51 protein-coding genes (1 of these 51 running past the window's edge) are annotated in these 57671 nt (G+C 51.8%); 24 read left to right on the top strand and 27 right to left on the bottom strand.

What is annotated here, in order from left to right; translation table 11 throughout:
* Nucleotides 1–6: 6 nt before the first annotated feature.
* Nucleotides 7–1095: an ATP-binding protein gene (locus ACKI61_RS01300; RefSeq protein ID WP_407456011.1), complete on the bottom strand. Its 1089-nt coding sequence runs from the start codon at nt 1093–1095 to the stop codon at nt 7–9.
* 186 nt (nt 1096–1281) lie between these two features.
* Between ACKI61_RS01300 and ACKI61_RS01305 the strand changes: the two genes are divergently transcribed.
* The 3 genes from ACKI61_RS01305 to ACKI61_RS01315 are packed head-to-tail and all read left to right on the top strand — an operon-like array spanning nt 1282 to nt 3056.
* Nucleotides 1282–1545, top strand: a complete 264-nt coding sequence (locus ACKI61_RS01305) for a hypothetical protein (RefSeq protein ID WP_407456012.1) — start codon at nt 1282–1284, stop codon at nt 1543–1545.
* Nucleotides 1546–1583: 38 nt separating this feature from the next.
* Complete coding sequence (locus ACKI61_RS01310) at nt 1584–1853, top strand: hypothetical protein (RefSeq protein ID WP_407456013.1); 270 nt, start codon at nt 1584–1586, stop codon at nt 1851–1853.
* Between the two features lie 3 nt (nt 1854–1856).
* Nucleotides 1857–3056 (top strand): FISUMP domain-containing protein, encoded by a 1200-nt coding sequence (locus tag ACKI61_RS01315; RefSeq protein WP_407456014.1) that lies wholly within the window; start codon nt 1857–1859, stop codon nt 3054–3056.
* 121 nt (nt 3057–3177) lie between these two features.
* Here the strand turns inward: ACKI61_RS01315 and dnaJ are convergent, their stop codons facing one another.
* Nucleotides 3178–4323, bottom strand: a complete 1146-nt coding sequence (dnaJ, locus tag ACKI61_RS01320) for a molecular chaperone DnaJ (protein ID WP_407456015.1) — start codon at nt 4321–4323, stop codon at nt 3178–3180.
* Nucleotides 4324–4403: 80 nt separating this feature from the next.
* On the bottom strand, nt 4404–6305 hold the full coding sequence (gene dnaK / locus ACKI61_RS01325) for a molecular chaperone DnaK (protein ID WP_407456016.1): 1902 nt from the start codon (nt 6303–6305) through the stop codon (nt 4404–4406).
* Between the two features lie 485 nt (nt 6306–6790).
* On the opposite strand from dnaK, the gene ACKI61_RS01330 reads away from it, so the two are divergent.
* From ACKI61_RS01330 to ACKI61_RS01355, 6 genes are all read left to right on the top strand, one after another.
* Nucleotides 6791–7213: a hypothetical protein gene (locus tag ACKI61_RS01330; protein ID WP_407456017.1), complete on the top strand. Its 423-nt coding sequence runs from the start codon at nt 6791–6793 to the stop codon at nt 7211–7213.
* 20 nt (nt 7214–7233) lie between these two features.
* On the top strand, nt 7234–7707 hold the full coding sequence (locus ACKI61_RS01335) for a hypothetical protein (RefSeq protein ID WP_407456018.1): 474 nt from the start codon (nt 7234–7236) through the stop codon (nt 7705–7707).
* 50 nt (nt 7708–7757) lie between these two features.
* On the top strand, nt 7758–7961 hold the full coding sequence (locus ACKI61_RS01340; RefSeq protein WP_407456019.1) for a hypothetical protein: 204 nt from the start codon (nt 7758–7760) through the stop codon (nt 7959–7961).
* Nucleotides 7962–8071: 110 nt separating this feature from the next.
* Nucleotides 8072–8308 (top strand): hypothetical protein, encoded by a 237-nt coding sequence (locus ACKI61_RS01345; protein WP_173380251.1) that lies wholly within the window; start codon nt 8072–8074, stop codon nt 8306–8308.
* Nucleotides 8308–8628, top strand: coding sequence for a type II toxin-antitoxin system RelE/ParE family toxin (locus ACKI61_RS01350; RefSeq protein WP_407456020.1), 321 nt, complete (start codon nt 8308–8310; stop codon nt 8626–8628). The genes ACKI61_RS01345 and ACKI61_RS01350 overlap by 1 nt, the downstream gene beginning before the upstream one ends.
* Before the next feature lie 18 nt (nt 8629–8646).
* A complete protein-coding gene (locus ACKI61_RS01355) occupies nt 8647–8880 on the top strand; it encodes a DUF2442 domain-containing protein (RefSeq protein WP_407456021.1) in 234 nt (77 codons plus the stop codon).
* 118 nt (nt 8881–8998) lie between these two features.
* Here the strand turns inward: ACKI61_RS01355 and ACKI61_RS01360 are convergent, their stop codons facing one another.
* Nucleotides 8999–9364 (bottom strand): helix-turn-helix domain-containing protein, encoded by a 366-nt coding sequence (locus ACKI61_RS01360; protein WP_173654150.1) that lies wholly within the window; start codon nt 9362–9364, stop codon nt 8999–9001.
* A gap of 453 nt (nt 9365–9817) precedes the next feature.
* Between ACKI61_RS01360 and ACKI61_RS01365 the strand changes: the two genes are divergently transcribed.
* Together ACKI61_RS01365 and ACKI61_RS01370 are read left to right on the top strand one after the other, a co-directional pair.
* Nucleotides 9818–10051: a DUF4160 domain-containing protein gene (locus ACKI61_RS01365; protein WP_407456022.1), complete on the top strand. Its 234-nt coding sequence runs from the start codon at nt 9818–9820 to the stop codon at nt 10049–10051.
* Nucleotides 10052–10060: 9 nt separating this feature from the next.
* Nucleotides 10061–10477 carry a DUF2442 domain-containing protein gene (locus tag ACKI61_RS01370; RefSeq protein WP_407456023.1) on the top strand — a complete coding sequence of 139 codons (417 nt, stop codon included), beginning with the start codon at nt 10061–10063 and terminating at the stop codon, nt 10475–10477.
* A gap of 69 nt (nt 10478–10546) precedes the next feature.
* On the opposite strand, the gene ACKI61_RS01375 is transcribed toward ACKI61_RS01370, so the two are convergent.
* Both ACKI61_RS01375 and ACKI61_RS01380 read right to left on the bottom strand, forming a co-directional pair.
* A complete protein-coding gene (locus ACKI61_RS01375) occupies nt 10547–12655 on the bottom strand; it encodes a family 43 glycosylhydrolase (RefSeq protein ID WP_407456024.1) in 2109 nt (702 codons plus the stop codon).
* A gap of 120 nt (nt 12656–12775) precedes the next feature.
* Complete coding sequence (locus tag ACKI61_RS01380; RefSeq protein ID WP_407456025.1) at nt 12776–14668, bottom strand: FISUMP domain-containing protein; 1893 nt, start codon at nt 14666–14668, stop codon at nt 12776–12778.
* Nucleotides 14669–14862: 194 nt separating this feature from the next.
* On the opposite strand from ACKI61_RS01380, the gene ACKI61_RS01385 reads away from it, so the two are divergent.
* Nucleotides 14863–17142: a DUF6055 domain-containing protein gene (locus tag ACKI61_RS01385; protein ID WP_407456026.1), complete on the top strand. Its 2280-nt coding sequence runs from the start codon at nt 14863–14865 to the stop codon at nt 17140–17142.
* Nucleotides 17143–17247: 105 nt separating this feature from the next.
* Entirely contained in the window at nt 17248–18303 is a 1056-nt protein-coding gene (locus tag ACKI61_RS01390) for a sialate O-acetylesterase (protein WP_407456027.1), read from the top strand.
* A gap of 130 nt (nt 18304–18433) precedes the next feature.
* On the opposite strand, the gene grpE is transcribed toward ACKI61_RS01390, so the two are convergent.
* Nucleotides 18434–19117 (bottom strand): nucleotide exchange factor GrpE, encoded by a 684-nt coding sequence (grpE, locus tag ACKI61_RS01395; protein WP_407456028.1) that lies wholly within the window; start codon nt 19115–19117, stop codon nt 18434–18436.
* 233 nt (nt 19118–19350) lie between these two features.
* On the opposite strand from grpE, the gene ACKI61_RS01400 reads away from it, so the two are divergent.
* From ACKI61_RS01400 to ACKI61_RS01410, 3 genes are read left to right on the top strand one after another with little or no spacing between them, the layout of a single operon-like run.
* Complete coding sequence (locus ACKI61_RS01400; protein WP_407456029.1) at nt 19351–19869, top strand: hypothetical protein; 519 nt, start codon at nt 19351–19353, stop codon at nt 19867–19869.
* 48 nt (nt 19870–19917) lie between these two features.
* On the top strand, nt 19918–23346 hold the full coding sequence (locus ACKI61_RS01405; protein WP_407456030.1) for an MFS transporter: 3429 nt from the start codon (nt 19918–19920) through the stop codon (nt 23344–23346).
* Between the two features lie 33 nt (nt 23347–23379).
* Nucleotides 23380–24246 (top strand): hypothetical protein, encoded by an 867-nt coding sequence (locus tag ACKI61_RS01410; RefSeq protein WP_407456031.1) that lies wholly within the window; start codon nt 23380–23382, stop codon nt 24244–24246.
* A 58-nt stretch (nt 24247–24304) separates the two neighbouring features.
* Here the strand turns inward: ACKI61_RS01410 and thiC are convergent, their stop codons facing one another.
* Complete coding sequence (gene thiC, locus ACKI61_RS01415; RefSeq protein ID WP_407456032.1) at nt 24305–26017, bottom strand: phosphomethylpyrimidine synthase ThiC; 1713 nt, start codon at nt 26015–26017, stop codon at nt 24305–24307.
* Nucleotides 26018–26102: 85 nt separating this feature from the next.
* On the opposite strand from thiC, the gene ACKI61_RS01420 reads away from it, so the two are divergent.
* Nucleotides 26103–26537 (top strand): dUTP diphosphatase, encoded by a 435-nt coding sequence (locus ACKI61_RS01420; RefSeq protein WP_407456033.1) that lies wholly within the window; start codon nt 26103–26105, stop codon nt 26535–26537.
* A gap of 126 nt (nt 26538–26663) precedes the next feature.
* Here the strand turns inward: ACKI61_RS01420 and ACKI61_RS01425 are convergent, their stop codons facing one another.
* Complete coding sequence (locus ACKI61_RS01425) at nt 26664–26864, bottom strand: hypothetical protein (RefSeq protein WP_407456034.1); 201 nt, start codon at nt 26862–26864, stop codon at nt 26664–26666.
* A gap of 21 nt (nt 26865–26885) precedes the next feature.
* Nucleotides 26886–27332: a hypothetical protein gene (locus tag ACKI61_RS01430; protein WP_407456035.1), complete on the bottom strand. Its 447-nt coding sequence runs from the start codon at nt 27330–27332 to the stop codon at nt 26886–26888.
* Nucleotides 27333–27699: 367 nt separating this feature from the next.
* Between ACKI61_RS01430 and ACKI61_RS01435 the strand changes: the two genes are divergently transcribed.
* Nucleotides 27700–28683 carry a diaminopimelate dehydrogenase gene (locus ACKI61_RS01435; protein ID WP_407456036.1) on the top strand — a complete coding sequence of 328 codons (984 nt, stop codon included), beginning with the start codon at nt 27700–27702 and terminating at the stop codon, nt 28681–28683.
* 168 nt (nt 28684–28851) lie between these two features.
* Here the strand turns inward: ACKI61_RS01435 and ACKI61_RS01440 are convergent, their stop codons facing one another.
* The 9 genes from ACKI61_RS01440 to sstT all read right to left on the bottom strand — a co-directional run bounded on the left by ACKI61_RS01440 (nt 28852) and on the right by sstT (nt 38541).
* Complete coding sequence (locus ACKI61_RS01440) at nt 28852–29496, bottom strand: N-formylglutamate amidohydrolase (RefSeq protein WP_407456037.1); 645 nt, start codon at nt 29494–29496, stop codon at nt 28852–28854.
* Complete coding sequence (locus ACKI61_RS01445; protein WP_407456038.1) at nt 29496–30722, bottom strand: glutamate-cysteine ligase family protein; 1227 nt, start codon at nt 30720–30722, stop codon at nt 29496–29498. Before ACKI61_RS01445 ends, ACKI61_RS01440 begins: the two co-directional genes overlap by 1 nt.
* Nucleotides 30723–30888: 166 nt before the next feature.
* Nucleotides 30889–32394: a RimK family protein gene (locus ACKI61_RS01450; protein WP_407456039.1), complete on the bottom strand. Its 1506-nt coding sequence runs from the start codon at nt 32392–32394 to the stop codon at nt 30889–30891.
* A gap of 12 nt (nt 32395–32406) precedes the next feature.
* Nucleotides 32407–33105 (bottom strand): peptidase-C39 like family protein, encoded by a 699-nt coding sequence (locus ACKI61_RS01455; protein ID WP_407456040.1) that lies wholly within the window; start codon nt 33103–33105, stop codon nt 32407–32409.
* A gap of 191 nt (nt 33106–33296) precedes the next feature.
* Entirely contained in the window at nt 33297–34181 is an 885-nt protein-coding gene (locus tag ACKI61_RS01460) for a phosphoribosylaminoimidazolesuccinocarboxamide synthase (RefSeq protein WP_072828256.1), read from the bottom strand.
* Nucleotides 34182–34254: 73 nt separating this feature from the next.
* The gene (locus ACKI61_RS01465; RefSeq protein WP_407456041.1) at nt 34255–34968 is read right to left on the bottom strand and encodes a DUF2334 domain-containing protein; all 714 of its coding nucleotides are present in this window, start codon (nt 34966–34968) and stop codon (nt 34255–34257) included.
* 30 nt (nt 34969–34998) lie between these two features.
* Nucleotides 34999–35778 carry a hypothetical protein gene (locus ACKI61_RS01470; RefSeq protein ID WP_407456042.1) on the bottom strand — a complete coding sequence of 260 codons (780 nt, stop codon included), beginning with the start codon at nt 35776–35778 and terminating at the stop codon, nt 34999–35001.
* A 21-nt stretch (nt 35779–35799) separates the two neighbouring features.
* Nucleotides 35800–37128 carry a GGDEF domain-containing protein gene (locus tag ACKI61_RS01475; protein ID WP_407456043.1) on the bottom strand — a complete coding sequence of 443 codons (1329 nt, stop codon included), beginning with the start codon at nt 37126–37128 and terminating at the stop codon, nt 35800–35802.
* Nucleotides 37129–37299: 171 nt separating this feature from the next.
* Complete coding sequence (gene sstT, locus ACKI61_RS01480) at nt 37300–38541, bottom strand: serine/threonine transporter SstT (protein WP_407456044.1); 1242 nt, start codon at nt 38539–38541, stop codon at nt 37300–37302.
* A gap of 128 nt (nt 38542–38669) precedes the next feature.
* Between sstT and ACKI61_RS01485 the strand changes: the two genes are divergently transcribed.
* A complete protein-coding gene (locus ACKI61_RS01485; protein WP_407456045.1) occupies nt 38670–40445 on the top strand; it encodes an AMP-dependent synthetase/ligase in 1776 nt (591 codons plus the stop codon).
* Nucleotides 40446–40572: 127 nt separating this feature from the next.
* Here ACKI61_RS01485 and ACKI61_RS01490 read toward each other — a convergent pair whose 3' ends face one another.
* From ACKI61_RS01490 to rpsO, 5 genes are all read right to left on the bottom strand, one after another.
* Nucleotides 40573–41739 (bottom strand): phosphoglycerate dehydrogenase, encoded by a 1167-nt coding sequence (locus ACKI61_RS01490; RefSeq protein WP_407446255.1) that lies wholly within the window; start codon nt 41737–41739, stop codon nt 40573–40575.
* A gap of 163 nt (nt 41740–41902) precedes the next feature.
* Nucleotides 41903–43642: a (E)-4-hydroxy-3-methylbut-2-enyl-diphosphate synthase gene (ispG, locus tag ACKI61_RS01495; protein ID WP_407456046.1), complete on the bottom strand. Its 1740-nt coding sequence runs from the start codon at nt 43640–43642 to the stop codon at nt 41903–41905.
* A gap of 29 nt (nt 43643–43671) precedes the next feature.
* Nucleotides 43672–45372 carry an HD domain-containing phosphohydrolase gene (locus ACKI61_RS01500; RefSeq protein WP_407456047.1) on the bottom strand — a complete coding sequence of 567 codons (1701 nt, stop codon included), beginning with the start codon at nt 45370–45372 and terminating at the stop codon, nt 43672–43674.
* A gap of 183 nt (nt 45373–45555) precedes the next feature.
* Nucleotides 45556–47823 (bottom strand): polyribonucleotide nucleotidyltransferase, encoded by a 2268-nt coding sequence (pnp, locus tag ACKI61_RS01505; RefSeq protein ID WP_407456048.1) that lies wholly within the window; start codon nt 47821–47823, stop codon nt 45556–45558.
* A 21-nt stretch (nt 47824–47844) separates the two neighbouring features.
* Nucleotides 47845–48117: a 30S ribosomal protein S15 gene (gene rpsO, locus ACKI61_RS01510; protein WP_072978575.1), complete on the bottom strand. Its 273-nt coding sequence runs from the start codon at nt 48115–48117 to the stop codon at nt 47845–47847.
* A 418-nt stretch (nt 48118–48535) separates the two neighbouring features.
* Between rpsO and thiH the strand changes: the two genes are divergently transcribed.
* A complete protein-coding gene (gene thiH, locus ACKI61_RS01515; RefSeq protein ID WP_407456049.1) occupies nt 48536–49801 on the top strand; it encodes a 2-iminoacetate synthase ThiH in 1266 nt (421 codons plus the stop codon).
* Between the two features lie 3 nt (nt 49802–49804).
* Here the strand turns inward: thiH and ACKI61_RS01520 are convergent, their stop codons facing one another.
* On the bottom strand, nt 49805–50584 hold the full coding sequence (locus tag ACKI61_RS01520; RefSeq protein WP_407456050.1) for a type II secretion system protein: 780 nt from the start codon (nt 50582–50584) through the stop codon (nt 49805–49807).
* Nucleotides 50585–50633: 49 nt separating this feature from the next.
* On the opposite strand from ACKI61_RS01520, the gene ACKI61_RS01525 reads away from it, so the two are divergent.
* Complete coding sequence (locus ACKI61_RS01525) at nt 50634–51827, top strand: cation:proton antiporter (protein WP_407456051.1); 1194 nt, start codon at nt 50634–50636, stop codon at nt 51825–51827.
* A 10-nt stretch (nt 51828–51837) separates the two neighbouring features.
* Here the strand turns inward: ACKI61_RS01525 and ACKI61_RS01530 are convergent, their stop codons facing one another.
* Entirely contained in the window at nt 51838–52755 is a 918-nt protein-coding gene (locus tag ACKI61_RS01530; RefSeq protein ID WP_407456052.1) for a tRNA-dihydrouridine synthase family protein, read from the bottom strand.
* A gap of 18 nt (nt 52756–52773) precedes the next feature.
* Nucleotides 52774–53802 (bottom strand): peptidoglycan DD-metalloendopeptidase family protein, encoded by a 1029-nt coding sequence (locus tag ACKI61_RS01535; RefSeq protein WP_407456053.1) that lies wholly within the window; start codon nt 53800–53802, stop codon nt 52774–52776.
* Between the two features lie 155 nt (nt 53803–53957).
* Here ACKI61_RS01535 and ACKI61_RS01540 point away from each other — a divergent pair, with 155 nt between their 5' ends.
* The 3 genes from ACKI61_RS01540 to ACKI61_RS01550 all read left to right on the top strand — a co-directional run.
* Entirely contained in the window at nt 53958–55370 is a 1413-nt protein-coding gene (locus tag ACKI61_RS01540; RefSeq protein ID WP_072978530.1) for a glycine--tRNA ligase, read from the top strand.
* A 241-nt stretch (nt 55371–55611) separates the two neighbouring features.
* Nucleotides 55612–56286, top strand: coding sequence for a hypothetical protein (locus ACKI61_RS01545; RefSeq protein WP_298770899.1), 675 nt, complete (start codon nt 55612–55614; stop codon nt 56284–56286).
* A 14-nt stretch (nt 56287–56300) separates the two neighbouring features.
* Nucleotides 56301–57671, top strand: partial view of a clostripain-related cysteine peptidase gene (locus tag ACKI61_RS01550; protein WP_407456054.1) — the 5' portion only. The gene runs 12 nt beyond the window's last position; 1371 of the gene's 1383 nt are visible here — the first part of the coding sequence; its start codon is at nt 56301–56303; its stop codon lies off the right edge, out of view.

A 57671-nucleotide genomic window follows, 5' to 3' on the forward strand; every position in this document is an offset into this window, starting at 1 on the left:
ACATGGCTACGATCCGACTTTGCCATCGGGCATCTCGATGACGGAATCAATTTCCTTGTTGGCGTAATCTTGGTAATGATAAAGCTTTCCGCCGAATGATTTTGCGTAGATGTCCAGATCCCGTTCACAAAGCGATTCAAACAGAAAACCCAGAGTATTCAAGTCGTGCATGAGTTTATCGGGGGTTGCGCCCAATAGCGATGCTGCAAGCGAGGGGTCGGCTAGGTGCCTTTTCTCGGCTTGCTTGACCCTAAGTTTGGAGCGAATTTTTGTGCTGAATGGCGGCTGGTTCTCGACGAGAAAGAGTCTCTTTAAGACATCGAGATAGCTGGCGATTGTATCTGTGTCAATATCGTCGTCATCGACTTCCTTGATGTCGTTTTTCAAAATCTTATTGGTTGCCGTGGTTGATTCGTTTCGAGCAAGTGACCGTAGCAATAGTGTCATCTTGGTCTTATTCCGCTTGATTCCGTCCAGGCGGTCCATGTCGTCATCGATAATGGCGTCAAGATAGGCTTTCGGTATAGCCATGGATTGTTCCGTAGTAAGCCCGAGGTTTCCCGGCCATCCTCCGCGAACAACGAGTTCTATCAAAGCCTTTAATTGAACTTCTCCCGTCATGACCGGTTCAATTTTACCGTTGCATATATCCTGTAGAGATACAACGCCGCTGGAGGATCCTGATTCGTAGAGCGACATTGGTCGCATGCGGATTTTGGCAATTCGTCCGGCTCCACTGTGCAGAATGCCCTTGCGTGACGGGGTTGAGGAACCCGTCAAGATAAATTGCCCCTTAGCGGCACGATGGTCGACTTCGTAACGCACTGTGTCCCATACCGGCGGAACTTCTTGCCATTCGTCAATGAGTCTTGGCGTATCGCCATCTAAGACTAGTTTTGGGTCAAGTTCGGCAAGTTGCCTGTTTTGAAAATTGCCACTCGGATCGCCAAGTTCAATTTTACTTTTGGCATGAAAATCGGATGTCCAGGTCTTGCCGCACCATTTGGGACCCTCGACACATACCGCGCCGAAAGTGGAAAGTGCGTTTTTTATCTGGCTATCAACAATTCTGGGCTTGTAATTGGACGATTTCATGTCACCAATATATATAATCGGTCTAATTTAGTCAATCAATTCGGTATGATTTTATATTCTTGTTCGGTGTAATTTTCTCTAAAATCAGTCAAAAGTGTAAAAAAATGCCAAAATTTCAAAAAATACTTGACATTGTTTTTTTTTGTTTACATTTGGGAGTAGAAAATATCGAATGGAGTTTGATGAATGAGATTGCTCAATAGAAATCGAGAGGATTTTCTGAAATGTATTCAGGAGAGGCTTGACAATCAAATAAAAGTAATTCAACAAACTTCGGATGAAAGAGCGCAAAAGAATTTTTGCAAACTTGTAGAACTTATGAATGCTGCCATTAGATTAGAACAAGCTGAGAAAAGAATGGATGTCAATCAAAAAATTGCGATTTATAGCATTATTGCGTCAGTTTTCACATCAGGTGTAACTACCATTCTTGTTCAACTCTTGATATGAATAAATTAACAACAACATAACACATTAATGAGGTCTTTATGAAACTTCTGACAATCTCTGCGGCAGCGCTTGCATTATGCACTCTATGCAGCTGCAACGACATCGAATGCATCGGTGACGATGGACATACACGTGAAGCCTTTGGTATCACTTATGTCCATAGAAATTACGAATGCAAGGACGGCTCCAAGTACCAACTCAAATGCGGTTTCTATACAGGATTACCCGGTGGAGAAAAACATGAGAATGACTGTAGCAAAATTACAACAAAGGACAAACTCATCAAAATGAACGCAAAGGAGAGATAACAAATGCGAATTCAAATAAAGGGCTTTCTTGTATTGTCGACCGCACTAATCACCACAGTCATCGCAGCTCCCAATAATGGAGTGCTAAAGGACTCCCGCGACGGAAAAACCTACAAGACCGTGAAAATTGGCAACCAGACCTGGATGGCGGAAAACTTGAATTATAAGGCAATGGGAAGCTTCTGCTATGAAGACGATGCGTCCTTTTGCGAACAGTATGGTCGACTCTACACTTGGGATGTCGCCCAGAATGTCTGCCCAGATGGTTGGCGTCTTCCGTCGGAAAGCGAATGGGGTGCCTTGACTGTTGCCGATCTCCAGAAGAACCTTATGGTGCCCGCTAGCGGATTTCGTAACAGCAAGGGAAAGTACGAGCTCGGAGGCCTGCGTGCCGACTTCTGGTCGGATGGCGAGTTTGCCAAGGATAAGGGGAACTATGCGTACTTTAGTTTTAAGGCACAAAAGAAGGACAACAGCAACTACAGTAAGAAGGGTGCTATGTCCGTCCGCTGTGTCGAAGGTGGCGCTGCAGCAAAACAACAAGTGGCGGCAATGAAGGACTCCCGCGACGGTCAAACGTACAAGACTGTGAAAATCGGTGAACAGGTATGGATGGCGGAGAACTTGAACTACGAAACGGAGAACAGCTCCTGCTACGACAAAGCCCCTGCTTGCAACGACAGCGACCCTGCGGTTTGTAAAAAATACGGTTGCCTCTATTTGTGGTCTGCGGCTATGGATAGTGCTGGGACCTGGAGTAGTAACGGCAAGGACTGCGGTTATGACAAGACCTGCTCACCGAATTATCCTGTCCGAGGAATTTGCCCGGAAGGCTGGCATCTGCCTACAGATGAAGAATTCAGTGATTTTATTCATGCAGTAGGTGGAAAGGAAACGGCAGGAAAGATGCTGAAATCTACCAGCGGATGGGATGGTCGTGGATTTTTAAGGGGTGGTCGTGGAAGTAGTTTGAGTGATAACTCCATCGACGCCTTCGGGTTCAATGCCTTGCCTGCTGGCAGCTTAGACAAAAGCGGCGACCTCTACGATCTTGGCAGTGCCGCGTCATTCTGGAGCTCTACAGAGAGAGACAGTAATGCGAAAAAAGCATACGGAATGGGTCTGCGAATCGGTGACGAGAGCGCGAGCCTGAACTCCACTAAAAAGAACCAGGGATTCTCGGTCCGATGCATTAAGGATTAACGTTCCCTAATCCCGCTAAAACTTTAACTCCCGAATCCACTCGGATCCGGGAGTTTTCATTTGCAGAATTTAGCGTAACCAGCCTACTTTGCCACGCTGCGGCTCAGGATGACATTGCGCGTCACTTGAACAGATTCTTCATCTTCTCAAGGAAAGACTCTTCCTGCGCGGTTTCCTTGTCGTGCCTGAGTTCCGCGAGTTTCTGGTAGAGTTCCTTCTCTTCGCGGCTCAAGTCCTTCGGGATTTCCACGCCGATGTTCACGTAGAGGCTTCCACGGACGCCGCGCTTGTTCAGCGGGTACAGGCCCTGTTCGCGCAGGCGCAAGATGCTCCCGGCCTGAGTGCCGGCCGCAATCTTGATCTGCACTTCGCTACCGTCCAGCGTCGGGATTCGCTGCGTTCCGCCAAGCACCAGCTTGTGGACCGGCACCTTGATTTCGCAGTGCAAATCGTCGCCTTCACGGGTGTAGAAGTCATCGGGCTTTTCGGCAATGACCGCCAGCAAGTCGCCGCAGGCACCGCCGCGAGGCCCGCAGTTGCCTTCGCCGCGCAGGTTCAAGTACTGGCCCTCGGCAACGCCCGCCGGAATCTTGATGGAAATCTCTTCGGTTTCCTGCACACGGCCCTCGCCGTGGCAATGCGGGCACGGTTTCGCGATGACTTCGCCCATGCCGTTACAGATGGGGCAGGCGCTCTCGGTAATCATCTGGAAAAATCCGCCCGTAGAGCGGCGCACACGACCCGTTCCATGACAGGTGCTGCATTCCTTGATGTCCTGGCCGCCCTTGCCGTTACATTCCGTACACGGCGTGTAGCGTTTCAGGCGAACCTTCTTGGTGCAACCCTCGAAGATTTCCTTGTAACTGAGCGCCACCTTGATCTGCAAATCGTTTCCGCGCGGAGGCCCGGCCTTGCGTGAGCTCCTGCGGCCACCGCCGCCAAAACCACCGAATCCGCCACCGAAAATATCGCCAAAGTTCGCGAAGATATCCTCGAAACTGAATCCCTGGCCACCGAATCCGCCGCCACCAAAGCCGCCACCGGGAGCGTTAAAGCCGAACTGGTCATACTGCTTACGCTTCTCGGGGTTGCTGAGCACATCGTAGGCCTCGGCAGCCTCCTTGAACTTCTCTTCGGCTTCCTTGTCGCCCGGGTTCTTGTCCGGGTGGTACTTGATGGCAAGCTTCTTGTAGGCGTGCTTGATCTCGTCAGCACTCGCGTCCTTGCCGACGCCTAGAACTTCGTAATAATCTCTTTTTTCAGCCATTTTTGCGCTCGCTCTTTTTACGCAAAAAGGATTGCTCCCCAAAAAGAGAGCGAATCCTGTTCAATTCTTTAAGGTTGAAATTAGTCAACCACTTCCGCGTCGACGACTTCCGGGCCATCGCCCTTCTTGTCGGACTTGGGCTGTTCAGAAGCACCCGGCTGCGGACCCGGCTGGGCCTGGTTTGCACCGGCGGCCTGGGCCATGGAGCTGATCATGCCCTGGAGCTTGTCCATAGCGGCCTTGATCTCTTCCTTGGTGCCGTTGTCCTTCTTGGCCTTGATGTCGTCGATGGCTGCCTGCAGCTGGCTCTTGGTGTCGGCCGGCAACTTGTCGCCAAATTCCTTCAGCTGACCTTCGGCCTGGTAAGCCATCTGTTCGGCCTGGTTCCTGATGTCCACCAGTTCGCGCTGTTCCTTGTCCTTGGCAGCGTTGGCTTCGGCATCCTTCACCATCTTGTTGATTTCGTCCTCGGAAAGGCCGCTGGAAGAAGTAATCTTGATGGACTGTTCCTTGCCGGTTTCCTTGTCCTTGGCAGACACATGCACAATGCCGTTTGCGTCGATATCGAAGGTCACTTCGATCTGCGGCACGCCACGCGGCTTCTTCGGGAGGTCGGTCAGGTCGAACTTGCCGAGCGTACGGTTGTCGCGGGCAAATTCGCGTTCGCCCTGGAGCACGTGAATCGTTACGGCCGGCTGGTTGTCTTCGGCGGTAGAGAACACCTGGCTCTTCTTGGTCGGAATCGTGGTGTTACGGTCGATGAGCTTGGTCATCACGCCACCGAGAGTCTCGATACCCAGGGAAAGCGGGGTCACGTCGAGGAGCAACACGTCCTTCACGGAGGAGTCGCCGCTAAGCACGGCACCCTGGACGGCGGCACCGATAGCCACCACTTCGTCCGGGTTCACAGTCTTGTTCGGTTCCTTGCCGAAGAACTTCTTCACGGCTTCCTGCACGGCCGGGATACGGGTAGAACCACCGACCAGGATCACTTCGTCGATTTCGCTCAGGGAGAGGCCGGAGTCGGCGATAGCCTTGCGGCAGGGTTCCATGGAGCGTTCCACCAGGTGGGCGGTCAGCTGGTCAAACTTTGCACGGCTGAGCGTGAGGTCCAAGTGTTTCGGGCCCGAAGCGTCGGCAGTGATGAAGGGGAGGTTGATGTTCGTGGAAGTCGTTGCAGAAAGGTCGATCTTCGCCTTTTCCGCGGCGTCCTTCAAACGCTGCAGGGCCATCTTGTCCTTCTTCAGGTCGATGCCCGGATTGTCCTTCTTGAATTCGTCGTTGATCCAGTCGATAATCACTTCGTCGAAGTTGTCACCGCCGAGCATCGTATCGCCGTTGGTGGCCTTCACGCTGAACATGCCGTCGTCGATTTCAAGGATAGAGATATCGAACGTACCGCCACCGAGGTCATACACGGCGACCTTTTCGCTCTTCTTGGAGTCAAGACCGTAGGCGAGGGCAGCAGCCGTCGGTTCGTTCACGATACGGAGCACTTCGAGGCCAGCAATCTTGCCGGCGTCCTTCGTAGCCTGACGCTGGGAGTCGTTAAAGTAGGCGGGGACCGTAATCACGGCCTGCGTCACCGGCTGGCCCAGGTAGTCTTCGGCAATCTTCTTCATGGTCTGGAGAACCATGGCCGAAATCTCGGGAGGAGCGAACTGCTTGTCGTCCACCTGCACGCGCACCGGGTCAGAACCCGAGCCCACCAGCTTGTAGGGCATGTTCTTTTCGGCAGCGGAGCATTCGCCGGCCGTACGGCCCATGAAACGCTTGATGGAGTAAATCGTCTTTTCGGGGTTGGTGATGGCCTGACGCTTTGCCACGTGGCCCACCAGACGTTCGCCGTTCTTGCCGAAAGCGACAATGGACGGGGTGGTGCGGAAACCTTCCGCGTTAGCGATCACGACCGGCTTGCCGCCTTCCATCACGGACACGCAGCTGTTGGTCGTTCCCAAGTCAATACCGATAATCTTGCTCATAATGAGTCTCCTATTTTAAATTCTTGCCGCCCGCGAATCATTCCGAAAGGGGGCGATTTTTACGCCCATACATAAGCAAAACCCGTGCCAAATGCTAATAACTGGCAAAAAACGGCCATTTCGTTTCGTTCTGAAACAAGAAAAAGCCCTAAACCGGGGCAAAAAAAGCGTGTTTCATATTAAAACACCCTGTAAAGGGGTGGGGGAGGAATCCCCCTCGCTCCAGCCGGTTTGTCCGCATCATGCCGCAGGCTGTCATGCCGGACTCCGTTCCGGCATCGCCATTCTCGTCTGCGTCCAAACAGTCTTCCGCTACCCCCTCGCCTAAGGGGACACCCCTTAAAAACCCCAGAAATGAGAGCCGCAGCCAATGAACTTGTGCAATTGGCTGTGGCCGAACGCAAGGGGGTTCTGCAAACCACCGGCCTCTCAAAAAAATTATCAACTGTTAATTTTTGACAGCAGATTGGATATATATTATAGGTATGGAAAACGATGAAGAAAAAATAGAAGAATCTTTTACGCCTGTTGACATTATTCTGGCGTTTATAATTCCGTTTATCCTTTTTGGGGGAGGAATGTTAGCGCCCGTCTTTACGGATAGCATTTATCTTTGGTGCCTCTCGTTAATTCCTTTTTATGCTTATTTATTCTTTGGTTTTATGTTTTCAAAAGAAAAAAAGAGCGGTCTTTGGGGAAGCAATGCTTTGTTGAGTTTTTTGACATCGATTTTATTGACGGTGCTAATATTTATTGTGCCCCAAACTTGGGAAACCGTCTTGAACATATGTAGGTTAGGTCTCTTGAATCTGATTGTGTCCTTTTTCTTCTTGTTTATCCTATTTCTCATTTATGTGACAAAAGACAATGATTTTGCAAGGGCAATAATATCATTTTTTTGGTGGTAACTCTAAATGAGAAAACCCGTATGAAAACGTCCAAAGATATAGAATTTGAACTGAACCAGGGCAAAGATGTCAAGATGCCCTCGATGCGCAAGATTTATGTTCTTTGCGCCGTAATTCCCTTTGTTCTTTTTTGGGCGGGGGTAACATCTCCGTTATGGACGGATAATTTTATCGTCTATATTTTTGCTTTGGCTCCATATTACCTTTACATAATTCTTCTGAATAATGATTGGATTGATGGACGAATACTGTTTGATACACAAATCGGAATACTTATTTCCAGAATATGGGCATTTAATATCTTTCTGATGGCAGTTTCTAGCCTTTTTGGGGCTCAATTTTGGACATATACGGAATCTATTTTTTTCGGAGTTATTTTGATGAATGTGGTGAATGTTGTGCCTGCGTTTATTTCCGTGATCGCGGCTTTGTATTTGCATAAAACAAGGTATGCACGTTTTCCGTTATGGGCTCCACCCCCTGGGGACGGCTAAACATTTTTTTAATGCATTGCATTTGTGCAGATAACTATATGCTTGATAAAATGAACATAATTGAAAACGCCGCCAAATGGTCTAAAGAGCGTCTCGATGCGGAACTCGAGAAGGGCTACAACGATATGCTAAAAGGTCGCGTCACGCCCTGGAACGAAATATACGCGAAACTTTCTGAAGCCATTTCCGAAATAAAAAACGGAGCACCGGTCGCCGATGCAGAAGAATTCATCAAAGGATTGATGGATTCTTAGTCCCCAAAACAACCACCCCGTGCTCCAACACCCCGGTTTTTATCCCATACAGCAAGGCTTATCGCTTGCTTTCCGACAAAGAAAAGTGTATATTTGTCTATGGAGTTATTATGTCATACGACGTCCTAGAAAAAGAAATTCGCCAGTTGCCGGAATCCTATCTCGAGGATGTTTCGAAGTATATCCAGTTTCTGCTTTACCAATATGAGCAGGAACGTATGTCCGCACTCGAAGAGTCGGACGAGGTATTCAATGCTAAGATGCAAAAAGGCTTAGACGACGTGCGCAATGGTCGTGTCACGCCCCTAGACGATGCTTTTGCAGAACTCAAGCAGCGCTTTGCATAATGGAATACTCCCTTTTTCTCACTGAACAGGCAAAATCCGATTTAGCCGAAATATACTCCTATATTTCGGTTGAACTTAAATCGAAAAAATCCGCTGAAAATGTGATAGACGCACTTCATCAGGCAATGAAGGGCTTATCGCTTATGCCTAGCCGTTATCATCAGTTTCCAAACGAACCTTGGCTTTCAGAAGGGGTGCGGTATTTTACAGTTCGCAATTATTCAATCTTTTATACTGTAGATGAAAACAATTTGTGCGTTTCTGTCGTGCATGTAATCTACGGCAAACGAAATCTGCCCCAGGTCCTGTCAAACCGCTAGGGGAGTGCTGGTCTAGATATGCTTCACGTGATTGACGCAAAATATATTGGAGATTACAAGATATCTGTTGAATTTAACGACGGATGCCGTTTTGTCGCTGATTTCGAAAACGTCATCAAGTCAGACCACCGACCCATCGTGCAGCAACTTGCAGATATTAATACCTTTAAGGATTTCACGTTGCAAGCGCATACAATCAGATGGCCGAACGGCGTCGACTTCGCCCCGGAATTCATCAAGAGCCTTCAATAAGCCGACTTAATCGTCAAACGTCTTCGTAATGTCCTTTGCACGAAAGAATGTCAATGAACAATTAGTCGTTCTCCCGGCAGCTTCGACAGAAGGAAATTTCCATATTCCTTTTCCCCCTTTACTTGCTAAAATCAAAGAATGCGGCGGGGTCGGTTCCGAAGATTTCGCCGAGTTTTATCGCCATCTTGCGGGATACTGCCCTGCGTCCGTTTTCCATGGCGCAGAGGTTCTGGACCTGAATTCCGAGTTTTTCGGCAAGGGTGACCTGCGACCAGTTGCGCAAATCGCGGTTCGCGACAATCATTTCTCCGGGAGTAGAATCCAGATTCTTGAACCAATCGGACTCCTCGAAGGGAATCGAGTCCTCATTTTTGCAGACCGCGACGTTTTCGGGCTTGTAGGTATCCTTCAAGAACCTGACAAGCGGAGCAGGGATATGCTTCGCGCGGATTTCAATACGGGGCTTTTTCACGACTGCCAACATAGGATTGAATATAATCAATTTTTGATTATTAGTCAATAGGGTTGAACATTAACAAACAAAAAAAGTCGGCTTTTGATATATAAAACTCCCAATATTCATTGGGGATATAGCAAAAGTCGGCTTTTCTAGTCGAACGTGGCTTGTAAGCGGAAATCCGCTACCGGTGCCTGTCAGTGGATAATATATAAAAATTGGCGGAAAGAAAACCACCCCGAGACCAAAACGCTGAATTGTCCCACACGGCAAAGCCCATTGCTTGTTTTTTTGCAAAGAAAAGAGAATGCTTACATTTATACGAACAAATATGCATGTTGAATGATGTGGACAAGCCTTAGCGTCCAATAAGCAAATTTTGCAATCAACTGTTTGCACAAATTTTAAATCTAATTAATAGATTTAAAAAACTTGTTGTTTGACTTATTGACAGTTATTAAATAATAACCTATATTCATTATGCCAAAGATATTTGAAACGGACGGATTCTCGTTTTTCTTTTATATGAACGAGCACGAACCAGTGCATGTTCATGTGAGAAAACAGGGTAAATTAGCAAAATTCGAGATTGTTAATGGAACGGCTAGGCCTATATTCGGAAAGTTGTCGAATGCGGATATGGCAAAAGCTGCTGCGCTTGCAACAGAAAAAAGCGAGTTGATTGTCAGACGATGGTTTGAAATTTTTGGATAGGAAAACATTATGAGCGATATAACAGAAAAAGACGTGAAAAGAGTCTGGGTGGAAAAGGATGCTGTTTGTGTTGAATTGAAGGATGGACGCATTGGCAAGGAACTTATCCGCGACTACGAACCGCTTAGAAACGCGACAAGAGAACAGTTGGAAAATTGCCGTGTTGATCTCGACGGGGTTTGGTTTGACGATCTTGACGAGGGCTTGGCGCTCTCTGGTTTCTTCGCGCCAAAGAAAATGAACCCCGTTGGACGAGTTTTCTGGCTTTTCCCTGAACTTAATGCAGCTGCATTTGCCCGTAGGCTTGGAATTCCGCAACCATTATTCGCTGCCTATGTGAATGGAACAAAGAAGCCTTCTGCTGCCCGCCGAAAAAAAATAGATGAAGAATTCCATCGAATAGGCCGAGAACTGATGGATGTTTAAAAAAATCCTCCGCAGGGGAGGATTTTAAAGTACGGGGGAGGCTGTGCGCGGTTTAAGATGCGCGAGAACTCATTCCCCGACTTGCAGTTTCAGCGTCTTTCCAGCAGGATTGCGGACGACGTAGACGCCGCTCCCGAAGCCGGCAGTCTTGAGTCCGGCCTTGAGGTCCGTCAGCGTTGCGCCGGCGTTCAGGCGGATGTTCCCGAGCTCGGAGCCCATCAGGTCGAATACCCTGTAGGTGCCCGCGACTCTCGCGAACGCGCCAGCGGCTCCGGCGCCGTTTAGGGCGATTTTCGGCACGATACCCGTGGTCCCGTTCCGGATGTCCTCGGCGCTGCCTTCGCTTTCCCCAAATGCAATCCAGTCGAGGTTCACGTAGTCGCTTGTCACCAGCACCTTGAGCACGTGTTCACCTTCGGTGAGTTCCTTGGTGGTCGTTCCCTTGAAGGTGCCGTAGGTGTCGAAATCCCCGGTGCCCGTGAGTGCGAGCGTGTCGGTAATCGGCTCGTCGTCCATGAACAGGCGCACGCCGGTGTTGTCCATGCCGCTTGCGTAGCTGAGCTCGAAGGGGAACTTGCCACCCGCCTGCACGTTCACGGTGTATTCCAGCCATTCGCCCTTCTGCGTGTAGCCCACGGCAAATCCGTCGCCGTTTTTCACGATGTCCACGCGGTCTTCGCGGTATTCGCCTCCCTGGTTCTTGGAATCCATGTCGTAGTAGGCCTTGCCCGCACCGCCCACGTCGTAGTTCTCGAAGTCGATGAAGTTGGCCGTGCCCTCGACCTTCGCGCCCACGACCGGCACGTCGCATTTTGCCTCGGGGGCGCTGAGTTTCGCCTTGCAGAACGGGCCCTGCGGAATGGAAGTCTTGCTGTCCTCGAATTCCCAGTAGTCCGCCTCGAAATCGCCCGCGAACACGAAGAACACGTCGTGCTTGCCGACCGCACCGGAGAGCGGCACCGTCACCAGGCCGTCTGCGCTAAATTCCGCCTTGCCGACGATTTCGCCATCCACTTTATCTAGGCGGATGGTGATGCTCGACGCCTTCTTGACGCTCAGAACGGATGCCGAGAAGCTTTCCGCGCCCGCGTCGCCGAATTCCACACCGCTAATCTTGGTGTATTTTCCTTCGGAAAGATTGGTGATGACCGTATTGCCAGCGGTACCGCTCTTACGGACCCTCACGTCTTCGCCCCACGACATGGTTTCCGCTTCTACGCGCTTGTACGGGTCGAAATCTTCCAGCTGGGCCACGCCATTGTCCGGCCAATAGTCAATCTTTTGAATAGTGCCGTCGGCGTTATATTTCATTTCGGAAAGGCCGACAGAACGACGCTCCTTGTGTTGGTATTTCTGGCCAATCTTCTCGGACTTGTAACGCCAAAGTTCGTAATTCAGGCCGAAAACGTAGGATTTCCCCTTGAAATCGATGATACCCGGGTGGTTTCCGTTGCTGCGCGAAGAATGCGGCATAATGTCGCCCTTGTAGGTCCAGGGGCCCGTAATCTTGTCGCTCATGGCATACCCGATACCTTCCGCACAGCAGGTCGATGCGAAAGTCATGTAGTAATGGTCGCCGTGCTTATAGACCCAGGGGCCTTCCTGGTAATCCTTGATCTTGGGGTAGGTGACGATGGAGCCCTGAGTACTGATCATGTCCTTGTTCAACTTGATCATGTACAATTCGGGGTTGCCCCAGTACATGTAGGCCTGTCCGTCGTCGTCAATCCAGACGGTAGGGTCGATATCGTTCCAGTGCTCGCGCTGCCAGACCAGGGCCTTGTTCAAAGGTTCCTTGAAGGGGCCATAAGGGTTGTCCGCAACCAAGACGGAAATGCCGTTGCCGTGAATGGGGACGTACATGAACCACTTGCCGTCGCGCTCGATGACCTGTTCCGCCCAGGCCCCGTTGTTTTTTGAACTCCACTTGATGTCGCCCAGGCTCGCTACGGCACCGTGGCTGGTCCAGTTGACCATGTCCGTGGAAGTGTGCAACAGCCAGTCGTACATTATGAACCCGTCGGCATTGTCCTCGTCGTGGGTCGTGTACAGGTAAACCGTATCCCCATGAACGTAAGGCGCCGGGTCCGCCGTATAGTTCGTCGTGATTACAATTTTCTGAGCGAAACCCGTACAAGCCAAGGCCAATACGGAAGAAACGAATAAGATATTTTTCATCTTAATCTCCAAACATCGTTAAAACACCGAGAATAAAGATATATCGCGAAAAGCCCCGCGGAACGCCCCGGAATTAACTTATCATTGACATTTTTACAAAGGTGGGGGAGGAATTTTTCGCTATTCTGCAGGTTCGGCGGTGTCTTTGACGCAACGGACTGAGAAGTAGCTGTCTACGTAAATCCAGTAGCCGTCGTAGCGGGAGACGTAGTTGCGGCGACTTCCCGGAATGGACAATGTGCTTGAGCTGCCGGCGAAGAAGGCGGCAAAATAGTGGTCGCTTCCGTCGGCGCTGAACATGGTGGGGAGTGCGGCGAATCCGAATGCGTCGCTACCGTTCTCGTTTGTGTGGATGAATCCGTCTTCGTAGCGGTAAACCCATCCACCCAAAGCCTTCAGCTTGCTAGGACCTTCGTAATCTTCGTCGCTTTGGGCGAGATCCAGAAGCGCGGTCATCTCTTTTTCGTTGGGCAGGCGCCATCCATCGGGACAGATTCCCTGGATATGGTCTTTGGCCTCGCGGCAGCCGCCCAGATTTGTGAAATTGCAACCGTACAATTCATATAGCCTGACAGAGTCTGCCAGGGCGGCGTATGTGTACATGCGTCCGAAGGTGTTACAATACCGTTCGTCGTTTCGGAAGCACTTGCTTTCTCCAAGAAGACTTATCGTGCGGATGCTGTCGGCGTAGTTCAGGTTCTGTGCCATCCAGGTCGTCCCTTGGATTTCGACGGTCTTGTAAACATGGCCGTCGCGAGGATCGGTCATCTCGCCGTATTGGATGTTGGGATTCAGGAGAAGATTCTTGTCGATGTCAAGGCTCCAGTCTTGCACGCTGATCCAGCCGCTGTCCGAGCAGTAATACCTGTTGTCGGTGCTGTCGTTGTTATCGTTGATGCCCTTTTTCGTGTAGATTGCTCCAAGGTTCTTGGCGGAACATTCTACTTTGAATATGTCGGTTTCTTTTATAGTCGCGGGATACCATTTTTTGTCTCTACAAATATAATGGGTATAGAGGGTGTTGGTGAGCGTGTTCTCGATGCGCTTGACTTCTCCGGACCTGATGTCGGTACATTCGCCGAGACCATAGGCCTTGCCCATAAATTTGTTGACGAAAATGTCGAAATGGTTGAATTCGGAAGACAATTCCCATTGGGAGATGTTGTATATGATGTAGGTGAAGTGAACGGTATCGATTTCGTCAGCGATTTGGGTCTTCAGCTCTTCATCGTCCCATTTGCCGTCGGTAGTGAAGTCTTCTGTAAAGGCCGTTTTCCAAATTTTGTCGTCGGAAGGATCCGGATTGATGATATCTCTGGTAAAGAGAATGCTTGTGGCGAGTAGGGCGGCATCTCCGTCGCCCATTTTGAGAATGTCTAGATCTTCAAAGTCGCCGATGTCTCCGGTAAATCCAAATTCCCTTAGGAATTCTTTTTCTGCTTTCTTTTTGGCGGCGGGGAAGTTCATTCCCGAATCGTAGAGGTTGAAAATGCGCTTGTAAATAAAGGTCGTCATGATGTTGACGTTTACCTTTTCGCGGCTTGATAGGTCGACGAGCGCCCTGAGCTGTGTGGGGTATATGCCGGAATCGTAGACTTCGTCCCTGTATTGTCCGTAAGCTTCGACAATGGCATACTGCGAAACAAGGGAAACATCAGAAATGGAATAGTTGCCGCTGTCGCTCAATATGGTTCCTGTAATCTTTTTCCCGGTTTCTTCGAGCGTTTCGCCGTCCAGTTCGATGATGGTGACACTGCCGCCTTTCTTGAGAGGGCCTTTTTGGGCGAATCCGCTGATCGTTTTGCCTACGATGGGGATAACGGGAATCTTTTCGTAGGCGTTGTCGTCTACGATTTCAGCCGAGTCGACGGGTGTGTTTGACGATTCGTCTGGGGCTTGTGAACTGGATGCGTCGCCATCGCCGCAGGCGAAAAAGAATGCTGCGACGAAGCAGATGAGGAACGGAAGTCCTATAAGTTGAAAATTTAAACGACTAAGGATTTTTACGTTCATAAGTTCTCCTATTACCCTTTTGATATTGAAATTATAGAAAAAAGTGCTCCGGCTTCAAAAATGTAATGTCGCACAAATTGTTCCATCCATCTATTGTGAGGAATGTTTAATTTCGTAAACGGAGGCTCGTTTTCGCTAAATGAGCTTATATTTATTTATATCGCCCGCGTGGGTGTGTTGTTTGGGAAAAATGTATGAAAATCAATCATGGTATAAATTTTGCCATGGCGGTATTTTGCGCAGGTGCCGTAAGCGCGAACGCCGCCATTGAATGGGTAAACCAGTGTGCCAGTAACGGCTTTACACTGATTGCGGAATCGGATCACTTTGAAGTTTGCAAGAAGCCGACGACGGACGATGGCCAAGCGAATAATGTCTCAATTCCGAATGCGGATGCGCAGGGCGTGCTCACGTCGCTTGAGAAGGTTTATTCATTCTACATCGATTCGCTCGGCTGGATGTTGCCGTTCCCAAAAAGCCCCGATAAAAAACTCAAGAGCAACATTTATGTGTTCGATAATTCCGTCATGGCGGCGCTCTACGGCGGGCAAGACTTTGTGAAGGGCTTGAACAATGAATTCGGCCCGGGCATGTGGATTGGCGTGGGCTCGCTGAAGGATTACTGGGGTACGTCGCACGAATTTGCGCACGGCCTGCAAGGGGTTGCGGGCTGGATGGGCAACAATAGCCATTCGGGCTGGTTTGCCGAAAGCCATGCGAACTGGATGGCGCATCAATACAATCCGAACGACGCCCATTGCTCGGAATACCTGATTAATTATCCGTACCTGTATTACGGTTCTACGCGTGACCGCTACTGCAACTGGCAATTCTTGGAACACCTCAAGGAAGAATTCGGCGGCGGCTACAAGGGTGCCCACGAGGTGAACCGCATCTGGATGGAATCCGTTCGCGACGGCGAAGACGGCCGCATGGAGCAGACTCCGTTTACCGCGATGATGATGGTTTACGGTTGGACGCTCGATAGCTTGAACCAGCAGTTCGGCAAGTTCGCGATGAAGAACGCGACGCTTGAATATGCGCCTGCAAAAAAGGCTTTGTACAAGAAGTCCTGGGGCGACTATGAATTCAAGACGCGTCGTGACGCCAGCTGGGGCGACAACTACCGCAGACACCCGCGCGTGACCATGCTGAACAAGATGGAATGCGCGGCGGGCGAGAAGTGCGCAGACCGCTACATTTCGCCGAGTTACTGGGCTCCGCAGCGCTGGGGCTATAACTTGGTGCGCATTTATCCGGATTCGGCGGGGAAGGTGACTGTCAAGTTCCGCGGCATTGTGCAGGACAAGCCGACTGTGAGCGGGTATAAATGCTTTGGCGACAACACCGACCACTACATGGGAAAATCATACAACTGGTGCAATTACGCGCCCGACAAGCTGCCGGACCCAGCCTCGGGTTGGACGGTCGGGCTAGTCGCGGAGGGCGCGGACGGAACGCCCCGTTACAGCGAGATGAAGCATGGAACCGGATTCAATCTTGACATCGAGACGAAGGCAAGCGACAAGGCTTTGTGGCTTGCCGTGACGGCGACTCCGACCGAGATGCAGACGATTCTCTGGGACCAGTTCTACTACAGCATTTACCGCTACCCTTACATGATCGAGGTGGTAAACGGCGCTCCCGAAGGCTACAACAAGGACTTCTGGAAGCCCGCAAATGCGAGCGGATACACTAAGCACAGCAACGGCGGCGGCCTCGTGAGCAGCAAGGCGAAGGTCGATGCGAGCGTATACGTGGGTCCCGATGCGGTCGTGAACGGCGGAACGATTTCCGGGAAAGCCCGCATCGAGGATTTCGCGGTCATAGACGGCGGCAACATTAGCGGGAATGCCGTTGTCCGCGGGCGAGCGCTCGTGACTGCAGGTACCATCGGCGACGATGCCGTGCTCGAAGAAGACGCGTGGCTCGTGAGCGGAAGCATTACCGGCAAGGCTAAGGTCGGCGCGCTTTCGATTATCGTGAATACGACGGTGACCGACGATGCCCAAGTCTACGGCGTGATGTGGGCGGTAAACGGTAAAAAACTTTCGGGAACGGCGCAGCTGCGTGGCGACCTCGAAAACAACTTCGATCAGGAACTTACGAAGGGAATCTTCTACGGCATGGTCGACAATGGAATGCTAAACAATGCAAACTACGGCGCAAACCTCACGACTCCGCCGACCGATGCAACCGCAAGCCTCGACAAGGCCGTATGGTATGCGGTCGCAGACGATTCCACTGGAAGGAATCCTACGGGGACTGTTCATGCTCAAAGCCTGCGCCTGAATTTGGCGGACGATACTTTTGAAGTGTTCAATTTGAACGGAAAGTACCTGGGTGTCATAAAAAAAGCGGCTCGGGATCGAATTTCTATGCAAGAATCTCTGCGCAAGGCTGGCCTGAATGCGGGCACATACCTTGTTCGTGGCAAGGATTCTCGCGAAATGCGCCGAGTAAATCTGCAATAGACCGCTATATTCTCCCAAAATCATACTTTAGTACGAATGAAAAAATACTTTTTCATTCGTTTTTGTTATCTTCAATACGTTTGGTGTGGAAAAAAGGAGGTTAGCATGTTTGGAAAATCCCTATTTTTAACGACGGCGCTTTGTGTCGCCGCCTTGGCTCAAGACCCTAATCTGCATATCTACCTGGCCTACGGACAATCGAATATGTCGGGGCAGGCGACCGTGACCGATTCGGATCGTCAAACCAACCCGCGGTTCCTGGTGTTGCGTGCAGGCAACCATTCGAACCAGAAGGTGGGCGAGTTTTACCCGGCGGCACCCCCGATGGGGCATAGCCAATCCAAGGTCGGCATTGTCGATTTCTTCGGTCGCAAAATGATTCAGGAACTCCCGGATAGCATTATGGTTGCCGTTGCGAATGTGGCGATTGGCGGGCAGAGCATTGATCTGTTTGACAAGGACCGCAATAAAGCCTACGTGCAAAACGCCAAAAATAAGGGTGACACCTGGTGGATTCAGTACCTGGACGAATACGGCGGCGACGCTTACAAGCGCATTGTCGAAATGGGAAAAATCGCAAAGCAGAAAGGCGTTATCAAGGGGTTCCTCTTCCATCAGGGCGAAGCGGATTACCAGATGAACGATTGGCCGAAACGTGTGAAAAAGGTCTACGACGACTTGATTGCCGAATTGGAACTTGACCCGGAAAAGACTCCGATTCTGATTGGTGAACTTGCTCCGACAGGTGACCTCGGATGGCGCAACGATGCCGTAAAACAGGCGGCAGACCTTATCCCGAACGGCCACCTGATTTCGGCACAGGGCTGCCCGGCCATCAAGGAGCCTAGCTATACATTGCATTTCTCTCGCGAAGGCTACCAGACTTTTGGCGAACGCTATGCCGAAAAAATGCTTGAAATTCTTAAATCACAGGAACCCGCCCCTGACACGAGCAAGCAAGATTCTGTCGTGGAGGATTCGTCTAAAATGAATTCCGCGAATCAGGATAGTACGATTGCAATCCGCGGTTTGCCGCGCCTGCAGGTCGTAGAATCGCAACAGCCAAAGCTCTATTACGACCAAAAGGAACAGACTTTGTTCATCCGTTTCAAGAAAAACGGACGCGAATATCGCTACCGCGTGAGCGGCAGCATGCGTTAATCAATAAGGAAATCCCCGACATCGGGGATTTCCAGGAAGACTTTTACGACGACCGTTATGGTGTCGTTGAGGGTGATGGTTTCGCCAGTTGCGTGCTGATCTGTATTTTTAGCACGTATGGGGGAGTGGTTTATTTGCCGGAAGAGACGATGACTTTCGCGGTCTTCAAGATTTTGTTTTTGAGCTTGTAGCCCTTCTGGAACACGGTGACTACGTGGCCTTCGGGCACGGTCTCACTGGGCTGCTGCATCAGGGCTTCGTGCATGTTCGGGTCGAATTCGGCACCCGTCGGGTCGATTTGCTCGAGGCCTGCATCGGTGAGAATCTTTGCGAACTGGTTGTAAATCATCTGCATGCCTTTTTCGAAGGCTTCCAAATCCTGGGCCTTGTTTTCGCTGGCGAAGGCGCGCTCGAAATTGTCCTGCACTTCGGAAAGTTTCTCCAAAAGCTTGCCGTTTGCCGTCTCGATGAGTTCCAGCTGTTCCTTGGCGGTACGGCGGCGGTAGTTGTCGAATTCGGCCATCAGGCGGAGGTTCCGGTCGTTGGCATCGGCAAGGGCAGCCTTGAGCGCGGCAGTCGGGTCTTCGGCAGCGGGTTCCGCGGGCTGTTCAGCAGATTCGGTTGATGCTTCTTTTTGGATTGCTTCGTCGCCTTGCTCCTCGCAATGACGTTCCGCGGCATCTGCCTGGGCTGTGTCGGCCTTGTTGGCCTCGGCCTCCATCTTCATTGCGTCTTCGGCGGCCTTGAGCACGTCTGCTTCGAATTTTGCCTTTTCTTCTGCGGTCGGTTCCTGCTGATTCAAATCTTCTGCCATGTCTAAATAATCCTTTAAAATTTGCCCATCGGGCTCTCGTTTTACATTTTTTGTGCCATTGGCACTTTTTTTCGACCGAAATTTAGCAAAAATCATGCCAACACAAAAGACCTCATTGTTGTTTCAAATTGAAATCCCATCAACACTTTTTTTTTGGTTTTTTATAAAAATATTGTCCTATATGTCAAAATTTGAGTATTTTGTAAATAAAAATTAAAATGATACGAGGGCTTATGAACACAGAAATTCCGAATCGCGGTCCGAATCCAACACAAATGAAGGCTCTTGGCCTTAGAATTTCGTTGATGATGGCTTTGTTGATGAGTTTTTCGCTGAGCGTCTTTGGCACTGCGACGGCGGAGCGCCCCGCTGAAATGCCGCTTGCCCCGATTCTTATCGGTTGGCTCGGTAGCTTTTTGCTCAGTTTTGTCGTCAGCTTTGCGATAGGCTTTGTGGTGCCCATGGGCAAGGTGAACGCCGCTTTGGGTCGAAAATTTCACCTGCAACCGCGGAAATTGACCACCCATCTGGTGGAAAGCATGGTCGCAAACCTGATCTATACGCCGCTCATGACGGCTGTCATGGTGGTTTTTGCCTATTTTGTGCTGATTCCCGCCGGTCAGAAGCCCCCGTTTCTTCCGATGTTCGTTGGGTCCCAAATCGCATGCTTTGTGGTTGGCTATGTGCTCATTTTCGTCGCGACCCCTTTCATTGTAAAGATTGCGATGAAACAAGTAGAAAAGCGGCGTTGAATTTTTTAAATTTTCCCCCAAAATAGGAATCTTTATTGAAGGTTTTGTATGTGGAAAATTAAAGGCGCAGTGCGCTATTTCCTGTCTGTTCTCGCAATGACTTTTGTGCAGATGGGCGTGTTCATTTATGCCCAGAAGATCTTGTCAGGGTCGTTTACCAATGTTGAATCGGGGCAGACCTGGCAGGCGTTCATGCTGCAAATCTTCTTCCTGGCACCTTACATCTTGATGGTATTTTTTGCGGGATTCTTTACCAATAGGTTCTCCAAGAACAAGGTGCTAGCGTGGTCGGCACTCTCGATGACCCTGTTTGTGGTTGCGCAGGCGGTGCTGGTCACCTGTAACTGCCCTCGAGTGGCGTTCTGGCTCTCTATAGGCCTTAGCTGTGGCTTTGCGGTCCACAGTGCCGCCAAGTATGGCATCCTTAAAGAAATGTTCGGCGTGCGTAACTTGAGCTATGCGAATGCGTTCCTACAGATTTTTGGATTGTGCGGCATCGTTTGTGCTTCTTGGCTTGCTGTGACCGGCGTGAACCTGATTAACTTGGAGTCGCTCCAGTCCTATGCGGCGGTGCACCTGATTACATCCAAGTCGATTGTGATTCCTTGGATTTTGGCGGGCGTTGGAGTGCTAGGTACGGTGTCTAGCTTCTTGGTGCCTCGGGTCAAGTACGAAAACAAGAACGTGAACATCCAGAATGTCAAAAAGCATCTGAGTCTGGGTTGGCGCGTGCCGACGCTCCGTGCATCCATCATCGCCCTTTCGATGTTTTGGGCCCTGGCGCAGGTGTTCGTGCTCATGTATCAGGACGTGTCGGGTTCTTATGATATCGACACCATCCAGAACTACCTGGCGTTTGCCTTTGTGGGTCTTATGGTGGGTTCTGTGATTGCTGCTGCTAAGTCCCGCGACTTTATTGAAACGGGCTTTATCCCGATGGGCATGATCGGGGTGTCCGTGTGCATGTTCCTGGTGCCGTTCCTTGTGAACCCGTTTGCACTGGTGATCCTTTATTCCCTGACCGGTATTTTTGGTGGGTTATTCCTGGTGCCGGTGAATGCGCTGCTGCAGTACAATACGCGCCCCAACAATTCGGGCTCGGTGCTTGCGCTTGCCAACATGATTCAGGCGATTGTCCTGATTGCGTTCCTGTTCCTGTTCTCGGTGATGGTACATTATACCCATATCCGTCCGCAGCTGTATTTCCTAGGAATTGCGCTGGTGTCTCTGGTGGTGTTCGTCTGGACGATTTCGAACCTGCCGCAGGCTCTCTTGCGTACCATGCTCAAGCTGGTGTTCAACCGCTACCGCATTCGCGTGCTTGGCGTGCAGAACATTCCGAACGAAGGTCCGGTGCTCTTGGTCGGTAACCACCACAGCTTTATCGACTGGGCGATGATTCAGATGGCGTCTCCTCGTCCGCTTTGCATTGCAAGCAACAAGGACCACTTTGAAAAGTGGTACCTGCGTGCGGTTCTCAAGCGCTTGGGCATGATTCGCATTGACAATAATAACCCGAAAGAGGCGATGGACCGAATTCATGAAGAGCTCTTGGCGGGTAAGGCGGTCGTCATATTCCCGACGGGCGAGGTGTCCAAGTCTCCGCATGTGGAACCGTTCAATATCGATTACTCTTCGGCTGTTGATGATACCGATGCAGTCGTCGTTCCCTTCTATATCCAGGGATTGTGGGGATCGAACTTCAGCTATAGCGGCTCCGACATGTTCGGTGCGTCTTCGGATCGCGCGGTGACGGTTGCCTTTGGTGAACCCATTCCTTCGAATACTCCGCCTAACGAGGTCCGTGCCATTATTCGTAAAATTTCGATTGATGCATGGAAGTATGCGGTCAAGTTTGTGCATCCGATTGCGGCATCCTGGATTCGTACCTGCAAACGCTATGTGAAGCATGGGCCTGCCATTTACAGCCCCGACGGCAAACACTTTTCGGGTTACAAGCTGATGGGCGCCGTAATGGCGTTCCGCGGGCTTTTGAAGAAGAAACTCGGGAAGGACGAGCAGAATATCGGCATCATGCTCCCGCCGAGCCCTGCCGGAGTGATCGTGAACCTGGTGCTTTGGGTCATGGGCAAGACGAATGTGAACCTGAACTACACGTCTTCTGTGGACAACGTAAAGTTTTGCTGCGAAAGGGCCGACGTGAAGACGGTGATTTCGAGTAGGCAGTTTATCCAGAAGCTGAAGGGGAGAGGTAACGACTATTCTCAGGTGGCATCGGACAAGGTGCAGATCCTATATGCCGAAGACCTGATGAAGGAAATCCCGAAGGCAAAGATTGCGGCTCTGCTCTTTGCTTGCATCGTGATGCCAGCCTGGTTGATCATTTTCCTGTTCTGCAAACGCATGAAGATCGACGATACCGCTGTCATCGTGTTCAGTTCTGGTTCCGAAGGAACTCCCAAGGGAGTGTTGCTCTCTCATAGGAACCTGATGGGCAATATCCAGCAGCTCGCCTGTATCATTAATGTGAGCCGCGGCGATGTGATGCTTTCGGAGCTTCCTCTGTTCCACAGCTTCGGCCTTACGGTGACAACCCTTCTGAACTTGACCGAAGGCTGCCCGATTGTGGCCGTGGCTGACCCGACCGATGTAAAGACGATGGCGAGAGCTTGTTCGGAATTCCATGTGACTTGCATGGTGGCGACCCCCACCTTCTTGCGCGCCTTTACGGTGAGCCGCTATGTGCATCCGCTCGTGTTTAAGTATGTGCGCATGATCATTGCCGGTGCAGAAGCCTTGCGCCCGGAACTGGCGACGGCTTTCCGTCTGAAGTTCGGTAAGGAAATCTTTGAAGGCTACGGCTGCACCGAAACGGCCCCGGTGGCGTCTGTAAATACCGAAAATACGCTGCATAACGACTACATGACCATGCAGGTAAACAACAAACCCGGTACGGTTGGCCCGGCACTTCCCGGTACGCAGTTCCTGATTGTGGATCCCGAAACGAATGTTCCGCTTCCGACAGGGGAGGCGGGCATGATTCTGATCGGTGGATGTCAGGTGATGCAGGGCTACCTGAAGGATCAGGAACGCACGGATAGCGTGATTGTCAAGATCAACGGAATTCGTTACTACCGCACGGGCGATAAGGGATTCCTCGACGAAGATGGGTTCCTTACGATTGTGGACCGCTACAGCCGCTTTGCTAAGCTCGGTGGTGAAATGGTGAGCCTGGGCGCCGTCGAAAAGAAGATCCAGGACACGCCGGTGCTTGAAGGCTGCGACTACCTGATTACGACAGTTCCCGATTCGGCGAAGGGTGAAAAGATCGTGCTCTTGTATCAGGGCGAAAAGGAGCCGAAGGATGTGCTTTCGGAACTTCGCGCAAGCAACTTCCCGCCGATCATGCTTCCGTCTGCTGCATTCAAGGTGGAAAAAGTGCCCAAGCTCGGTACGGGCAAGGCCGACTTTACCACCGCCAAGAAGTTGGCGAAAGAACTCATGGGCATAAATTAAATGGCAACGGAATCCGAAGAAAAAGGGGTGAAAATGTTTGGGCTAACCCCGGTGCGTACGATGCGGCTTGTTGCATCGCTCGTTGCGCTGATGGGCATGGTGTTCCTGCTGCTACAGCGGGTGCTTGCCGCAGTGCTCACGATGGCTGCCGACGGAATCAAGCTTGGGCTTGCCCGCTACAACAACTTTACGGGGCAGTTTGCCGCACAGAACTTTGCGCAGGACAAGCAACTGCTCAAGCTGCTCAAGGATGTGCAGGCGCTTCTTCCGCAGGCAGAAACGGCCTTGACGGTCCTGTTGGTGGTCGCTATCGTTTTTCTTGCGGTGGCCTTGATCTGCTTTGCTTTGCCGAAGCAGATGGCACATGTACTTGTGGCACTTAAGCTTCTCAAGTGGGAAACAGGCGAAGTCGCTGATGGTCAGTCGGAGACATCTTTGAAGGAGGTGTTTACCAAGTTGGGCGAAGTCCCGCTCAAGAAACTTGCGATTCCATTTGCGGTTGTTTTCGCTGTAGTTGTCCTTATTTTTGGCATTTCCAATTGCCATGAAAAGGTGAAGGCTGCTTCAATAGACGGTGCGGTGGAAGAATTGCAGCAAAAGTCTCTCGCATATATTACGGCGCAAAAATCTTATTTTGCCCAGAAGAAAAACGTTGGTGGCGCAAAAGCGTTGCAGTTGGCGGATTCCGTTTCAACGGATTGGTTTGACTACAAATTTTCGGGAACACGTTTTTCCGCAGTATCTAGGGTTCCGTTGGGAAATTGCCCGGCAGGTAGCAAGTGGACTGTTAGCGCTGCCGCCAAGGGATTTTTTGAAAAAGAGCTTCAAATCTATAGAAATGTCCCGAAAGATACGGCGTGCGTAAAGCTCGTTCCTAATTTCAAGAACATCGGAAAATAAAATCAAAAATGCGACCAAAACTAATTGGCCGCATTATTTTTTGAATTAGCGTGGTTGACTAAACGTCGCCGACTTCGCCGGTTGCCACGAAATTCCGCACGGCGCGCGTAATGCGCATGCTGCAGAAGTTCGGCCCGCACATGCTGCAGAAGTGGCTTGCCTTGGCCTGGCTGCCGGGGAGCGTCTTGTCGTGGAATTCCATCGCCTTCTCGGGGTCGAGCGACAGCGCGAACTGGTCGTTCCAGCGGAAGTCAAAGCGAGCGCGCGAAAGGGCGTCGTCGCGGAACTGGGCTGCGAAATGGCCCTTTGCAAGGTCGGCCGCATGGGCGGCGAGCTTGTAGGTGACCACACCCGCGCGCACATCGTCGCGGTCGGGGAGCCCGAGGTGTTCCTTGGGCGTCACGTAGCAGAGCATCGCGGTGCCGTACCAGCCGATTTGTGCCGCGCCGATGGCCGACGTAATGTGGTCGTAACCGGGGGCAATGTCGGTGGTGAGGGGGCCGAGCGTGTAGAACGGGGCGCCGTGGCACTTTTCGAGCTGGCGTGCCATGTTGTCCTGAATCTTGTGCATGGGCACGTGGCCCGGGCCTTCGATAATCACCTGCACGCCGTATTCCCAGGCAATCTTCGTGAGCTCGCCAAGCGTGTCCAGTTCTCCGAACTGGGCCGCGTCGTTGGCGTCGGCGAGGCTTCCCGGACGCAGACCATCGCCCAAAGAAACGGCAACGTCGTATGTGGCGAGAATCTCGCAGATTTCGCGGAAGTGCGTGTACAAGAAGTTCTGCTGGTGGTGGCGCATCTGCCAGAGGGCTAGGATGGAACCGCCGCGGCTCACGATACCCGTGGTGCGCTTGGCGGTCAGCGGAATGTGTTCCAGCAACAGGCCCGCGTGAATCGTGAAGTAGTCCACGCCCTGTTCCGCCTGCTCAATGAGCGTGTCGCGGTACAGTTCCCACGTGAGTTCTTCGGCCTTGCCGTTCACCTTTTCGAGCGCCTGGTAAATAGGCACTGTGCCGATAGGTACGGGGCTGTTGCGGATAATCCATTCGCGCGTTTCGTGGATGTGCTTTCCGGTGGAAAGGTCCATCACGGTGTCGGCACCCCAGCGCACCGACCAGGCCATCTTCTCGACTTCTTCTTCGATAGAAGAGGTGATGGCGGAGTTTCCGATGTTGCTGTTGATTTTCGTGAGGAAGCGGTTGCCGATAATCATCGGCTCGCATTCCGGGTGGTTGATGTTCCCCGGCAGAATCGCACGGCCCGCGGCGATTTCGTCGCGCACGAATTCCGGCGTAATGGGGGAGCCTTCAATCTTGATTTTGCCCTGAGCTTGCAACTCGTCAAGGCGCTGGTTTTCACGTATTGCTACGTATTCCATTTCCTTGGTGACGATTCCCTTGCGGGCGTAGTCGAGCTGCGTCAGGTGATGCCCCTGCTTCGCGCGGAGCGGGTGGTGTTCTGCGTTAAAGCGCAGGTGGTCCAGCTCGTGGTTTGCACGGCGGGCGCGTCCATAAGCAGACGTCATGTAGTCCAGCTGTTCGGCGTCGCCACGTTCCATAATCCAGGGCTCGCGAAAACGTTCAATTCCCTTCGTCACGTCGAGCTTGGCGTCTACATCGCTGTAGGGGCCACTCGTATCGTACACCGTTATGACAGGCGTTTCAGGGTCTTCAGTCAAAATTTCGCGCATTCCCACGCGGATGTCCGGGTACATTTTTCCCGGCACATACACCTTGCGGGAATTCATAAAAGGTTTAAGCAGAGAATCCATGTGTTCCTCATTTTTTTTCATCTCAAAGATAGAAAAAATGCTGCTTGAATTTATCTGCGTCGGTGCCTGAATGTATATTTGCTCCATGACCACGAAGACGATCAAAATTCAGTATTTGGATGATTCCATCCCGAAACTCACTTACATTGGCGGCAAGTCCGACTGGATTGACCTTGCGGCGGCGGAGACCGTGACGCTCAAGGCGGGGGAGTTCCGCTTGATTCACCTGGGGGTCGCGATGAAGTTGCCCGAGGGTTACGAGGCGCATATCGCCCCGCGCAGTTCTACGTTCAAGAATTTCGGCATTCTGCAGGCGAATTCCGTGGGCGTGGTGGATTCCAGCTACTGCGGCGCAAACGACTGGTGGAAAATGCCTGTCTATGCCACCCGCGACGTGACCATCGAGAAGGGGAGCCGCATCGCTCAGTTCCGCATCATGGAGCAGCAACCGACGCTTACCTTCGAGGAAGGTCCGCTTGACGGCACCGACCGCGGCGGCTTTGGCAGCACGGGAATATAAAAGGATTGCGTCTAAACCTCGTATTTCTTTCGGACATCGGCAGACATTGTCCAACCATTCCGTCAAAAATACAATAAAAATATATAACTTTTTGTCAAAAATACAGGTGGTTTTTAACAGATTTTGTCAAAAATTAAGGCTCTTGATGAATTTTTCCGCATCAGCCCCTTGTGATCCGTTTTTGATTTCGGAGATGGCTTCAGAGAGTTTAGCGTATATGTCGTTCCAGGGTGTGATGCGACCTTTCAGCATGTCATTGTAGCCTTTCTCGAGTTCCGCATCGAGGCGTTCTTTTGACCAGTTAGAGGCGTTTTCAATTTTGTTCATGGCGTCCAAAGATCCAGATAACTATTTGAAAACCTGAGTTACTTGATAATCTTCATCTGTTTCTTGTTTTGCATGACGAAGCCTTGTTTGGATAATCCAATCTGTTATGGCATCGAAAGATGGTTCCTCATATTCTATTAAATCCCATTTGTTAATTTGAACAAAATCGCTTGAATTGTTGTCTATTTCACATAATTCCCAATGACGAACAACGAGTGCACAAGGTGCTATATCAATATGAACAAATGGAGATCCTGCACAATTGCAATTTTTTCGAGTGATCTTGTCATCGAAATCTGGTTCATCACCAACAAGAGGAACTATTAGTCCCCTACGCCAACCAAAGGGCAACTTGTATAGGCCATTTTTTTGAAACTTTGCGATTGCTTCTATGAGAGGACATAATTTGATTCCCTCCTCATTTGGAACCCATACCTCAAAATCGGTCCTTGCTTTTCCTTTATCCATGCTGTTATCCTCCTATTGACTTGAGGGGAAAATGCTGACGAAGCAAAAAATGTTGCTATAAACCTTAATATACATTCAAACAACTGTCAAAAATTAACAGTTGAATGATTTTTTTGAGATGCCGGGGCGTTACGGGCCGGCGTTTGAGGGCCCGCTCGAGGGGGTGGCGGAAGACTTGCCCTGGATCCTTCGACTTCGAGCCCTCGGCTCTCCGCTCAGGATGACAGAAGGGCGAGGCTGCAGCCAGGGGGAGCCTTCCCCCTACCAATTTGATATGAATTTCTCTCTCATCCCTAACCACTAACCACTGTTTACTGACCACTTTTCCTATATTTTCTACGCAAAAATTTTTAACAAGGATATTGTTATGGCAAAGATTGCTATTCTCGGTTACGGAAACCTGGGTCGCGGTGTGGAATGCGCCGTGAAGCAGGCTCCGGATATGGAACTCGTCGCCGTTTTCACGCGTCGCGACCCCTCTACGGTCAAGATCCAGACGGCGGGCGTTCCAGTGCTGAACGTCTCTGAAATGGAAGCCTGGAAAGGCAAGGTGGACCTGCTCATCATCTGTGGCGGCTCCGCTACCGACCTGCCGGTGCTCACCCCGAAGTACGCCGCCATGTTCAACGTGATCGATTCCTTCGACACGCACGCCAAGATTCCGCAGCATTTCGCCGCCGTCGACGCTGCCGCCAAGTCTGCCGGCAACATCGCGATGATTTCTGTGGGTTGGGACCCGGGCATGTTCAGCCTGAACCGCGTGTACGCCCAGTCCATCCTTCCGGAAGGCAAGGACTACACGTTCTGGGGCAAGGGCGTTAGCCAGGGCCACAGCGACGCTGTCCGCCGCATCAAGGGCGTGAAGAACGCGAAGCAGTACACCTGCCCGGTGGAAGCGGCTCTCGAAGCCGTGCGTAGCGGTTCCATGCCGGAACTCACCACCCGCCAGAAGCACACGCGTCTCGTTTACGTGGTGGCCGAAGAAGGTGCCGACAAGGCCTACATCGAGAACGCCATCAAGACGATGCCGAACTACTTCGACGAATACGACACCACGGTGAACTTCATCAGCGAAGAAGAATTCAACAAGAACCACAGCGGGCTCGCTCACGGCGGTTTCGTGATCCGTACCGGCAAGACCGGCATGAACAATGAACACACCCACGTGATCGAATACAGCCTGAAGCTCGATTCCAACCCGGAATTCACGACGAGCGTTCTCGTGGCTTACGCCCGCGCAGCACTCCGCATGAAGGCTAACGGCCAGACCGGTTGCAAGACCATTCTCGACGTGCCGCCTGCATACCTCAGCACGCTCAGCGATGAAGAATTAAGGGCTCATTGCCTGTAGTAGGTATGAGCACGGCTCCCCGAAGGGAGCCTTTGAGGTGTGAGCACGTCTGCCTTTGGCAGACTTTGAGTGAAAGAGTTCTAGGAATAATCCTAGAGCTCTTTTGTTTGGAAAACTCAAAGTGAAACGAGCTCAAAGGCGCTTCGCGCCGACCTCATAGCTCGAACCTCACCGCTGAAAAAATTTCTGATTGATCTCAATCTCGATGCCCACATAGCGCGGGCCGAATTTTTTTCGGAGCGTGGTGGTGAGCCCGTCGGAAGTGCCTTTGTACGGGTAGTTGAAGCGGACTTTCATGGCGGGGTAGAGACGCTTGATTTCGGCCTTGATGACGTTTGCGTAGGCGCGTTCTTGCGGTCGTGCGGGGTCGTAGAGAATTCCGATGTCGGTGTTGCGGACTTTGCCGTTCAATTCAGGCGTAAAGCTGTGAATGCCGAGGTGAATGATTTCTTTCTTGGTGTTTGCATTCACGAATTTTTCAATGGCAGTGCGGTATTCGCTCCAGTAGGCGGTGGCTTGTGCTTTTGCCTTTGCGGCCGTAGCTTTGTCGAGCGCATCGTAGTATTCGCTAAAAGCGCTCTTGTTGGTGATAGTGCGATTCAGGTCCACGAACAAGCGCGAGAACTTTCCTTCGCAGTAAAATTCCGGCTTGGCGAACTTCACCAACTTGCGGAAAACCTGAACTGCCCCGATATCGTAGGCCAGGTGCGTCTTTAGAACCTCGGCAGGAACGGCCTTCTTGAACGCAGCGGGCAGGCGATTGCTCGCATGCTCGCAAGTGAGGATGAGTATTTCGCGCGCGGATTGTTTCATCAATCAATTCCGTACAGTTTATTTTCCGCGAGGCAGTGGGCGAGGCGGCCGTATTCATATACAAAATCGTCGCGGTCGGGGTCTGCACCGATGGCTTTCACGAGGGCGCTGGCGAGTGTTCCGCGCTTGAACATCATCTGCAGAAGTTCCTGCGAGTGGCTGCTGATCTTGGCTTTGACACAGTCCGTGATTTTTTGGATGAGTTCGCTGGCGGTGACTTCGCTTGCATCAATCTTCCAAATTTTCAAGAAATCGCGGTCGGCAATCACAGTCTTTTCGGCGGATTTTGTCGTTGTGAGTAGAATCTTGGCGAGTGCATCGGTATCGAGGGCGCGAATTTGAGTTTCGCTGGCAAATGCGCCTTCCGCAAGACCCTTGAGTACGGCGACTTCCCATTCGGCAATGGCAATGTCGGCATCGGGGCATTCCTGAATGTCAACCAGACGGATTTCAATGGCTCCGCGGTCAAATCGGGCGATGGCTCCGCGGCTGTTCAAGAAGAAATGATTCAGCAAATGTTCCGGATCGTAAGGAGCAATGTCGGCTTTTACGCGGTTAAAAATCTGCTCTTCGTAATCCTTGTAGGTAAAGACCGCTTCGGGAATCACCTTGCCCGTAATGCTCGGGATTTTTTCCTGGTTGTGGCGATATGTTTCGATTCGTCCATCTAGGAATCCGCAGTATTTGCTGTCTAAAAACGGGCTAGAGGCTGCCACGGCGGGAATCAGCGGTAGCAGCGCGCGAATGGCGGCGTGCAGTTTTCCGAATTCCTCGTCACCGTTAAAAGATAAATTGATATGGGTGGATTGCAGGTTCGCCCAGCCGTGACCCTTGCAGTTAAAGATACGGTCGTAAGTTTCGTAAATGTCCAGACAGTCGTAAGGCCAAAGTTTCATCTCGGCGGGGTCCATAAAGGGGTGGGCCGCCGTGGGCAAGAGCATCGCGTTAATGCTTTTGAGTGATTCGTTCGCCTTCAAAATTTCGTGATGGAATGTCTTGCCCAAGTGCTTCAGGCTATCGACAGGCTGTGCGCACTTGAATTCCAGCACATGGCTCACCAGCTCGTTAGAAAGCCCAATGGGCCCGTGTTCCACGTCAGAGAGCTGTTCGCCGTTCTTGTCTTTTCCAAGCGGAACATCGGCGCGGGGGAGAACATTCAAGGAATCACGATCCACGATCATGTATTCCATCTCGATGCCGTAGCGTTGCCAAAGTTTGTAATTCATAAAAAACCTCTAAGTAATGAGCTATGAGCTCGCTCGTAAACTCGCTCTGAGGTCGTGCGTTGCACTTTGTGCTTTTAATTTGGCGCCAATGGCGCGATTATTGAGACTCAAAGCACCGCAGGTGCGTGCCCATACCTCAAAGGCACGAAGTGCCGACCTCATACCTCTAAAACCATTCTCTCTCGTGCATTTGCAGTTTATGCTGTGCGGCGTTCATGCGTTCTTCGATGCGGTGACGCAGCGACCTCATGACGGCAAGGTAAACCTTGCTCTTGCCCACGCCATCTTCAATTCCTGCGTCGATACTCGGGTTGTCGTTCACTTCAATCACAATCGGGTGACCGTGCCATTCCTTCAAATCGACTCCATAGAGGCCGTTGCCGATGAGGCTGCAAATCTTGAGGGCGGTTTTTACGATTCCATGCGGAACCATCTCGATAGGAATGCTTTCGCACTTGCCCGAAAATTCTTCGCTTTGCTTGTCGTTGCTTTCCCAGTTGTAGATTTGCCAGTGGCCCTTGGCCATGTGGTACTTGCAGGCGTAGAGCGGCTTGCCGTCCAGAACGCCCACGCGCCAGTCGAATTCCGTCGGGGTGAATTCTTGGGCAATCAGCAGGTCGCTGTGCTGGAACATTTCGTCGAGAATCTGTTCCAGTTCTTCCTTGTTGGTCGCCTTCTTCACGCCCATCGAAAAGCTCGAATCGGGCGACTTGATCACCATCGGGAAGCCAATTTCCTTGGCCAGCGTATGGCGGTTTTCGGCATGGGCGATAATCGTCTTCGGCGAATGAATCTTGGCCGCCTGCATCAGTTCTTGCAAATACACCTTGTTGGAGCAGCGCAGAATGCTGTCCGGATCGTCAATGACGGCAATGCCTTGCGACTGGGCTCGGCGGGCGAAACTGTAAGTGTAATGGTTCACGTTGGTGGTTTCGCGGATAAAGATGGCGTCAAATTCGCCTACGCGCGGGTAGTCCTTCTTGGTAATCATCTCCACGCGGAATCCCGTTTCTTCGGCAGCCTTGATAAAGTTCTGAATCGCCTGCGCATTGCTCGGCGGCTCGACTTCATCTGGGTTCGTGAGAATGCCTAAGTCGTACAGGTAGTCTTCTTCTTTACTGGTGGCGTAGCGTGTTTTTTCAAAATATTCCTGCGCAAATTTATCGACGAATTCCATGTGCGATTCGGGAATTTCATCCACGCAAATGGGGCGGATGCTCTGGATAAACCACTTCTGCTTGAATACGAATTTTGCACGCAGAAGTGGTGCCTGGAACAAACGATAAAGTTCCTGCGAAAGCTCCAGGTATTGCGGGCTCACGTTCTGACCGAAGTAAATCGAAAGTACGAACTCCGTACCCGTCAGTTTGTGGAAGCTCTTTTGGATCAGGTTGTCAATTTCGTCGGAAATGTGCTTGATGACTGCCGGAGCTTTGAAGTCCCGCATGTTTTTGACGCCCGGAATTACCTTGTGCCCGCGGGCCTCGGCCAGCAACGACACGTAGTAGCCTTTGCTCTGGTAGTTGTAATCGCGGCAAAGGTTGAATACGCGCAGGTTGCGTTCGTTAGTGTACTTGCTCGAAATCAGGTAGTCCTGTGCCGAAATGATATCGATGCCTGGAACGTGCAATTTCCAGTGCTTGGGATTGTTCACCACAATCAGTTTTTTCATGATTCTATGCCGTTATTTCTTATTCTCTATAACAAGCACGTTGCCGTCGTACGTCATGACGCCGAGCAAGATGCTGTGGAGCAGTCGGAACTTGTCCACCTTGTAGTAAGGTGTCTTGTGGAGGGGGTTGGTGCCGTCGGGGTCGGCGACCATGAACTGTTTCTTGTCGTCGATTCCGTAAACTACGACGAAGTGCCCCATGGGCTCGCCATGAATGTCGTCGAAGACGGACTTGTCATCAGCTCCGGTGAATTCGCGCATGCTGCGGTACAGGTAAGTGGCCGAAAGCCCGCAGAGCACGGGTACGCCCTTCTTGAAGTACTTTTCGAACATGGCTGCACGCAGGTCAGAAAATGCCACGGTTCCGCCCAAGTCGATAAAGCGGATGTAGGCTTCGATTGCCTTGCGGAGCTTGGGGGCGTGCTTCGCCTTGTGCAAAAGTTCAAGCTTAGCCTTGAGTTCTGGCATGGAAAGCTCGCTCCAGGTGGGGTCCAAAAGCGTCAGGTTATACGAATGAATAGTCACCTTGAATCCACGTTTGAGCGCGTCGATTCCGAGGAAAACGCCGAGGGTTCCACCATCTTCCAAGAACTCAATTTCAGAAATCAGTTGCTTCAGAGAAATTTTGTAGCCGAGGTGGTTGTAGACCGCCTGTAGGCTAGTCGGCCCGCAGGTAACGTCGTCGGGCTGCTGTAGAATCTTGATGTCCATCGTTGTGCCTAATTTTGCCTTATAGGTCGGGGCGGTTCACAGATGTTATCGTGTCCGTCTCCGTTCTCGTCTGGCGGCTATCGGAAGGTTTTTCCGGGTCGTCGATGGCGTGCCTTAAATATAACAAAAAATGCCCGATAGAATCGGGCATCTTGAAAGGTTCTATTTTGCGATAGAGCCGAGTGGCCTCATTACAATTCCGGCTGCTTGCCGGTGAGGCGCACGAAGATTTCTTCGTACTTGGCGAGCGTGTTCTTCACCACGTCGGCAGGGATTTCCGGACCCGGATAGGTCTTGCCCCAGTCGAGAGTTTCGAGCCAGTCGCGAACGTACTGCTTGTCGAAGCTTTCCTGGTTCTTGCCCACCTGGTACTTGTCGGCTGGCCAGTAACGGCTGGAGTCCGGCGTGAGCACTTCGTCGATGAGGATGGTTTCGCCGTCGATTTCACCGAATTCGAACTTGGTGTCGGCAAGGATGATGCCCTTGCTTGCGGCGTAGTCGCGGGCCTTCGTGTAGATGTCCAAAGACATGTCGCGGAGTGTGGTTGCAACCTTTTCGCCCACGATATCGAAAGTCTGTTCAAAGCTGATGTTTTCGTCGTGACCAACGTCGGGCTTGGTGCTCGGCGTGTAGAGCGGCTTTTCCAGCTTCTGGCAGAGCTGCAGGCCTTCCGGGAGAACGTGACCGCAGATCTTGCCGGTCTTCTGGTAGTCCTTCCAGCCAGAACCCACGATGTAGCCGCGCACGATGCATTCCACGGAATGGCGGTGGGCCTTCTTCACGATCATGGAACGGCCGCGGAGGTAGTCGGCGTGCTTCTTCAAAACGGCCGGGTATTCGTTCACGTCGGCGGTGATGAGGTGGTTCTTCATGCCGAGGTGCTGGAACCAGAACAGCGAAAGCTGGTTGAGGATTTTGCCCTTACCAGGAATCGGGGTGGGGAGCACCACGTCAAAAGCGGAAAGACGGTCGCTGGCGACCATCAGGAAGCTGTCGCCCAGGTCGTACATGTCGCGTACTTTGCCCTGGTGGAACAGCGGAACTTCGGTAATGGGGGTATCAAATTTTAAGCTCATAGTGATGAGCAATTTAGAAAAATCTGGCTCATCAGGCAAGATTATGTGTAGCCTTAGTGTTATTTATGTTCCATTACAAATCGCTGTAAAGAACCGGCTTTCTTCCGTTGCCCAGTGCAGTTCGGATAAGGTTGTGGACTTCCGTTTGGCGTTGCGGAAAGTCGACTGGGTGGAGCGCAATACGGGGGAGTCCAACCGGAACTTTCAGGATGATTTCCCCGAACTTGAAGGCGGGCCTCAACAGAAAGCCCGGAATGCCTGCAAAGCTTGCTACAGGAGAGACATATCGCTTTCCCCCGGCGCTTACGAGGGAGTAACGGTCTTCGTAGAGCATTTTTTCGGCGTGGACCTGGCTAGGCAAAAACTTGTTGCTGTACCAGGTAGGCGGGATAAATGCGGCGGGTTTCGTATCTTTTCCCAAAAGGGATGCCCAGGCAGAGAGGCCTGCATGCAGAAGTCGAGAGGATTCGTATTCGCTGAGTCCTGCAAATTCGGCTTCGCCATGGGTCAGGTTCATGCTGACAAGTCCCATGTAGTTTCGCCCCTGGCTGAACTCGGCCTTGTGCTTGTAGCCGTGGAGAGCAAGCTCGAAACCTTCTTCCTTGAGCTTGAAGAGCTCTTTTTTGAACCCTTCAATCGCATCAGTAGGTGCTTTCTCGGTATCGGGGATGACCAAAATGTTGAATGGAGCCCCTAGCAAATCCTTGAGTTCTTCAAGAACGGGAACCGTTTTTTGGTAGTTCCAGACATTGAAATCGTGAAAGCAGAGTAGGAATTTGCGAGCCATGTATACGAAGATAGAAAAACTTTCCGTAAATCAGGCCCTGCTACTGTACTGTCTTTCCGCATTTTCGTTGCGACGCTTGAGTTCCTTGTTCAAGGGCCAGTAGATGGCCGCAAAGAGGATGTATCCGCATAGGAGCACAATCCAGTGATTCCAGCCGAGGCGCGTCTCGATAAAGTGCATCTCGATAAACATGAACGGCCCTGCGATTAGGAACAGCGGCAGCTGACGGCACTGGTCGCCGAGCGAGTAGCGGCTTTCGTAGCTTACGATGGAGTTCATCATCGGAAAACTGGTGCAGAATCCTCCCATCAGTCGCTTAATCAACATGAGCCCGCCGACAACCCCTGCGATGGCCGGCGCCTTGATGTAGACGGGCAGAGGCGTCTTGTAGCGCACACCCGATTTGTAGGACTGCGTCTGGAAAAGGACCACCCCCACGATGAAGTCGAATATGCAGGCCCCGATGAATACGGGCTCAGTGTCGGGAACGCGTGGCATCAGGAATGTCCCGAGTGCCACAAAGAAGGCGAGTCCAGCGATGATGCTTGGAACGATGGGAATCTTCACCTTGTAGTGGAGTATGCGTACAATGTGCACATACAGAAGGCACATGAACCCTGAAATTGCATTGGCCGCTCCCATGGGAAGCCCGACCGCCAGGTAGGCAAAACCGCAGGGGATAGGTATTGTCGCCGTGACGGCTTTAAGCTGTGGGTCTTTCAGGTAGGCGCTCAATGTGCCGAGTGCCGTGACCATGATGATTAGCAGCCAGTCGTAGAAGGAAAAATTGAAATTCAGATGTTCAAGCATCGCGATGAAAAGTCCTACCAACTAAACTCTGGCTTTTTTCATATTCTGCTTGTTCTGGTACATGTCTTCGTCGGCCCGAGTGAATACGTTTTCGATTGTGTCACCGGCCTTATATTCGGCGATGCCAATGGCGACGGAATACCGTTCCCAGGGTTCCTTGGAGTTGTCGTTTTCGGTCTCGAAGAATTTTTGACGAGCCTGATCGACAAGCTTTTGTCGCACCGCATAGTCGTCGTTCTTGAGAATGACGATGAATTCGTCGCCCCCGATGCGGAATACCGGAGAGTGCCTGAAGATGGTGCAGATGATGTGGCAAGCCCCTGAAATGTAGGTGTTTCCATTTGCGTGTCCGTAGCTGTCGTTGATGACCTTCAAGTTGTTTAGGTCAATCATCACGATGCCAAATTCGGAGATACTGTTGTCTGCAACGTCTTTTGCAAGCGCCCTGGCGGCATTGTCGTATGCAATCTTACTGCCCACATGCGTGAGCGCGTCCTTATAGGCAAGCATCGTCATGTTGTCCGCTTTTTCCTGCGCACTCTTTGCGGTCTGTTCCGCTTTCACGATGTCTTGCACATACACCTTCATGTCTTCGGTCATCTTGGTGATGGCGTTCGAAAGGGATTCCACTTCGTTATGGGTATTGATGTCGGGGGAGTCAAAGACCAGGGCTGCTAGGTCCTTGTTCCTGTGGCTCTGTTCGGCAAATTTCTGGACGCTCTTTTCGAGAGCGACGATTGGTCCCGTCACATTTCTGCGTAACCAGAAGATAAGGATTGTTGCAAATAGAATTCCTGTACCAAGAGTCAAAAGGATGCTGTAGAAAATCGACTTGTGTAGAGCCTTGTGGAGAGCTTCCGTAGAAATGTCTGCGCACAAGACACCGTAGTGGACTCCCGTGGAGTTTACCAAGGGCTTGCAGGCGGTATAGGCGGCTCCCCATTCGGAGGTCTCTTCAAAGAACGATATTTCGTCTAGTGATGTCGCCGTGGAGAATTTCTTCAGTTCCTCTTCTGGATAGGCGTCGCTTGTTTCGAGAAGTTCCATGTCCTGCTCACCCCGAGAGCGTTCTTCTTCGCTTGTTGCCGAACAGATGTTGACCATCTGCTTGCCGCGGACAAAGCCGGAGTAAAGGTAGAACAGGTTAAATTCATCGACAATGCTGTTCAAAAGTTCCTGTACCTGTGGGTATTTTTCGCTCTTTTCTCCCGTAATGACGCTTTGGTATAGGTCGTCTAGGTCGATATGCCTTGTGATGTGGTTTAAAAGACTGCTCAATTTTTCATTGTAGCGGGAGTAGAGCGTCTTTGAGTAGGAGTAGTATGCCTGTACAGAAAACAGGAGACACATGAATGCGATGAAAATGACGCATCCTATAAATAAGCTTCGGTGTATCGGTCTCTTGTTGACAACCATAGTGCTTTCTATACAAGAAAATAACTTTTTTTGAGGGAACAGGTATATTTCAACTTGGAATATTTTATGCTGACAAGGCTCTTTTGAGGCTTTTTGTGGAGTTTCTTAGCGGAACCGGCGAGGTAGGTGCTTGCCTTCGGCTATCCAGCCGCTGTATTCGGCGGCGGCCGTATAGAGAACATCCGTCGAGGAATTGAGCGCGGTTTCGAGGCTGTCCTGCACAACTCCGATAATAAAGCCTACCGCCACCACCTGCATTGCAATTTCGTTCGAAATGCCTAGGAAAGAGCAGGCCAAGGGGATGAGGAACAGGGATCCACCGGCAATACCGCTTGCGCCGCAGGCCCCAATCGTTGCCACAACGCAGAGCGTGAGTGCAGTCGGAAAATCAACAGAGATTCCAAGCGTGTGGGCCGCAGCAAGCGTCATCACGGCGATGGTGATTGCGGCCCCGTCCATGTTGATGGTTGCGCCCAGGGGAATCGAGACCGAGTAGAATTCGCGGTCGAGCTTGAGCTTTTCGCAGGCTTCCATGTTCACGGGAATGTTTGCCGCGGAGCTTCTAGTAAAGAAGGCCGTGAGACCGCTTTCTTTAAGGCAGAAAATGAGCAGCGGGTAGGGGTCGCGGCGAAGGATGAGCCCAACGAGAAGGGGGGCTATGACAAATGATGTGAAGAACATGGCTCCGGCGAGAACCCCGAGAAGGGTTCCGTAGGTCTTGAAGATGCCGATGCCGTTGGTGGCGATAGAAGAATGGATCAAGCCAAGAATGCCAAAGGGGGCGAGGTTGATGAGCCAGCGGACGATGGCGGTGATTGCGGTGGCGCAGTCCTGCAGCAGGTGCTTGGTCGACTCTTCGGCATGGTTCTTGATGGCAAGGCCAAAGATGACCGCCCAGACGAGAATGCCGATGTAGTTTGCCTGGGTAATCGCCTCAAACGGATTCGAGACTGCGCGGATAAGCAGGTTATTGAGAATTTCGCCGATACCCTTGGGGAGTATTGCTGTCGTCGTTGCTTCGTGCGAAAGTTGCAGGTTCAGCGGAAATAGGAAACTTGCGGAAATAGCGATTAGCGATGCAAGAATCGTGCTCACCAGGTATAATCCGAACACCTTTCCGAACCTTTTGTCGAGGGAGGTCTTTCCCTTCGCAAGAGAGTTTACGATTAAGACGAAGACGAGGATGGGGGCGATTCCCTTCATGGCGCCTACGAACAGGATGCCCAGTTCACCAATCCATTTTTGTCCGGGTAGAAAGAGTCCGAGCAGGGTGCCAATCACGATGGCGATGGCGATTCTATAGTTCAGCTTGATGCTGTTGTATTTGGAAACGACTTGCTTTAACATATCAATTCCTCTGCAAAAAATATAGCTAAACTAACGGGAAATGCAAATTTATTAGAAAAAATAATTCTGTGATAAATAAAAAAGGTCTTTTTCTTAGAATAAATGTATTTTAGGGGTAGGGATTTGAGATGGAACCGCTGCAATACACATCGCTTGCGCAAATGTTCTTTGCCAACTGTGACCGCGAGGATTTCGCGGGGTGGTTTCACCGTAAACCCGATGGTTGGGAACATTTTTCGGGGAGTCGCCTTCGTCGCGAAACCCAATTCCTTGCCTTGGCCTTTAGGCACCGCGGACTTTCGGCTGGAAAAAGTATCGGCATCGTGGCTAACAGCTGCCCCGAGTGGATGATGGGCGATGTGGCGGCACAGCTGAACCAGGCGCGGGTCATTCCGCTATTTCCAAACATTTCTCCGGAAAATTTCAATTTCCAATGCGACGACGCCTTGGTGCAGGTACTGGTGCTGGATCGCCTAAGCGTGCTTTCGCCGGCGATCAGGGAACTGATGCCCCGCTTCAAGGCGGTCATCTGCATCGATCCCGAATCGGAATTGCCCGCAAACGGATTTTACTGGAAGGATCTTATTGAAGAAGGCGAGTCGCTATCTAGGTTGCCGGATTCGTCGGCATGGCTTAACCAACAGATGCATGCACTTGATTCCGATGACATTTTCTCGATTATCTATACGAGTGGCTCGACTGGAACTCCCAAGGGAGTGGAGCTGACTCACCGAAACATGCTTTCGCAGATCCTTGTCATCAAGCGCGATTTTTTGCACCTGAACCGCACGACGGATGTAGGCCTTGTCGTTTTGCCTGTGGCGCATGCGTTTGAGCGAATGTCGGTCTATTTTTACACCTTGTGCGGAATAAAGATTTACTTTGCGGACAATCCAAGGCACATCGCGGAATGTATCAAGGAAGTTTGCCCGACCGTGATGACCGTGGTGCCTCGAATACTGGAACGGCTTTACGAAAGCATGACTTCTGCAGGAGAGCGCATTTATGGAGTGCAAAAGTTCATCTTTGAACACGCAATTTCCTATGCGAAAAAACACAATCCGATGGAAAAGGGCGGAATCCTTTCCCGGTTTTATGACCATGTCGTGTTTGAAAAGATGCGCAAGGCGATGGGTGGGCGCTTCCGTCTTGTAATTTCGGGTGGTGGAGCGCTCAACAAGTCCATTTGCCGGTTCCTTTTGAATGTGGGGTTCAATGTATGCGAAGGTTACGGCCTTACCGAATGTTCCCCTGTAGTGAGCGTGAACAAGCTCGGTTCTGTTCGACCGGGAAGCGTAGGACTTCCGCTTTCGCATTTGCAGGTGAAAATTGGCGAAAATAGCGAAATCCTGGTCAAGGGCGACAGCGTTTTCAAGGGGTATCGCAATAGGCCCGACTTGAACGCCGAGATATTTACCACGGACGGATTCTTCAGGACGGGTGACCAGGGTCATTTTGACGCTGACGGCTACTTGTATTTGACGGGACGTCTCAAGGAATTGTTTAAGACTAGCACTGGAAAGTATGTGAGTCCCAATCCGATTGAACTGGAACTGGGACGCCACCTTCTTGTGGAACAGGCGCTAGTGATTGCAAATGGTCGCAAGTTTGTGTCAGCGCTGATTTTCCTGAATCCGGTAAACGCTAAGCGATTCTTGCAACGCACTGGGAAAACTTTCAGCGTTGAAAGAGCGCTAAAGTCCAAGCGCATTAGGGAATCCATCGACCGTTATGTGGAGCGCGTCAATGCCAAGCTGAATCATTGGGAACAGATTCGCAAGTGGACTTTGGTGGGCGACGAACTCACCGTGGAATCGGGCCTTTTGACTCCCACATTAAAAATTCGGCGCACCGTCGCTGAAGCGCGGTACGCCGAAGTAATCGAGAAAATGTACCAGGGATGAGGTCGCCTTGCAAGCAAGGCTTTGAGCAATGGGGTCGTTCATGCCTTACGGCATTCACTCTGAGCTATTTGAGCCCAAAGCGAAGCGACCTCAAAGGCGCTTGCGCCGCCCTCATAGCCCATACCTCTTAAAAGTGGATCACGCGGACCTTGATGACCTTCTCGAGCTTGGAGAGCTTCTCGATGATAGAGTCGTCCACCTTGCTTTCGACGTCAACGAGGTTGTAACCGATCTTGCCGTTGCTCTTGTTGCTGAAGCTGGCAATGTTGATGCCTTCGGCGCCGAACACCTTCGTGATTTCGGAAATCATGTTCGGAACATCCTGGTTGATGACCACGACGCGGCTCTTGACGCCAGCGTGCGGGTGATCGACGAGGGCCGGGAAGTTCACGGAATTGCGAACGCAACCGAATTCGATGTAGTCCTTCAGTTCTTCGACTGCCATCACGGCGCAGTTTTCTTCGGCTTCTTCGGTGGAGGCGCCGAGGTGCGGGAAGCAGGTCACCTTGTCGTTCTTGATGAGGTCGGCATCCGGGAAGTCGCAGAGGTAGCCCTGGAGGGAACCGGAAGCGAGCATTTCGTTGACCGGGGCCATTTCCACGATGCCGCCGCGGGCAAAGTTCATGATGTAGCTGCCCTTGAAGCCGGCGAGGTTCTTGCGGTTGAGCAAGTTCTCGGTAACGCCCTTGATGAACGGAACGTGTACGGTGAGGAAGTCGGACTTCGCAATCACGGTGTCGAGGTCGGCGATTTCCACCTTGTTGGAAAGTTCGTGCATGTTGGCGGCGTTGGGATACGGCTCGTAAGCGATGACGCGCATGTTCTTCCAACGGGCATAGTTGGCAACGAGCACGCCGATCTTGCCGAGGCCAATCACGCCGAGAGTCTTGCCAGCGAGTTCCATGCCGGCGAACTTCTTCTTGCCGCTTTCGACGGTCTTCGCAAGGTCCGGGTCGGTGGTGTCGAGGTTCTTGACCCATGCAGCAGCCTTGTCCACGTTACGGACGGCCATGCCGAGCACGGTCATCACGAGCTCGGCAACGGCGTTGGCGTTTGCACCCGGGGTGTTGAACACGCAGATGCCCTTTGCAGAAGCCTTGTCGATGGTGATGTTGTTCACGCCGGCGCCGGCGCGGGCGACAGCCAAGAGGCCGTCAAAGTTGTCGGTATCAACCTGGGCGGAACGCACCAAGATAGCATCCGGATTCTCGACAGAGTCGGAAACCTGGTAGAACGAGCCAAACAGGCTCAAGCCTTTCTTGGAAATGTTGTTCATCGTCTTAATAGTTGCCATTGTATTGTCCTTTGTTAATGTTAAATAGCTTTGGGGTCGCTTCGCTTTGAGGTTTGAGGTCGGCACTTCGTGCCTTTGAGCTTTTACAATCGCGCCTTCGGCGCCAATTTTTTGCTCAAAGCCTTGTGAAACAAGGCGTGCTCATACCCCATAGCCCATACCTCTAAGGTTCTTGCCACCTGCCTCTCTCTTTTATCAAATTCACGAGTTCCTCGATGGCGTCTTCTTCGGGGATGTTCTTCTTGACCGCCGTCTTGCCCTCGAACAAAGTGATGCGGCCGGGGCCACCACCCACGTAACCGAAGTCGGCGTCGGCCATTTCGCCCGGGCCGTTCACGATGCAGCCCATGATGCCGATGGAAATGTCGGAGAGGTGTCCGAAGCGGGCCTTGATCTTCCCCATCACCTGCTGAATATCGTAGAGGGTGCGGCCGCAGCTCGGGCAGCTGATGAAGTTCGTCTTGCTGCGGCGGCAGTAGGCTGCCTGCAGAATGTCGAATGCAAGGAGCACGCTTTCCTTAGCGCCCTTGTAGCCGTCAATCACGACGGCATCGCCAAGACCGTCGGTCACCAGGCTTCCGATGTCGGCGGACACGCGGAGCGTATCGCGTTCGCTGTCGTTAATTTTCGCGTAAAGTAGAATGGGGTCTTGGCGACCTGCGGCTTCGAGAGCAGCGGCAAGGGCGCGCACGCCCGAAACCATCTCGGCGCCGGTGTAGCAGAATACGGAATCTGCGGGCACGCTCGCCGGATTCGCGGCGAACCCCGCGATGTCCATGGCATCCTTGAACTGCACCACGGGGGTGGCATCCAAGCTCGGCAGGGCGAATTCAGCGTTGCGGCGTTCGCCGGTAAGTGCAATCGCATCGGCCTTCACGCCAACCTTCACCGGATTGCTACCACCAATATCCACGCCTGCAATCTTCACGACAGAAGTCGTGCGGCGTTCGTAATGGTACGGGTCCTTCTCAAGAACCGGCACGTTGTATGCCGTCGGAGCAGCAGGCAATGCGCAGGCCTTAATGAGTTCCTGTGCTACCGGGACTTCGGCCACCGGATCTTCAGTCAAAGAAACGCGTATCGTATCTGCCAGGCCATCGAGCAGGAGTGCGCCGATGCCCGCGGCCGACTTGAGTCGTCCGTCGGCACCCGCGCCCGCTTCCGTCACGCCCACGTGGAACGGGTACGGCTTGAAACCTTCCTGCTTAATGCGGGCGGCGAGCATGCGGTAGGCGGCAATCGCCACCCGCGGGTTGCTGCTCTTGAGGCTCAAAACGACCTGGTCAAAATGTTCGGCTTCGCACACGGCCAGGTATTCCATGGCGCCTTCCACCATGCCTTCCACCGTGTCGCCGTAGCGGTAAATCATGCGGGCCGCTAGCGAACCGTGGTTCACGCCGATGCGGATGGCGCGTCCCAGGCGCTTGGCCTCTTGCACGAACGGCGTAAAGGCCTCGGCAACCTTTTCCTTGCCCTCGTCGAACGACTTGTCCGTCTGTTGGTCCAGCGTCAAAATACCCGTATCCACAAAGTTACCCGGATTGATGCGGACCTTCTCGACCCACTTGAGGGCTTCGAAAGCGGCCTTCGGCTGGAAGTGGATGTCGGCGGAAACCGGCACCGTGCAACCGGCGGCACGCACCTGCTTCATCACTTCTTCGAGGCCCTGGGCATCGGCTAAAGTCGGGGCGGTAATGCGAACCAGTCCACACCCTACCTTGGCGAGTGCTAAAGTTTCCGCCACCGTCTTCTCCACGTCTTTCGGCTTGGTGGTGGTCATGGACTGAACTAAAATGGGGGCATTGCCCCCGATAAGTGCGTCGCCAACGCGGACTTGTACAGTTTCCCTGCGGACGGCGTTGAAGCGGTCGGCAACATAGGGGAATTCGCTAAACTTTGTCATGCCCTAAATGTAGAAAAAAATTCCCCAAATTAGGCTTCGTTTTCTTTCAAGTTGCTATAGTATTCTTCGAGTTTGCTGCGGCAGGCGATAAAGCAGTCTTTCAGCGAGGGATCAAACTGCGTTCCCATTCCTTCGATAATGATGTCGTAGGCTTCGTTGAACGACATTTCGGCCTTATAGCAGCGCTTAGATACCAGCGCGTCATAGACGTCTGCGATAGCCATGACGCGGGCTTCGAAGGGAATCTCGGTTCCCTTCAGCTTTTGCGGATAACCGAACCCATCGAAACGTTCGTGGTGGTAGCGGGCCACATTGCGGGCGATCTTTACGAACTCGGGCGACTCGACCGAAGTGAGCAGGTTCTCAACAATCATGGCCCCCTTTTCAGGGTGGCTCTTCATTTCTTCGTATTCCTGCGGCGTAAATCGTCCGGGCTTTCTCAGGATGCGGTCATCGATGGCGATTTTTCCGATATCGTGCATCGGTGCCGCCGATACCAGGCTGTCGTAGAAGAATTCCGACTGACCAAGTTTCTTGTCTTTTCGTAGGTATTCTACAAGGATCGAAACGACCTGGCTGGTTCGCTTGATGTGGCTTCCCGTGTTGCTGTCGCGGTTTTCGACCATGTGCGCCATGCCAATGACCATCTGTTCCTGGATAGAACGAATTTGCGTGTCGTTTTCCTTGAGCATCATTTCGAGACGAACATTGTTGGTGCCCAGCATATTGATGTAATTATGCACGGCAGTCTCGTCTTCAATCTTGAACAGGTTGATTTTTTCAAAAAAGGAGAGAGGAAGCTGATTAAGCTTGATTTTGTAGAATTTGCCGTCGATTTCCAGTTTTTTTTCGGTAATGACCTTGCCTTGTCTCAATTCCTTGTTCCATGCAATCAACATACGATTCAATTCGGAATTGCTAGGGGTCGTGTGGTCGATTCGGCAATTTTTCAGATGGGGGAAGGTCTCGTAGGCGACGGCGTTGCAACCGAGGAAACTGTTGTCAGAGGCGATAAGGACATAGCTGTCTGTGTTCTGGGTTTCTAGCACCTGGGAAATGATCTGCTCGAAGTTGTAGCGCTTGACTCTAAAGCAAATGTACAGAAGAGCGCATTGGTCGAATACGTAGACGGCGGGCATGACCAGTGTATCGCTTTCAACGAATCTCGAAATGAAGAACGACAGGATCGAAACAGCTTCCATGGAAGAAAGCGCGATTAGGCTCTTGAACGAAACATTCTTTTTCTTTGCAAAGGCGTAGACGATGAGTGCGACATTGATGATTACAAAGCCTGTCATCAGGAAGTTGAAGATATCGTGGCCGAATCCATAGGTGGCAACATAGTTGCTATAGCCATTTTCGTGTATAAACTTGATGGTTGTGTAATAGATGTCGTTGATGCCAATGGTTTGTGAAAAGCCAAATACGACGAATACGGCCAGCGTGAGAATATGGTGGCACCACGGCGAAAGGCGAATTTTGCAGATGGAAAGGCATGCGTCAAAGGTGAATAGCGGAAGGAATATTGATCCCACATAGATCATCTTAATGCAGACAATCGCTTGGTCCAGATTTGGCGACAACGCCAGTAACAGGTGTCCCAAACAAGAAATAAAGACAGAAAAGAAGAGCAGTGTGTAGGGACCATTTTGCTTGGGATTGACGCGGTAATGCAGCAAAATGTTAAACGCCGCGACAACACAAAGAACTGTCAAATAAATAATGACCATACCCTTATCCCATTTTCAATCCAAGCAACATAATAAATATAGCTTGAGAATTCTTTTTTGTGAAAACTATTTTCAAAATAAAAATGTTTTTTATGTGTTTTTTTGTGTAAAAAAACGGCCATCTGCCTAAAATGACAGATGACCGTATTTTAATTTGCTTGTGAAGCGTTTATTTGTTCGAAGTTAACCTTCAACTGCGCCTGCTTCGGGTGCAGCCGGAGCAGCTTCTGCAGCAGGTGCTTCAGCGGCCGGAGCTTCAGCAGTCGGGGCAGCCTTCGGAGGAAGGAGCGCCTTCATAGAAAGCTTCACCTTGCCCTTCGGGTCAACACCGAGGCAGAGCACTTCGACTTCGTCACCCACGTGAACGACGTCTTCGACCTTATCGACGCGGTGGTCGGCAAGTTCGGAGATGTGCACAAGACCGTCGCGACCCGGGAGGATTTCGACGAATGCGCCAAACGGCTGGATCGTCTTGACCTTGCCCTTGTACTTGCGGCCCGGTTCGGGTTCGGCAGTGAGCTCTTCGATCATGCGGCGGCAGACTGCAGCGGCCTTGCCACTGGGAGCGGCAATGTCGATGTTGCCATCGTCGTCGATGTTGATTGTGCAACCCGTCTGAGACTGCATGCCCTTGATCACGGAGCCACCGGAACCGATGACGTCGCGGATCTTGTTGGTCGGGATGCGCATCTTGATCATGGTCGGAGCCTTCTCGGAAACCTTCGGACGCGGAGCGGCGAGGCCGAGTTCAGCCATCTTGCCGAGAATGTGCAGACGGCCTTGGCGAGCCTGTTCCAGAGCTTCGCGCATGAGTTCCGGCGTAATGCCGCGGATCTTGATATCCATCTGGAAGGCAGTGATACCTTCGGCAGTACCCGTCACCTTGAAGTCCATGTCGCCGAGGTGGTCTTCCGTACCGGTGATGTCGGTCAAGATCTTGATCTTGCCGCCTTCCTTCACGGAACCCTTTTCGGAGATGAGGCCCATAGCGACACCTGCGACCGGAGCCTTGATAGGAACGCCAGCGTCCATCAAGCTGAGGCAGCCACCGCAAACAGAGGCCATGGAAGAAGAACCGTTGGATTCCTGAATTTCGGAAACCACGCGGATGGTGTACGGGAAGTCTTCCGGCAGCGGGAGCACTGCTGCGAGAGAGCGTTCGGCGAGGTGGCCGTGACCGATTTCGCGGCGGCTCATGCCGAGGCGCTTGCATTCACCCACGCAGTACGGCGGGAAGTTGTAATGCAGCATGTAGCTCTTGGAGCCTTCGCCCTGCAGGCTTTCGTAGCGCTGTTCGTCGGCCTTGGAGCCCAGCGTGCAGACAACGAGACCCTGGGTTTCGCCACGCTGGAAGATTGCAGAACCGTGAGCGCTGGGGAGAACGCCCAGTTCGATTTCGATGGGGCGGACTTCGGTCGTAGTACGGCCGTCGAGACGCACGTCTTCGTTCAGGATCATTTCGCGCATGGCGGTGCGTTCGTAGTCGCTGAAGATTGCCTTAGCGTCTGCAACGAGAGCAGGATCCTGTTCTTCGTCCTTGCCAATGATGGCGAGAATGCGTTCGTCTTCCAGCATCTTCGCGCAGAGGTCTGCCATAGCCGGATAGAAGTCGGTCTTCACCATGTTGGAGTGGACGTCCTTGTTCAGTTCGTCCCACACGACTTCCTTCACCGTGGCGAGAAGCTTTTCGTGGGCTTCGCCAACGTGCTGGGGCTTCAGTTCCATCTTGGGCTTAGCGCAGCGGTCCACCAGTTCCTGTTGGGCCTTGCACATGAGCTTGATGGCTTCGTGACCGGCGAGAATTGCGTTGATCATCGTGTCTTCGGACACTTCGTAGGCACCGCCTTCCACCATGCAGACGGAATCTTCGGTACCGGCGACCACCAGGTCCAGATCGGCGCAGGCCATCTGTTCGTAGGTGGGCATCACGACGTTCTGGCCATCGACAACGGCCACGCGCACGGCGGCAACCTGCTGTTCGAAGGGCAGTTCAGAAAGACCGATGGAGAGGGATGCTGCAGACACGCCGAGCACATCCGGTGCAAACTTGCGGTCAGCAGAAAGAACCTGCACGATCACCTGGACTTCGCGCGTGAAGTTCTCGGGGAACATCGGGCGAATCGGGCGGTCAATGATACGGGCAGAAAGAGTTTCTTCGTCGCTGGGGCGTCCGGCTTCGCGCTTGTTGTAGCCGCCCGGGAGGCGACCAGCAGCGTAGGCCTTTTCACGATATTCCACAGTGAGGGGGAAGAAGTCACCTTCCTTTTCTTCGCCGTAGCAGACAGTGGAAAGCACGAATGCATCGCCCATCTTGGCGACTGCAGCACCGCGTGCCTGCTTGGCAATACGGCCCGTTTCAAACGTGATTACACGGCCGTCGGGGAGCGTAACAGACACTTCCTTCGGGTCGAGCATCTTGCCGTATTTTTGATGGTATGCGTCAATAGACATAAATTTCTCCAGTCTGAAGAATTAGCCGCGCAGACCGAGTTCCTTGATCAAGGCACGCTGGGCGATAATGTCCTTTTCGCCGTAGTACTTGAGGAGGTTCTTGCGCTTAGAAACCATCATGGACAGACCGCGCAGGGAGTGGAAGTCCTTCTTGTGGGTCTTTGCATGTTCGGTGAGGTTCTTGATCTTCTCGGTGAGGAGAGCGATCTGAACGCGGACGTTACCGGTGTCCTTTTCGTTTGCTCCGAACTTAGCGGTGATTTCTGCAGCCTTTTCTTTAGTGATAGTAGCCATTATAGCCATTCCTTTTTTGTTGTTTTTTGCGGTCACCACCGTGGTGACCTGTTTCATTACATGTTTTTGTCCGAGTTTCCCTGCTCTTGCACCAGTGGAATTGGCGAATCTGGTCACAGGACCCAGGCAAAAATGCAATTTGAGGGTATATATAGAAAAGTTTTTCTAAAGATTTTTTGTTTTTTTCAGTGCAATTACCCATTTAAGGGGTTAAAATCGTTTTTTTATATGCGGGAGGGGCCCCAGCTCGGAGTTGCGAAGGCCGCACGGGCCCCTCCCTGCACCCTCCCCATCCTTGGCCGACGCTTTATTTTGTCGCCGTATGCCAGTTTTTATAATATGAGCTGATATCTCGCTTTATAGAGAAAGAGTTTCTATATTTTCCGGCGAAAAAAGACTATTGACTAGTGACTGTATAATGGAAACCGCTAGAAAAGACAACAACTATCTGTTTGATTCTGGGAATCTCTCGGAAGGGGCGCTTGCCAAGAAGCACCGCCTTGAAAACGACCCGAGCTCCCGTACTAATATAATGGATTATCTGCCCGGCATGGAAGTCATCCAGTCGGACATCGCCGACAAGGTCCTTTCCGAATCCGAGAACTACGATTACAGCAAGTACACCGGCAAGGACGTGAAGCGCGCATTGGAACACGAACGCTGCACGCTCGAAGATTTTAAGGCGCTTCTTTCTCCGGCGGCCGCTCCGTATCTGGAACAGATGGCCGCGAAGGCGAAAATCGAGACCAGCAAGCACTTCGGCAACAACGTGTACTTCTTTACGCCGCTCTACATTGCAAACTATTGCGAAAACTACTGCGTCTATTGCGGGTTCAACTGCTACAACCACATCAAGCGCATGCAGCTCACCATGGAGCAGATCGAGCACGAGATGAAGGTCATCGCTGACAGCGGCATGGAAGAAATCTTGATTCTCACCGGCGAAAGCCGCGCCAAAAGCAGCGTGGAATACATTGGCGAGGCCTGCAAGCTTGCACGCAAGTATTTCCGCATGGTGGGCATCGAAGTCTACCCGGTCAACGTGGATGAATACCGCTACCTGCACGAATGCGGCGTGGACTACGTGACGGTTTTCCAGGAAACTTACGACAAGGTTCGTTTCGAACAACTTCACCTGATGGGGCACAAGCGCGTGTTCCCGTACCGCTTCGACTCGCAGGAACGCGCCCTAATGGCGGGCATGCGCGGGGTGGCATTCTCCGCGCTCCTCGGCCTTTCGGACTTCCGCCGCGACGCGCTCGCATCGGCGCTCCATGTGTATTACTTACAAAAGAAGTATCCGCATGCTGAGATGAGCTTAAGCTGTCCGAGACTGCGCCCCATCATCAACAACGACAAGATTGACCCGCTGGATGTTCACGAAAAAGAACTCTGCCAGGTGCTTTGCGCTTACCGTATCTTCTTGCCGTACGTGGGCATTACGGTTTCCAGCCGCGAAAGCAAGGAATTCCGCAACGGAATCGTGAAGATTGCTGCAACGAAGGTCTCCGCCGGCGTTTCTACGGGCATTGGCGACCACGAAAGCAAGTACAGCGGTCACGATGACGGGGAAGGCGGCGACGAACAGTTCGAAATCAACGACGGCCGCAGCTTTAACGCCATGTACTCTGACATTTCGGGCGAAGGCTTGCAGCCGGTATTGAACGATTATTTGTACGTATAACGGTTAGTCGCTGTATTGGCAGCCGATATCGCCGTAGGTGGAGAAACAGGTGCCGTTATCTGTGCGGAATGCGGCATTCCAGTTCTTGCCGTTGGGCAGTATGTATACTTCCAATGAATGACCGGGATCTTTGATATCGGTCCAACGAGCGTTCATCGTAAAGCGCGTGTTCTCGTCCTTCTTTCCCTTATTCAAGGCTAGGCTAATGAACATTGGCTTTTTGGGGGCTGTTCTTTGCCAGTCCTTATTTTTTTTGTCATCATGCCATTGGAATGATGTATAGGTGCTAGTTTCTTTTTTGTAGTTATTTGTAATTCTATCGGCAACGATATCGGCAACGCCCTCAAAGCCCGCTTCTCTCAATGCGTCGCACCAAGTTCCGCTGGTACCCAGAATTGCGCTGACGTTGTAAGTGTTGTTCGCTTCATTGTGACTGTCTTGAACATTGACTGAAAGGCCGTTATGGACTTCGATGACAAAAAGTGAGGCGCCTCGTACATATTTGAAACCATCATACATTTTCGTGATCAGTTTTTGCCGTTCATCATCGCTTAATTTTTTTGCGGTGGTCGTGTTTGTTAAGGCTTCCTCGTTTTCGAGCAAAGCTTTGTTCAGTGCATCGCGCAGATAGTAAAGCTTCATCAAGTCTGCTTTTTCTTTGGTCTTTTCGATGACTCCCATAATCTTGGGGGCACCCACTCCTGCGAGGACGCCGAGTATGACTATAACCACCATGATTTCAATCATGGTAAAACCACGTTTCATATGGAATTTTCCCTTCATATGCCAAAATATAGCTGTTTTTCTATTTTTGGCACTAAATTTTTGCATTATGTTGACTTCTCTCGCACTAATATTCTTGCTAGGGTTACTTTTAGGCTCGATTTTCGTCAAGCTTAAGCTCCCGAGCATTCTCGGGATGATTCTGACGGGGATTATTCTCGGTCCCCATGCACTGAACCTGCTTCGACCGGCTTTTTTGGATATTTCGGCGGATTTGAGGCAGTTGGCCTTGGTTATTATCCTTACAAGGGCGGGATTGACCCTGGATATGCGGGAATTCAAGCGGATTGGCCGCGCTGCCCTCTTGATGTGCTTTGTACCCGCTTCTATTGAAATTGTGGGTGTCGTTTTGCTTGCGCCGCCACTGATGGGTGTGACTTACTGGGAAGCAGCCCTCATGGGGTCTACCATTGCGGCGGTGTCGCCGGCGGTGGTGGTGCCGCGCATGCTCAAGATGCGCGAAGAGAATCGCGGCGTCAAACGGGGGATTCCGCAGATGCTTCTGGCTGGCGCTTCGCTAGATGACGTGTATGTGCTGGTGACTTTTGCGGCGTTCCTTGCGCTTTTGAAGGGGGAATCCGTTTCGGCGACGAGCTTTCTTTCGGTGCCGGTATCCATTGCCCTCGGGGCTGCAGTGGGGGTGGCCTGCGGGTATGCCCTGGTGTGGTTCTTTAAGCACAAGCACATGCGCGATACGGTGAAGGTGCTGATTATCTTGAGTTTCGCCTTCTTGCTGAACGAACTGGAACATGACATTAGCGATGTGGTGCCGTTCAGCGGCATGATTGCGGTGGTCGCCATTGCGGCCTGCATTTACGGAAAGCATCCGGAACTTGCGAAACGCATCAGCGGCAAGTTCACCAAGTTCTGGGTCGCGGCCGAAATTATCTTGTTTGTGCTGGTGGGTAGCACTTTGGATGTGGCCTACGCGTTTACGGCGGGAATCGGGGCGATTTTTGTGGTGCTCGGAGCCATGTTCTTTAGAATGGCGGGCGTGGCCATTTGCATGTGGCGCACTCCGCTGAATTACAAAGAACGCCTGTTCTGCATGCTGGCCTACGTGCCGAAGGCGACGGTGCAGGCGGCCATCGGTGGCGTGCCTTTGAGCTTTGGTTTGGCATGCGGCAACAACGTGCTGACTTTGGCGGCGGTGGCGATTATGGTGACGGCCCCGCTCGGAGCCATCTTTATAGATAAAACTTATAAGCGATTGGTGCCGGTGGATTCGGACGAGAACGGCTAAGCGAATTTAGCTAGGCGAGTTCGTTGACGGCTTCGAGGTATTCCTCGAGGGTTCTTGATTTCTCGATTTTCTTGCGGATCCTTTTAGGAAGGCCCGCGTACGTCCAGAAGGGGCGAATTTTGTCTAGAATTTGGGCGTTGCCTTGCAAGCGGCGGGCGTAGTCGGCCGCGATGTCGGCGTGGATTTTGAGCAAAGTTTCTGTCGCGGTGCCGCAGGGGAGTCCGGCGTACTGGGCGGCCAAAACCGGGTTTGCGAGGAGGCCCCTGCCGATCATGATTCCGGCAATCTTCGGGTAGCGGCTCTCGATGAATTTCATTTGTTCTAGGTCGGTAATGTCGCCATTAAAAATCAGCGGATGTTTGCATTCGCTGTAGAATTTGTCGAAAGTCTCGAAGTCTTGCGCGCCCTTATACTGCTGGATTCCCACCCGCGGGTGCAGGGTAATGTGGGCGAGGGGAGTATCATTTAAAAGTGGTAGCAGCTGCAGGCATTCTTCTGGGGAGTTGAGCCCGAGACGCATCTTGATGCTGAACTTGGGGTGTTCGCTCTCGGCCATGCTTAATTTGTTTATGGCGTCGAGAATCTCGCGGACTTTTTCGGGCTGGGGGAGTATTCCGGAGCCTCGGCCTGACTTGGTCTGCATGGGGTAGGGGCAACCCATGTTGATGTCGATTTCCTTAAAGCCGAGCTCCGTAACGGTCTTGGTCAAATGGTTGAATTCCTCGACGTCGCGGACGATAATCTGGGGGACCAGGTGGTAAGGGTGTTCGGCTTGCAAATCGCGGAGGTCTTTGGCTCGGACTTCGCCTTTTTCTAACCTAAGAAACGGTGTGTAATAGGTATGGATTCCTGGGGCGAACTTGCTGTGGGCTAGCCGGTATGCCGATTCGGTAAAACCTTGGAGTGGGGCAAAGTGAATGGGTAGCATGGCTACGGGTTGCGCGATTTACGAGCAGCGCAGCACTTGGCCCGGGCGGATCATGTTGCCCTTGATGCCGTTCAGCTGCTTGAGACGCCTAATCGAAATTCCGTACTTGCGGGCAATTTTTCCGAGGCAATCGCCGCGGCGCACCTTGTAGTAGCGGTGTTTGGAAAGTTCCTTCTGGTAGTCCGCTTCGACCAGCTGCAGCTGCTCCTGGGTGATTTCCGTCATCGCGTTGATGAACGTGCCTTCTTCGAAGTTGAACACCGTGGCGGGGTCGATGTAGGTGTTGTTGAAGCGCATCTCGAAGTGGAGGTGTGCGCCGAAGGATCGGCCCGTATTGCCGCCCACGCCGATGGTGTCACCTGCCTGCAGGGTGTCGCCGACGTTCACCTGCCACTTGGCCAGGTGGGCGTAAAGGGTGGTAAGGCCGTTGCCGTGGTCGAGGATGACATACTTGCCGTAACCTCTGCGGCGGCCCTGGTTGCGGACTTTAACGACGACGCCTGTAAAGGCGGCGACAATGGTGCGGTCTTCGCCGTGGCAGAGTCCAAGGTCCACGCCTCGGTGCATGCGGTAGGTGCGGATGCCGTAGGGGGCCGAGACGCGCCTGCTTGCGGAGGGGACGAAGGCGGTGGTCATGTCGAGAATGAGCTTGCTTGCGGAATCTACCATGGCCGAATCAGCTTCGCTCATGTCGGCGGCGAGCTGCGCATCGGCTTCTTCCTGGCTCATTTCGGGTTCGTTATCGGTGCTGTCCGCTTCGCTTACGGCTTCGGCTTGGACAATCTCTTCGGCGAGGCTGTTCGATGCGCTTTCGGCAACGCTGTCGACTACATTGCCGGCGTCTGCTTCATCAACAATGGAGTTTCCAGAAAATTCACTTTCTGTTTCAGAAATTTCTGTGTTTGTAGTCCTCTCTTCTATAGAGGCTTCCTTGCGTTCGTCGACTAGAGGAACCGCATTCTTGGCCATGTTGTCTTCTTTGGCAAAAGCGGCGATTGTTAGCGCGCAAGCGACTGTAAGGACTTGTGTAAGGATTCGAAATTTCATGATTTATGGGGGCAAAGATAGTCTATTTGTCCGGAATTGTCATATAAGGTTGTGATGTAGCTCAAATTTTTCTATCTTTGCCGCCGTCAGGGCCTATCATCCAGGTAGGTTCCTAGTCCGGCACGCCAAAGCGCCTGCCGATAAAGGATTATAAAATGGCAAAGAAAGTTCAGGATGCCCTCAAGGACATCATTTCCCTCTGCAAGCGCCGCGGTTTCATTTTCCCCGGCTCCGAAATTTACGATGGCCTCGCCAACACTTGGGACTACGGTCCGTATGGCGTGGAACTGAAGCGCAACATCAAGAACCTCTGGTGGAAGAAGTTCGTGACCAGCCGCCAGGACGTGCTCGGTCTCGACAGCTCTATTCTTTTGAACCCCCGCGTCTGGAAGGCCTCTGGCCACGTGGGCAACTTCTCTGACCCGCTGGTGGACTGCCTCGCTTGCCACGAACGTTTCCGTGCCGACCAACTTTTGGAAGACAAGCTCGGCGAAGGCTGCTGCGCCGGCAAGAACTTTGACGAAGTCCACCAGATGATGATGGACAACAAGATCGAATGCCCGACCTGCGGCAAGACCGACTGGACCAAGCCCCGCGCATTCAACCTGATGTTCCAGACCGAAATCGGTGTGATCGAAGGCGAAGGCAACAAGGTTTACCTCCGTCCGGAAACCGCCCAGGGTATCTTCGTTGACTTCAAGAACATTGTCGATAACGTCCGCCCGCGCATCCCGTTCGGTGTGGGCCAGATCGGTAAGTCCTTCCGTAACGAAATCACTCCGGGTAACTTCATCTTCCGTACCCGCGAATTCGAACAGATGGAACTTGAATTCTTCTGCGAACCGGGCACCGAACTGGAATGGTACAACTTCTGGCGCAAGTACTGCTTCGACTGGCTCGTGAACGACCTCGGCGTGAACAAGGAAAAGCTCCGCCTCCGCGAACATGCCAAGGAAGAACTTTCCCACTACTCTAACGGCACTACCGACGTGGAATACGAATTCCCGTTCGGCTGGGGCGAACTCTGGGGTATCGCAAGCCGTACGAACTACGACTTGACGCAGCACCAGAACGAATCCAAGGTCAAGCAGGAATACATCGACCCGGTGCAGAACAAGCGTTACATCCCGTACGTGGTGGAACCGTCCCTCGGTGTGGAACGCCTGCTCCTCGTGCTCCTCTGCGACGCCTACGAAGTCGAAAAGCTCGAAAACGACGAACGTACCGTGCTCCACTTCGATCCGAAGATTGCTCCGGTGAAGGTCGCCGTGCTCCCGCTCGTGAAGAAGGGTCAGGTGAAGGCCAAGGCCGAAGAACTCTACCAGAAGCTACTCAACCGTTGGAACGTGGAATACGACGAAACCCAGTCCATCGGTAAGCGCTACCGCCGTCAGGACGAACTCGGCACGCCGTTCTGCGTGACCGTCGACTTCGACACGGTGGGCGAGGGTGAATCTGATCCGGCAAAGCTGGGCTACGTGACGGTTCGCGAACGCGACTCCATGAAGCAGGAACTGGTGAAGATCGACGAACTCGAAGCTTACCTGTCCGCCAAACTCGGCTGTTAAGCGCGGCGATGCCGCGCAGTGGTTAGTGGCTAGTGATTAGTGGTTAGGATTTATAATCGCGGCGGAGCCGCCCTGTTTACTAACCACTGCATACTAACCACTGTTAAAAGGGCCCGGAAACGGGTTCTTTTTTTATATTCTTGATTATCTGGGGTGGCGTATTGAATCCATATGTCTTGACATGTTCCCGCATTATTGTTATTTATTGAAAAAGCGTTCCACCTTTAAAAAAGGAAGTCCAATGAAAAAACTAGTCTTTGGGTGTCTTGCCGTAGCCACTTCTGTTATGGTTGCTTGTTCCGACGATTCCTCGTCCTCTGATGAACCCCAGGTATCTTGCCTTATGTCGGTTGTCATGGAAGACGAATTGATTCCTTATCTATGCATGCAGGCCCCGGAATCGGCAAAGGATTCCGTTGCAGAAGAGTGCGCTGACTTGACTGAGGGGGGGCTCACCTTGAAAGCCTCCTGGCAAGAAACGGGTTGCGATGCTCAAAACGCTAAGAATACCTGCGAATCCGATGATGGTTCGTCCATTTTCGTTTATGACAAGACTGTGGCCAAGCAAAGCTGCGAAGAATTGCTTGCAGACGATGAAGAAGAGGATGATGATTTTGACATTGAGGAAGATATTGTCGTGGATAGCACCAAGGTAATGTCTTTCTATAACAAAAAAATGGAGGTGTGCGTAGAGTATAAACTCGCCGCTACATTGAAATCAAGCGTGATGCAGTTTGCAAGTGATGACAAGGACATAGAATTTATCGACGGGTGCGCCTCCGTGGAAAAAGAACCTGTGCAAACCTGCGATGACGATAACGGCTTTGATACGATTGTCGTAAATTATTACTCGGATGAAGACAAGGGCAAGACCTGCGAAGAACTAGCCCCCTTTCAAAAAGTCGAAACTAAATAGGAATTCTCTGTGATATGGTAAGGTTTATTTCGCCGTTCTTGCGCATGGCCTTGTTCCTTGTGCTGTTTGCCCTTGTGGCCTGTTCCGATGATTCTTCCAGTTCAGCTAGTTCCGAAGGCATCGCCCGTTATACGGTCATTATCTATGGCCAGAATGGCGGGGACATGGAAAGGAGTATCGAGGCGACGATGAAAGATGTCAGGGATGTCATCGGAGACGAAAAAGATGTCCGTGTCCTGGTCGTCTATAAATATGGCTTGGATGGCAAAGACTTTGATGGAACCATGGCATACCCCGGACAGTTGCTGTTCTTTGAACTCACGAGGAATACCGACTTGTCTTCCATGAAAGATTCTGTAGCCATTGTAAAGGACTCCATCAAGTTCTATGATCCGGATTATTTGGCTTCAGTGATTAACTACGCACACGACAGCTTGCCGGCTCAGGAATACCTCTTTTTCCTGGAAGCCCATGGGGAGGGATTCAGTTTTGAGAGCGACTACCCAAAATCCAAGCGCGGAAGCCTGGCGAAACAGGCGGTGATGTCCGTGATGGAGGATGAATGGGTTACTTATGGTGAGTATGGGTATAATGAGTCCATGACCATGGAAGAATTCGCCACAGGAATCAAGAAATCAAAGATTCCTCATTTTAAGGCAATTCTTTTCCATAACTGCCTTATGGGAAACCTCGAATCCATGCAGGAAATTTACCCCTATGCAGATTACGTGATGGTGTCGGAACATTCCCTTATGACTTCGCGGGGGGAGCTAATGACTGAAATTGTGGATATATTGACCCATGACGAAGATGGTAAATTTGAAGAAATTGTCAAGGGAGCCTTTGAAAATAGGGATGTGCAGGTGGCCTGGAAAACGGAATATCTCCCCGGGGAACAGAATGGGGATTTCCAGTTTCTGAAAGCAGAAAAGCTGGCGAACTTGACGCCAATCGTGAAAAGGTTGTCTAGCCGCCTTGTTGCTCTTTACGCAGATGAAAAAATGAGGCCCTCCATAGACGTAGCCGCAGACAAGTGCTACAGGGTGGCGAACATATATTACCTGTACGACATAAGGGACTATGCGCGAAAACTTGCAGAAGAAACCAAGGATGACTCCCTGGTAAAAATTTCGGCAGATTTGGATAACGCGTTTGATTCCATGACGCTTGCACGTATGGAAGCACATTTTGCGAAGGATGCTCCACTGGACCATTTCTCGCTATCCGTAGTTCTGGTAGATAGCGCAACCTACAACAGCGGAATGAGTTTTACTAAAGCAAAAAAGCGTGACTCTTACGAACTGACGACTTTCCACAAGGAATCTGGTTGGGGAAATTGGTTGAATGTGAACGCTCATGCTCCCAAAGGAAATCCCACCGGTCAG

The organism is Fibrobacter sp. (assembly GCF_045601785.1).
GTDB lineage: Bacteria > Fibrobacterota > Fibrobacteria > Fibrobacterales > Fibrobacteraceae > Fibrobacter.

Coding starts and splice junctions, on each gene's coding strand:
- ACKI61_RS01300 (WP_407456011.1), bottom strand. CDS start 1,095: ATGAAATCGTCCAATTACAAGCCCAGAATTGTTGATAGCCAGATAAAA.
- ACKI61_RS01305 (WP_407456012.1), top strand. CDS start 1,282: ATGAGATTGCTCAATAGAAATCGAGAGGATTTTCTGAAATGTATTCAG.
- ACKI61_RS01310 (WP_407456013.1), top strand. CDS start 1,584: ATGAAACTTCTGACAATCTCTGCGGCAGCGCTTGCATTATGCACTCTA.
- ACKI61_RS01315 (WP_407456014.1), top strand. CDS start 1,857: ATGCGAATTCAAATAAAGGGCTTTCTTGTATTGTCGACCGCACTAATC.
- dnaJ (WP_407456015.1), bottom strand. CDS start 4,323: ATGGCTGAAAAAAGAGATTATTACGAAGTTCTAGGCGTCGGCAAGGAC.
- dnaK (WP_407456016.1), bottom strand. CDS start 6,305: ATGAGCAAGATTATCGGTATTGACTTGGGAACGACCAACAGCTGCGTG.
- ACKI61_RS01330 (WP_407456017.1), top strand. CDS start 6,791: ATGGAAAACGATGAAGAAAAAATAGAAGAATCTTTTACGCCTGTTGAC.
- ACKI61_RS01335 (WP_407456018.1), top strand. CDS start 7,234: ATGAAAACGTCCAAAGATATAGAATTTGAACTGAACCAGGGCAAAGAT.
- ACKI61_RS01340 (WP_407456019.1), top strand. CDS start 7,758: ATGAACATAATTGAAAACGCCGCCAAATGGTCTAAAGAGCGTCTCGAT.
- ACKI61_RS01345 (WP_173380251.1), top strand. CDS start 8,072: ATGTCATACGACGTCCTAGAAAAAGAAATTCGCCAGTTGCCGGAATCC.
- ACKI61_RS01350 (WP_407456020.1), top strand. CDS start 8,308: ATGGAATACTCCCTTTTTCTCACTGAACAGGCAAAATCCGATTTAGCC.
- ACKI61_RS01355 (WP_407456021.1), top strand. CDS start 8,647: ATGCTTCACGTGATTGACGCAAAATATATTGGAGATTACAAGATATCT.
- ACKI61_RS01360 (WP_173654150.1), bottom strand. CDS start 9,364: ATGTTGGCAGTCGTGAAAAAGCCCCGTATTGAAATCCGCGCGAAGCAT.
- ACKI61_RS01365 (WP_407456022.1), top strand. CDS start 9,818: ATGCCAAAGATATTTGAAACGGACGGATTCTCGTTTTTCTTTTATATG.
- ACKI61_RS01370 (WP_407456023.1), top strand. CDS start 10,061: ATGAGCGATATAACAGAAAAAGACGTGAAAAGAGTCTGGGTGGAAAAG.
- ACKI61_RS01375 (WP_407456024.1), bottom strand. CDS start 12,655: ATGAAAAATATCTTATTCGTTTCTTCCGTATTGGCCTTGGCTTGTACG.
- ACKI61_RS01380 (WP_407456025.1), bottom strand. CDS start 14,668: ATGAACGTAAAAATCCTTAGTCGTTTAAATTTTCAACTTATAGGACTT.
- ACKI61_RS01385 (WP_407456026.1), top strand. CDS start 14,863: ATGAAAATCAATCATGGTATAAATTTTGCCATGGCGGTATTTTGCGCA.
- ACKI61_RS01390 (WP_407456027.1), top strand. CDS start 17,248: ATGTTTGGAAAATCCCTATTTTTAACGACGGCGCTTTGTGTCGCCGCC.
- grpE (WP_407456028.1), bottom strand. CDS start 19,117: ATGGCAGAAGATTTGAATCAGCAGGAACCGACCGCAGAAGAAAAGGCA.
- ACKI61_RS01400 (WP_407456029.1), top strand. CDS start 19,351: ATGAACACAGAAATTCCGAATCGCGGTCCGAATCCAACACAAATGAAG.
- ACKI61_RS01405 (WP_407456030.1), top strand. CDS start 19,918: ATGTGGAAAATTAAAGGCGCAGTGCGCTATTTCCTGTCTGTTCTCGCA.
- ACKI61_RS01410 (WP_407456031.1), top strand. CDS start 23,380: ATGTTTGGGCTAACCCCGGTGCGTACGATGCGGCTTGTTGCATCGCTC.
- thiC (WP_407456032.1), bottom strand. CDS start 26,017: ATGGATTCTCTGCTTAAACCTTTTATGAATTCCCGCAAGGTGTATGTG.
- ACKI61_RS01420 (WP_407456033.1), top strand. CDS start 26,103: ATGACCACGAAGACGATCAAAATTCAGTATTTGGATGATTCCATCCCG.
- ACKI61_RS01425 (WP_407456034.1), bottom strand. CDS start 26,864: ATGAACAAAATTGAAAACGCCTCTAACTGGTCAAAAGAACGCCTCGAT.
- ACKI61_RS01430 (WP_407456035.1), bottom strand. CDS start 27,332: ATGGATAAAGGAAAAGCAAGGACCGATTTTGAGGTATGGGTTCCAAAT.
- ACKI61_RS01435 (WP_407456036.1), top strand. CDS start 27,700: ATGGCAAAGATTGCTATTCTCGGTTACGGAAACCTGGGTCGCGGTGTG.
- ACKI61_RS01440 (WP_407456037.1), bottom strand. CDS start 29,496: ATGAAACAATCCGCGCGCGAAATACTCATCCTCACTTGCGAGCATGCG.
- ACKI61_RS01445 (WP_407456038.1), bottom strand. CDS start 30,722: ATGAATTACAAACTTTGGCAACGCTACGGCATCGAGATGGAATACATG.
- ACKI61_RS01450 (WP_407456039.1), bottom strand. CDS start 32,394: ATGAAAAAACTGATTGTGGTGAACAATCCCAAGCACTGGAAATTGCAC.
- ACKI61_RS01455 (WP_407456040.1), bottom strand. CDS start 33,105: ATGGACATCAAGATTCTACAGCAGCCCGACGACGTTACCTGCGGGCCG.
- ACKI61_RS01460 (WP_072828256.1), bottom strand. CDS start 34,181: ATGAGCTTAAAATTTGATACCCCCATTACCGAAGTTCCGCTGTTCCAC.
- ACKI61_RS01465 (WP_407456041.1), bottom strand. CDS start 34,968: ATGGCTCGCAAATTCCTACTCTGCTTTCACGATTTCAATGTCTGGAAC.
- ACKI61_RS01470 (WP_407456042.1), bottom strand. CDS start 35,778: ATGCTTGAACATCTGAATTTCAATTTTTCCTTCTACGACTGGCTGCTA.
- ACKI61_RS01475 (WP_407456043.1), bottom strand. CDS start 37,128: ATGTGTCTCCTGTTTTCTGTACAGGCATACTACTCCTACTCAAAGACG.
- sstT (WP_407456044.1), bottom strand. CDS start 38,541: ATGTTAAAGCAAGTCGTTTCCAAATACAACAGCATCAAGCTGAACTAT.
- ACKI61_RS01485 (WP_407456045.1), top strand. CDS start 38,670: ATGGAACCGCTGCAATACACATCGCTTGCGCAAATGTTCTTTGCCAAC.
- ACKI61_RS01490 (WP_407446255.1), bottom strand. CDS start 41,739: ATGGCAACTATTAAGACGATGAACAACATTTCCAAGAAAGGCTTGAGC.
- ispG (WP_407456046.1), bottom strand. CDS start 43,642: ATGACAAAGTTTAGCGAATTCCCCTATGTTGCCGACCGCTTCAACGCC.
- ACKI61_RS01500 (WP_407456047.1), bottom strand. CDS start 45,372: ATGGTCATTATTTATTTGACAGTTCTTTGTGTTGTCGCGGCGTTTAAC.
- pnp (WP_407456048.1), bottom strand. CDS start 47,823: ATGTCTATTGACGCATACCATCAAAAATACGGCAAGATGCTCGACCCG.
- rpsO (WP_072978575.1), bottom strand. CDS start 48,117: ATGGCTACTATCACTAAAGAAAAGGCTGCAGAAATCACCGCTAAGTTC.
- thiH (WP_407456049.1), top strand. CDS start 48,536: ATGGAAACCGCTAGAAAAGACAACAACTATCTGTTTGATTCTGGGAAT.
- ACKI61_RS01520 (WP_407456050.1), bottom strand. CDS start 50,584: ATGAAGGGAAAATTCCATATGAAACGTGGTTTTACCATGATTGAAATC.
- ACKI61_RS01525 (WP_407456051.1), top strand. CDS start 50,634: ATGTTGACTTCTCTCGCACTAATATTCTTGCTAGGGTTACTTTTAGGC.
- ACKI61_RS01530 (WP_407456052.1), bottom strand. CDS start 52,755: ATGCTACCCATTCACTTTGCCCCACTCCAAGGTTTTACCGAATCGGCA.
- ACKI61_RS01535 (WP_407456053.1), bottom strand. CDS start 53,802: ATGAAATTTCGAATCCTTACACAAGTCCTTACAGTCGCTTGCGCGCTA.
- ACKI61_RS01540 (WP_072978530.1), top strand. CDS start 53,958: ATGGCAAAGAAAGTTCAGGATGCCCTCAAGGACATCATTTCCCTCTGC.
- ACKI61_RS01545 (WP_298770899.1), top strand. CDS start 55,612: ATGAAAAAACTAGTCTTTGGGTGTCTTGCCGTAGCCACTTCTGTTATG.